General features: G+C 61.6%; 55 protein-coding genes (2 of these 55 cut by a window edge). 26 read left to right on the forward strand and 29 right to left on the reverse strand.

Translation table 11 applies throughout. The features are described 5' to 3' along the window. The 4 genes in view from coxB to FQ668_RS26920 are tightly spaced (at most 43 nt apart) and all read left to right on the forward strand, a layout consistent with a single transcriptional unit that may run on beyond the window. Nucleotides 1-779, forward strand: partial view of a cytochrome c oxidase subunit II gene (gene coxB, locus FQ668_RS26905; RefSeq protein WP_019436842.1) — the 3' portion only. Its footprint begins 349 nt before the window's first position; the window shows 779 of its 1128 coding nt (coding positions 350-1128); its start codon lies off the left edge, out of view; the stop codon is at nucleotides 777-779. A gap of 43 nt (nucleotides 780-822) precedes the next feature. Next, a complete protein-coding gene (gene ctaD / locus FQ668_RS26910; protein ID WP_014589242.1) occupies nucleotides 823-2412 on the forward strand; it encodes a cytochrome c oxidase subunit I in 1590 nt (529 codons plus the stop codon). Nucleotides 2413-2421: 9 nt separating this feature from the next. Further along, entirely contained in the window at nucleotides 2422-2988 is a 567-nt protein-coding gene (locus FQ668_RS26915; protein ID WP_014589243.1) for a cytochrome c oxidase assembly protein, read from the forward strand. Nucleotides 2989-3004: 16 nt separating this feature from the next. Then, nucleotides 3005-3892 (forward strand): cytochrome c oxidase subunit 3, encoded by an 888-nt coding sequence (locus FQ668_RS26920; protein WP_011953141.1) that lies wholly within the window; start codon nucleotides 3005-3007, stop codon nucleotides 3890-3892. Nucleotides 3893-3924: 32 nt separating this feature from the next. On the opposite strand, the gene FQ668_RS26925 is transcribed toward FQ668_RS26920, so the two are convergent. Further along, nucleotides 3925-4128 (reverse strand): twin transmembrane helix small protein, encoded by a 204-nt coding sequence (locus FQ668_RS26925; RefSeq protein ID WP_019436843.1) that lies wholly within the window; start codon nucleotides 4126-4128, stop codon nucleotides 3925-3927. A gap of 51 nt (nucleotides 4129-4179) precedes the next feature. On the opposite strand from FQ668_RS26925, the gene FQ668_RS26930 reads away from it, so the two are divergent. From FQ668_RS26930 to FQ668_RS26950, 5 genes are read left to right on the forward strand one after another with little or no spacing between them, the layout of a single operon-like run. Next, the gene (locus FQ668_RS26930) at nucleotides 4180-4917 is read left to right on the forward strand and encodes an SURF1 family protein (protein ID WP_014589244.1); all 738 of its coding nucleotides are present in this window, start codon (nucleotides 4180-4182) and stop codon (nucleotides 4915-4917) included. Beyond that, nucleotides 4886-5467 (forward strand): hypothetical protein, encoded by a 582-nt coding sequence (locus FQ668_RS26935; RefSeq protein WP_014589245.1) that lies wholly within the window; start codon nucleotides 4886-4888, stop codon nucleotides 5465-5467. The genes FQ668_RS26930 and FQ668_RS26935 overlap by 32 nt, the downstream gene beginning before the upstream one ends. A 9-nt stretch (nucleotides 5468-5476) precedes the next feature. Continuing rightward, nucleotides 5477-6556 (forward strand): heme A synthase, encoded by a 1080-nt coding sequence (locus FQ668_RS26940; protein WP_134697426.1) that lies wholly within the window; start codon nucleotides 5477-5479, stop codon nucleotides 6554-6556. Next, nucleotides 6541-7434 (forward strand): heme o synthase, encoded by an 894-nt coding sequence (cyoE, locus tag FQ668_RS26945; protein ID WP_014589247.1) that lies wholly within the window; start codon nucleotides 6541-6543, stop codon nucleotides 7432-7434. The genes FQ668_RS26940 and cyoE overlap by 16 nt, the downstream gene beginning before the upstream one ends. Continuing rightward, a complete protein-coding gene (locus FQ668_RS26950) occupies nucleotides 7431-8063 on the forward strand; it encodes an SCO family protein (RefSeq protein ID WP_003253019.1) in 633 nt (210 codons plus the stop codon). Before cyoE ends, FQ668_RS26950 begins: the two co-directional genes overlap by 4 nt. A 93-nt stretch (nucleotides 8064-8156) precedes the next feature. On the opposite strand, the gene FQ668_RS26955 is transcribed toward FQ668_RS26950, so the two are convergent. The 3 genes from FQ668_RS26955 to FQ668_RS26965 all read right to left on the reverse strand — a co-directional run bounded on the left by FQ668_RS26955 (nucleotide 8157) and on the right by FQ668_RS26965 (nucleotide 10670). Continuing rightward, on the reverse strand, nucleotides 8157-8927 hold the full coding sequence (locus tag FQ668_RS26955) for a MetQ/NlpA family ABC transporter substrate-binding protein (RefSeq protein WP_019437495.1): 771 nt from the start codon (nucleotides 8925-8927) through the stop codon (nucleotides 8157-8159). A gap of 64 nt (nucleotides 8928-8991) precedes the next feature. Next, on the reverse strand, nucleotides 8992-9663 hold the full coding sequence (locus tag FQ668_RS26960) for a methionine ABC transporter permease (RefSeq protein WP_010951513.1): 672 nt from the start codon (nucleotides 9661-9663) through the stop codon (nucleotides 8992-8994). Further along, nucleotides 9663-10670, reverse strand: coding sequence for a methionine ABC transporter ATP-binding protein (locus FQ668_RS26965; protein ID WP_003253013.1), 1008 nt, complete (start codon nucleotides 10668-10670; stop codon nucleotides 9663-9665). The genes FQ668_RS26960 and FQ668_RS26965 overlap by 1 nt, the downstream gene beginning before the upstream one ends. A 227-nt stretch (nucleotides 10671-10897) precedes the next feature. On the opposite strand from FQ668_RS26965, the gene katE reads away from it, so the two are divergent. Further along, on the forward strand, nucleotides 10898-13033 hold the full coding sequence (katE, locus tag FQ668_RS26970) for a catalase HPII (RefSeq protein ID WP_014589250.1): 2136 nt from the start codon (nucleotides 10898-10900) through the stop codon (nucleotides 13031-13033). A gap of 60 nt (nucleotides 13034-13093) precedes the next feature. On the opposite strand, the gene FQ668_RS26975 is transcribed toward katE, so the two are convergent. From FQ668_RS26975 to zur, 4 genes are all read right to left on the reverse strand, one after another. Next, on the reverse strand, nucleotides 13094-13801 hold the full coding sequence (locus tag FQ668_RS26975) for a PA5502 family lipoprotein (protein WP_144180730.1): 708 nt from the start codon (nucleotides 13799-13801) through the stop codon (nucleotides 13094-13096). A 126-nt stretch (nucleotides 13802-13927) separates the two neighbouring features. Next, nucleotides 13928-14710 (reverse strand): zinc ABC transporter permease subunit ZnuB, encoded by a 783-nt coding sequence (gene znuB, locus FQ668_RS26980; protein WP_019437388.1) that lies wholly within the window; start codon nucleotides 14708-14710, stop codon nucleotides 13928-13930. After that, complete coding sequence (gene znuC / locus FQ668_RS26985) at nucleotides 14703-15476, reverse strand: zinc ABC transporter ATP-binding protein ZnuC (protein ID WP_003253004.1); 774 nt, start codon at nucleotides 15474-15476, stop codon at nucleotides 14703-14705. The genes znuB and znuC overlap by 8 nt, the downstream gene beginning before the upstream one ends. After that, nucleotides 15473-15958, reverse strand: coding sequence for a zinc uptake transcriptional repressor Zur (zur, locus tag FQ668_RS26990; protein WP_003253002.1), 486 nt, complete (start codon nucleotides 15956-15958; stop codon nucleotides 15473-15475). Before zur ends, znuC begins: the two co-directional genes overlap by 4 nt. Before the next feature lie 66 nt (nucleotides 15959-16024). Here zur and FQ668_RS26995 point away from each other — a divergent pair, with 66 nt between their 5' ends. Continuing rightward, the gene (locus FQ668_RS26995; protein ID WP_144180731.1) at nucleotides 16025-16933 is read left to right on the forward strand and encodes a zinc ABC transporter substrate-binding protein; all 909 of its coding nucleotides are present in this window, start codon (nucleotides 16025-16027) and stop codon (nucleotides 16931-16933) included. 109 nt (nucleotides 16934-17042) lie between these two features. Here the strand turns inward: FQ668_RS26995 and FQ668_RS27000 are convergent, their stop codons facing one another. Together FQ668_RS27000 and FQ668_RS27005 are read right to left on the reverse strand one after the other, a co-directional pair. Continuing rightward, nucleotides 17043-17993, reverse strand: coding sequence for a homoserine kinase (locus tag FQ668_RS27000; protein ID WP_003252998.1), 951 nt, complete (start codon nucleotides 17991-17993; stop codon nucleotides 17043-17045). A gap of 69 nt (nucleotides 17994-18062) precedes the next feature. Continuing rightward, entirely contained in the window at nucleotides 18063-18350 is a 288-nt protein-coding gene (locus tag FQ668_RS27005) for a DUF2782 domain-containing protein (RefSeq protein ID WP_010951520.1), read from the reverse strand. A 75-nt stretch (nucleotides 18351-18425) separates the two neighbouring features. Between FQ668_RS27005 and polA the strand changes: the two genes are divergently transcribed. After that, entirely contained in the window at nucleotides 18426-21173 is a 2748-nt protein-coding gene (gene polA / locus FQ668_RS27010; protein ID WP_019437390.1) for a DNA polymerase I, read from the forward strand. 545 nt (nucleotides 21174-21718) lie between these two features. Here polA and yihA read toward each other — a convergent pair. Continuing rightward, nucleotides 21719-22351, reverse strand: coding sequence for a ribosome biogenesis GTP-binding protein YihA/YsxC (yihA, locus tag FQ668_RS27025; RefSeq protein WP_010951522.1), 633 nt, complete (start codon nucleotides 22349-22351; stop codon nucleotides 21719-21721). 201 nt (nucleotides 22352-22552) lie between these two features. Between yihA and FQ668_RS27030 the strand changes: the two genes are divergently transcribed. The 7 genes from FQ668_RS27030 (at nucleotide 22553) to FQ668_RS27060 (ending at nucleotide 29784) form a co-directional block, all read left to right on the forward strand. After that, nucleotides 22553-22855 (forward strand): cytochrome c5 family protein, encoded by a 303-nt coding sequence (locus FQ668_RS27030; RefSeq protein WP_003252992.1) that lies wholly within the window; start codon nucleotides 22553-22555, stop codon nucleotides 22853-22855. A gap of 31 nt (nucleotides 22856-22886) precedes the next feature. Further along, entirely contained in the window at nucleotides 22887-23504 is a 618-nt protein-coding gene (locus tag FQ668_RS27035) for a cytochrome c (RefSeq protein WP_003252989.1), read from the forward strand. Nucleotides 23505-23655: 151 nt separating this feature from the next. Beyond that, the gene (dsbA, locus tag FQ668_RS27040) at nucleotides 23656-24288 is read left to right on the forward strand and encodes a thiol:disulfide interchange protein DsbA (RefSeq protein WP_014589257.1); all 633 of its coding nucleotides are present in this window, start codon (nucleotides 23656-23658) and stop codon (nucleotides 24286-24288) included. Between the two features lie 12 nt (nucleotides 24289-24300). After that, nucleotides 24301-25155, forward strand: a complete 855-nt coding sequence (locus tag FQ668_RS27045; RefSeq protein WP_014589258.1) for an endonuclease/exonuclease/phosphatase family protein — start codon at nucleotides 24301-24303, stop codon at nucleotides 25153-25155. A 27-nt stretch (nucleotides 25156-25182) separates the two neighbouring features. Next, complete coding sequence (locus tag FQ668_RS27050; protein WP_053867745.1) at nucleotides 25183-27120, forward strand: GGDEF domain-containing protein; 1938 nt, start codon at nucleotides 25183-25185, stop codon at nucleotides 27118-27120. Between the two features lie 73 nt (nucleotides 27121-27193). After that, nucleotides 27194-27982: an N-acetylmuramoyl-L-alanine amidase gene (locus FQ668_RS27055; RefSeq protein ID WP_011953154.1), complete on the forward strand. Its 789-nt coding sequence runs from the start codon at nucleotides 27194-27196 to the stop codon at nucleotides 27980-27982. A 203-nt stretch (nucleotides 27983-28185) separates the two neighbouring features. Further along, the gene (locus FQ668_RS27060) at nucleotides 28186-29784 is read left to right on the forward strand and encodes an EAL domain-containing protein (protein WP_014589260.1); all 1599 of its coding nucleotides are present in this window, start codon (nucleotides 28186-28188) and stop codon (nucleotides 29782-29784) included. Nucleotides 29785-29798: 14 nt separating this feature from the next. Here the strand turns inward: FQ668_RS27060 and FQ668_RS27065 are convergent, their stop codons facing one another. Further along, on the reverse strand, nucleotides 29799-31580 hold the full coding sequence (locus tag FQ668_RS27065; protein WP_039612249.1) for a KinB sensor domain-containing domain: 1782 nt from the start codon (nucleotides 31578-31580) through the stop codon (nucleotides 29799-29801). Continuing rightward, a complete protein-coding gene (algB, locus tag FQ668_RS27070; protein ID WP_014589262.1) occupies nucleotides 31577-32923 on the reverse strand; it encodes a sigma-54-dependent response regulator transcription factor AlgB in 1347 nt (448 codons plus the stop codon). The genes FQ668_RS27065 and algB overlap by 4 nt, the downstream gene beginning before the upstream one ends. A gap of 210 nt (nucleotides 32924-33133) precedes the next feature. On the opposite strand from algB, the gene FQ668_RS27075 reads away from it, so the two are divergent. The 6 genes from FQ668_RS27075 (at nucleotide 33134) to FQ668_RS27100 (ending at nucleotide 38549) form a co-directional block, all read left to right on the forward strand. Then, nucleotides 33134-33955: a BON domain-containing protein gene (locus FQ668_RS27075; protein WP_014589263.1), complete on the forward strand. Its 822-nt coding sequence runs from the start codon at nucleotides 33134-33136 to the stop codon at nucleotides 33953-33955. Nucleotides 33956-34129: 174 nt separating this feature from the next. After that, a complete protein-coding gene (locus FQ668_RS27080) occupies nucleotides 34130-34420 on the forward strand; it encodes a hypothetical protein (RefSeq protein ID WP_014589264.1) in 291 nt (96 codons plus the stop codon). Between the two features lie 43 nt (nucleotides 34421-34463). Beyond that, a complete protein-coding gene (locus FQ668_RS27085; RefSeq protein ID WP_003252966.1) occupies nucleotides 34464-34625 on the forward strand; it encodes a DUF1328 domain-containing protein in 162 nt (53 codons plus the stop codon). 2 nt (nucleotides 34626-34627) lie between these two features. Then, nucleotides 34628-35098, forward strand: a complete 471-nt coding sequence (locus FQ668_RS27090) for an inhibitor of vertebrate lysozyme family protein (RefSeq protein ID WP_010951530.1) — start codon at nucleotides 34628-34630, stop codon at nucleotides 35096-35098. 745 nt (nucleotides 35099-35843) lie between these two features. Continuing rightward, nucleotides 35844-37172 (forward strand): glutamate/aspartate:proton symporter GltP, encoded by a 1329-nt coding sequence (gene gltP / locus FQ668_RS27095; protein WP_010951531.1) that lies wholly within the window; start codon nucleotides 35844-35846, stop codon nucleotides 37170-37172. A gap of 147 nt (nucleotides 37173-37319) precedes the next feature. After that, on the forward strand, nucleotides 37320-38549 hold the full coding sequence (locus FQ668_RS27100) for a nucleoside recognition domain-containing protein (protein WP_014589267.1): 1230 nt from the start codon (nucleotides 37320-37322) through the stop codon (nucleotides 38547-38549). Here FQ668_RS27100 and FQ668_RS27105 read toward each other — a convergent pair. The 9 genes from FQ668_RS27105 to FQ668_RS27145 all read right to left on the reverse strand — a co-directional run bounded on the left by FQ668_RS27105 (nucleotide 38531) and on the right by FQ668_RS27145 (nucleotide 48792). Beyond that, a complete protein-coding gene (locus tag FQ668_RS27105) occupies nucleotides 38531-39166 on the reverse strand; it encodes an ABC-type transport auxiliary lipoprotein family protein (protein WP_014589268.1) in 636 nt (211 codons plus the stop codon). The two genes, FQ668_RS27100 and FQ668_RS27105, sit on opposite strands and share 19 nt — an antisense overlap. Next, nucleotides 39163-40101, reverse strand: coding sequence for an MlaD family protein (locus FQ668_RS27110; RefSeq protein WP_010951534.1), 939 nt, complete (start codon nucleotides 40099-40101; stop codon nucleotides 39163-39165). Before FQ668_RS27110 ends, FQ668_RS27105 begins: the two co-directional genes overlap by 4 nt. A gap of 3 nt (nucleotides 40102-40104) precedes the next feature. Then, nucleotides 40105-40896: an ABC transporter ATP-binding protein gene (locus FQ668_RS27115; protein WP_014589269.1), complete on the reverse strand. Its 792-nt coding sequence runs from the start codon at nucleotides 40894-40896 to the stop codon at nucleotides 40105-40107. Next, nucleotides 40893-42026 (reverse strand): ABC transporter permease, encoded by a 1134-nt coding sequence (locus FQ668_RS27120; RefSeq protein WP_019436586.1) that lies wholly within the window; start codon nucleotides 42024-42026, stop codon nucleotides 40893-40895. Before FQ668_RS27120 ends, FQ668_RS27115 begins: the two co-directional genes overlap by 4 nt. Before the next feature lie 131 nt (nucleotides 42027-42157). Then, nucleotides 42158-43183: a DUF5924 family protein gene (locus FQ668_RS27125; protein WP_019436587.1), complete on the reverse strand. Its 1026-nt coding sequence runs from the start codon at nucleotides 43181-43183 to the stop codon at nucleotides 42158-42160. A 93-nt stretch (nucleotides 43184-43276) separates the two neighbouring features. Continuing rightward, nucleotides 43277-44683 (reverse strand): pitrilysin family protein, encoded by a 1407-nt coding sequence (locus FQ668_RS27130; protein ID WP_014589272.1) that lies wholly within the window; start codon nucleotides 44681-44683, stop codon nucleotides 43277-43279. Between the two features lie 30 nt (nucleotides 44684-44713). After that, nucleotides 44714-46372 carry a Na/Pi cotransporter family protein gene (locus FQ668_RS27135; protein ID WP_019436588.1) on the reverse strand — a complete coding sequence of 553 codons (1659 nt, stop codon included), beginning with the start codon at nucleotides 46370-46372 and terminating at the stop codon, nucleotides 44714-44716. Between the two features lie 272 nt (nucleotides 46373-46644). Next, nucleotides 46645-47415, reverse strand: a complete 771-nt coding sequence (locus tag FQ668_RS27140) for a TerC family protein (RefSeq protein ID WP_014589274.1) — start codon at nucleotides 47413-47415, stop codon at nucleotides 46645-46647. A gap of 69 nt (nucleotides 47416-47484) precedes the next feature. Continuing rightward, nucleotides 47485-48792 carry a CitMHS family transporter gene (locus FQ668_RS27145; RefSeq protein ID WP_010951541.1) on the reverse strand — a complete coding sequence of 436 codons (1308 nt, stop codon included), beginning with the start codon at nucleotides 48790-48792 and terminating at the stop codon, nucleotides 47485-47487. A gap of 267 nt (nucleotides 48793-49059) precedes the next feature. Between FQ668_RS27145 and FQ668_RS27150 the strand changes: the two genes are divergently transcribed. Further along, nucleotides 49060-49461 (forward strand): GFA family protein, encoded by a 402-nt coding sequence (locus FQ668_RS27150; protein ID WP_019436589.1) that lies wholly within the window; start codon nucleotides 49060-49062, stop codon nucleotides 49459-49461. Between the two features lie 38 nt (nucleotides 49462-49499). Here FQ668_RS27150 and FQ668_RS27155 read toward each other — a convergent pair whose 3' ends face one another. The 7 genes from FQ668_RS27155 to FQ668_RS27185 form a co-directional block, all read right to left on the reverse strand. Continuing rightward, nucleotides 49500-51455, reverse strand: coding sequence for a DUF4105 domain-containing protein (locus tag FQ668_RS27155; protein WP_014589276.1), 1956 nt, complete (start codon nucleotides 51453-51455; stop codon nucleotides 49500-49502). Then, complete coding sequence (locus FQ668_RS27160) at nucleotides 51452-51772, reverse strand: DUF2388 domain-containing protein (RefSeq protein WP_003252932.1); 321 nt, start codon at nucleotides 51770-51772, stop codon at nucleotides 51452-51454. Before FQ668_RS27160 ends, FQ668_RS27155 begins: the two co-directional genes overlap by 4 nt. A 36-nt stretch (nucleotides 51773-51808) precedes the next feature. Further along, on the reverse strand, nucleotides 51809-52102 hold the full coding sequence (locus FQ668_RS27165) for a DUF2388 domain-containing protein (RefSeq protein ID WP_014589277.1): 294 nt from the start codon (nucleotides 52100-52102) through the stop codon (nucleotides 51809-51811). 87 nt (nucleotides 52103-52189) lie between these two features. Continuing rightward, nucleotides 52190-52507: a DUF2388 domain-containing protein gene (locus FQ668_RS27170; protein ID WP_014589278.1), complete on the reverse strand. Its 318-nt coding sequence runs from the start codon at nucleotides 52505-52507 to the stop codon at nucleotides 52190-52192. A gap of 308 nt (nucleotides 52508-52815) precedes the next feature. After that, the gene (locus FQ668_RS27175; RefSeq protein ID WP_003252924.1) at nucleotides 52816-53031 is read right to left on the reverse strand and encodes a DUF1127 domain-containing protein; all 216 of its coding nucleotides are present in this window, start codon (nucleotides 53029-53031) and stop codon (nucleotides 52816-52818) included. A 373-nt stretch (nucleotides 53032-53404) separates the two neighbouring features. Next, nucleotides 53405-54898, reverse strand: a complete 1494-nt coding sequence (locus FQ668_RS27180; protein WP_003252922.1) for an acetyl-CoA hydrolase/transferase family protein — start codon at nucleotides 54896-54898, stop codon at nucleotides 53405-53407. A 186-nt stretch (nucleotides 54899-55084) separates the two neighbouring features. Beyond that, nucleotides 55085-56299 carry the 3' portion of an NAD(P)(+) transhydrogenase (Re/Si-specific) subunit beta gene (locus tag FQ668_RS27185; RefSeq protein WP_003252919.1) on the reverse strand. 222 nt of this gene lie beyond the right edge of the window, so the window shows 1215 of its 1437 coding nt (coding positions 223-1437); its start codon lies off the right edge, out of view; it ends in the stop codon at nucleotides 55085-55087.

Below are 56299 nucleotides of genomic sequence, written 5' to 3' on the forward strand. Positions count from 1 at the left end.
CGGACATCGACGTCCAGGTCACCGGCTACCAGTGGAAATGGCACTACAAATACCTGGGCCAGGACGTGGAGTTCTTCAGCAACCTGGCCACCCCCACCGACCAGATCCACAACAAGGCGCCCAAGGATGAGCATTACCTGCTGGAAGTCGACCAGCCGCTGGTGCTGCCGGTGGGCGCGAAAGTGCGCTTCCTGGTCACTGCTGCCGATGTGATCCACTCCTGGTGGGTGCCGGCCTTCGCGGTCAAGCGCGACGCCATCCCAGGCTTTGTCAACGAAGCCTGGACCCGTATCGAAAAGCCAGGCATCTACCGCGGCCAGTGCACCGAACTGTGCGGCAAGGACCACGGCTTCATGCCGGTGGTGGTCGAGGTCAAGTCCAAGGCGGATTACGACACCTGGCTGGGCGAGCGCAAGGCTGAAGCCGCCAAGCTCAAGGAGCTGACCAGCAAGGAATGGACCCTGGAAGAGCTGGTGGAGCGCGGCGACAAGGTCTACCACACCGCCTGCGTGGCCTGTCACCAGGCCGAAGGCCAGGGCCTGCCACCAATGTTCCCGGCGCTCAAGGGCTCGAAGATTGCCACCGGGCCGAAGGAAGACCACCTGAGCATTGTCTTCCATGGCAAGCCCGGCACGGCCATGGCCGCTTTCGGCAAGCAGCTGTCGGAAGTCGACATCGCTGCTGTGGTCACCTACGAGCGCAATGCCTGGGGCAACAACAAAGGCGACATGGTGACGCCGAAGGACGTGCTGGCGCTGAAGCAGGCAGAAGCCAAGTGAACCGGGTTACTCGCGGCAATCAATGGATTGCAGGAGACAGGACATGAGTGCAGTGATCGACGACCACGCCCACGGCCACGACCATGCGCACGGCCCGGCCAAGGGCCTGATGCGCTGGGTGCTGACCACCAACCATAAAGACATCGGCACGATGTACTTGTGGTTCAGTTTCATCATGTTCCTGCTGGGTGGCTCGTTCGCCATGGTGATCCGCGCCGAGCTGTTCCAGCCTGGCTTGCAGATCGTGGAGCCGGAATTCTTCAACCAGATGACTACCATGCATGGCCTGATCATGGTGTTCGGCGCGGTGATGCCGGCCTTCGTCGGCCTGGCCAACTGGATGATTCCGCTGATGGTCGGCGCGCCCGACATGGCACTGCCACGGATGAACAACTTCAGCTTCTGGCTGCTGCCGGCGGCCTTCCTGCTGCTGGTATCGACGCTGTTCAGCCCGGGCGGAGGGCCAAACTTTGGCTGGACCTTCTACGCACCGCTTTCCACCACCTATGCGCCAGCCAGCGTCACCTTCTTCATCTTCGCCATCCACCTGATGGGTATCAGCTCGATCATGGGGGCGATCAACGTGATTGCCACCATCCTCAACCTGCGTGCCCCCGGCATGACGCTGATGAAAATGCCGCTGTTCGTCTGGACCTGGCTGATTACCGCGTTCCTGCTGATTGCGGTGATGCCAGTACTGGCCGGCGTGGTAACCATGATGCTGATGGATATCCACTTCGGTACCAGCTTTTTCAGTGCCGCAGGTGGCGGTGACCCGGTGCTGTTCCAGCATGTGTTCTGGTTCTTCGGTCACCCTGAGGTGTACATCATGATCCTGCCCGCCTTCGGTGCGGTCAGCTCGATCATCCCGGCGTTCTCGCGCAAGCCGCTGTTCGGTTATACCTCGATGGTGTATGCCACCGGCGCCATTGCCTTCCTGTCATTCATCGTCTGGGCCCACCATATGTTCGTGGTCGGCATCCCGGTGGTAGGCGAGTTGTTCTTCATGTATGCCACCATGCTGATTGCCGTGCCCACCGGGGTGAAGGTATTCAACTGGGTCAGCACCATGTGGGAAGGTTCGCTCACCTTCGAAACGCCGATGCTGTTCGCCATCGCCTTTGTCATCCTGTTCACCATCGGTGGTTTCTCCGGGTTGATGCTGGCGATCGCCCCGGCAGACTTCCAGTACCACGACACTTACTTCGTGGTGGCGCATTTCCATTACGTACTGGTGCCTGGTGCAATTTTCGGCATCTTTGCCTCGGCCTACTACTGGCTGCCGAAATGGACCGGCCACATGTACGACGAAACCCTCGGCAAACTGCACTTCTGGCTGTCGTTCGTCGGCATGAACATGGCCTTCTTCCCCATGCACTTCGTAGGCTTGGCCGGCATGCCACGGCGCATCCCCGACTACAACCTGCAGTTCGCCGATTTCAACATGGTGTCGTCGATCGGCGCGTTCATGTTCGGCGCCACGCAGATCTTCTTCCTGTTCATTGTCATCAAGTGCATCCGCGGTGGCGCGCCGGCACCGGCCAAACCCTGGGATGGCGCCGAGGGCCTTGAGTGGTCGATTCCTTCGCCTGCGCCCTACCACACCTTCCAGACACCCCCGGAAGTGAAATAGGAACCCGCCATGAACGGCCTGTCGGTGAAACGCCTGGTAACGCGCCTGTTGATGCTGACGGTGGTGATGTTCGCCTTCGGCTTCGCGCTGGTGCCGATCTACGACGTCATGTGCAAAGCCTTCGGTATCAACGGCAAGACCGGCGGCCAATACGAAGGTAGCCAAATCAGTGACCCGACGCGTGCTGTGCGGGTGCAGTTCATGTCGACCAATGCCAGCGACATGGTCTGGGACTTCTACTCCACTGCCGACCAGCTGGAGGTCAACCCGGGGGCGGTGAACCAGATGATCTTCATTGCCCACAACCCGACCGACCGGCCGATGAGTGCGCAGGCAATACCCAGCATTACCCCGGCCGAGGCCGCGGCCTACTTCCACAAGACCGAGTGCTTCTGCTTTACCCAGCAGGTGCTGCAGCCCGGCGAACGCATCGAGATGCCGGTGCGCTTCATCGTTGACCGCGACCTGCCGGCCAGCGTGAAGCACCTGACACTGGCCTACACCTTGTTCGACATCACCGCTCGCCACCCGCCGGTCGCGCACGTTGCGGCGCAGGACGTCCAGGGCGCCCGTTAAGGGAAGGAGAACAGCAATGGCAAGTCATGAGCACTACTACGTTCCGGCGCAGAGCAAATGGCCGATCATCGCCACCATCGGCATGTTCATCACGGTATTCGGCCTGGGCACCTGGTTCAACGACATGAAGGCGGGCCACCCGGATTCGCACGGGCCGCTGATTTTCTTCGTGGGGGCGTTGTTTCTGGCCTACATGCTGTTCGGCTGGTTTGGGGCAGTGGTCAAGGAGAGCCACGCCGGGTTGTACAGCCCGCAGCTGGACCGCTCGTTCCGCTGGGGCATGAGCTGGTTCATCTTCTCCGAAGTGATGTTCTTCCTGGCCTTCTTCGGTGCGCTGTTCTATGTCCGCGTACTGGCGGGGCCGTGGCTGGGTGGCGAAGGGGCCAAAGGTGTTACGCACATGCTGTGGCCAACGTTCGAATTCACCTGGCCGCTGCTGCACACTCCTGACCCCAAGCTGTTCCCGCCGCCCAAGGAAGTGATCGACCCATGGCATCTGCCGCTGATCAACACCATCCTGCTGGTCAGTTCCAGTGTGACAATCACCATTGCCCACCACGCCTTGCGCCGTGACCACCGCGGCCCGCTGAAATTCTGGATGGCGCTGACCATTGTCCTGGGCATCAGCTTTATCGCACTGCAGGCCTTCGAGTACCACGAGGCCTATACCAAGCTGGGGCTGACACTGGGTTCAGGGATCTACGGTGCGACGTTTTTCATGCTTACCGGGTTTCACGGCGCCCACGTGACATTGGGCACGATCATTCTGATCGTGATGTTCGTGCGCATTCTGCGCGGGCATTTCAACCCGGAAAAACACTTCGGCTTCGAGGCAGCCAGTTGGTACTGGCACTTCGTCGATGTGGTGTGGGTGGGGTTGTTCATCTTTGTCTATGTGTTGTGAATACAAAAAACCTGTAGGGGCGGGTGAGCGCTTCAGAAAGGGGCGTGGGAGACCAGTTGACCGCTGATCAAGCCCCAGGCGACCAGGGCTATGGTCAGGGCTGCCAGGGTCACCCGTATGGTCAGCGCCTTGAGCAGACGGGTCGAGTTTTCATCATCCTTGACCAGAAACACCAGGCCACTGAACAGGCTGGCAATCGTGGCCAACAGCATCAGGACAATCGCGGCCTTGAGCATAGCGTTACTCCGGGGGGATGCGGTGATGTGGATAAGTATAGCGAGGCGCCCGTGAGGCCGTTTCGCCCAGGCTGGGTACCGACGCTGGCGGTGCTTGCACTGCTGCCGGGGCTGATTGCGCTTGGTTGCTGGCAACTCGGCCGAGCCGAGGAAAAGCGCGTGCTGCTGGCCACCTATGCAGAACGGCGGATTGAAGCGCCGATAGCCACCGCCCAGCTCCTCTCGAAAGAAGACAACGCCTTCCGCCGCGTGCACTTGTATGGCCGCTTCGACGCCGAGCACAGCGTGCTGCTGGACAACCGCATGCGCGACGGCAAACCCGGTGTCGAGCTGCTGCAGCCCTTCCACGACCAAGCCAGCGGCCTGTGGTTGCTGATCAATCGTGGTTGGCTGCCATGGCTGGACCGCCGGGTGCCGGTGCACTTCGAAACCCCTGCCCAGGCCTTGGCGCTGGATGCCTCTGTGTATGTCGCGCCCGGTAGCACCTTCCAGTTGCACCCGGACCCCATCGGCGGGCAATGGCCGCATCTGTTGACCGCTATCGATGCCGCGCTGCTATGGCAACAGCTTGATCGCGAAGGCTTCGCCCAGGAATTGCGCCTGGAGCCGGGCCCTGCGAGCTATCGCCTGGACTGGCCAGTTGTGGCCATGAGTCCCGAAAAACACGTGGGCTACGCCGTGCAGTGGTTTGCCCTGGCTACCGCTCTGGTTCTGCTCTACCTCTACTTCGGCTGGCACCAAAACAAGGAGAAACGCCATGGCCACCGCCACTCCACTGGACGTGCCTGAACGTAGCAAGCCCAGAGCCCGTGGGCGTTTGCAGCTGTTACTGATCCTGCTGGTGGTGCTTGGGCCGATGGTTCTGGCCACCAGTATGTACAAGCTCAAATTCTGGGTGCCGGAAGGCCGCAGCTACCATGGCGCCATGATTGGCAATGGGGAAAGCCGTGCCGATCTCGGCGTGGCGGGGCAGGGCGAGCGCTGGCAGTTGCTGGTAAGCGCCCCCCAGGCCTGCACCGAAGACTGTCAGCGCCTGGTGTACCTGGCTCGGCAGATTCAGATCGGGCTGGGGCGTGATGCCAGCCGCGCCAGCCATGCGCTGGCCGCCGCCCAGCCGCTGAGTGCCGACTATCAGGCACTGCTCGGCCGCGAGTACCCGCAGTTGCAGCGCTACCCGCTGGATGCGCAGCGTTACCAGCAGAAGGTTGTCGAGCCCGGCCCGCAGCTGTGGATCGTCGACCCGCACGGCAACCTGGTGCTGCGCTACGACGGCAAGGTCAACGGCAAGCATGTGCTGGATGACCTGCGCCACCTGCTCAAGCTGTCCAACATCGGCTAGGAGCCTGCCATGGCCAGACCTGGATTTCGCCTTGCTGTGTTCGCCACCCTGCTGGCACTGCTGGTCGTCCTGCTCGGTGCCTATACCCGCCTGACCCACGCCGGCCTCGGTTGCCCCGACTGGCCTGGGTGCTATGGTTTTATCAGCGTGCCCAAGAGTGAAGCGCAGTTGGCCCATGCCGAGCTGCACTTTCCTGAGCACCCGGTGGAAGCTGCCAAGGGCTGGGCCGAGATGGTCCACCGCTACTTTGCCGGTAGCCTGGCCGTGGTGATCGCCCTGCTCGCGTTCCAGGCAATGCGCCGGCATGCCCGCGATGGGCAGCCTTATCGCCTGCCAATGCTGCTACTGGGTGTGGTGCTGGCCCAGGCAGCCTTCGGTATGTGGACGGTCACCCTGAAGCTATGGCCGCAGGTGGTCACTGCGCACTTGCTGGGTGGCTTTACCACGTTGAGCTTGCTGTTCCTGTTGTCTCTGCGTCTGTCCCGGGCCTTTGCGCCCTTGCCGAAACTGCCGCTGAGCCTGCGCCGGATCGCTGCGCTGTCGCTGCTGGTGGTAATCGGCCAGATCGCCTTGGGCGGTTGGGTCAGCGCCAACTACGCAGCCGTGGCCTGCATCGACCTGCCGACCTGCCATGGCCGGTGGTGGCCAGCGGCGGACTTCAGCAACGGCTTCCACCTGACCCAGCACGTCGGCCCCAATTACCTGGGCGGACAGCTGGACAGTGATGCGCGTACGGCCATCCACATCAGCCACAGGCTGGGCGCGCTGCTGGTGACCTGCGTGCTGCTGATGCTCAGCTGGAAGCTGCACCGCTGTGGTCTCCCCGGCCTGGCGCTGTTGGTGCTGCTGGCGCTGGCCTTGCAAGTGGGCCTGGGCATCAGCAACGTCGTGTTCCACCTGCCGCTGGCGGTGGCTGTTGCGCACAATGCCGGCGGGGCGATGCTGCTTCTGAGCATGGTGCTGGTGAACTACCGCATTCGAGTGGTCGACAAGGTTCAAGTGGGTGTCGGCCATGGCTGGCGTCTGCGGCCGGTGGTCGGGGTGGGCATTTCCCATCATATGAGGAACGACTCGTGGCGACGCTTCTAAGCGTACGACGGGCTCGCTGGCGCGATTACCTTGAGCTGACCAAGCCGAAGGTGGTGGTGCTGATGCTGATCACCTCGCTGGCGGGCATGTTCCTGGCCACCCGGGCGGGCGTCAGCTGGAGCGTGCTGTTGTTCGGCAACCTGGGCATCGGCCTGTGCGCGGGTGGCGCGGCAGTGGTCAATCATGTGGTGGATCGGCGTATCGATGCGCTGATGGCACGCACCCACAAACGGCCTTTGGCCCAAGGCCGAGTCGAGCCTCTGCCGGCGCTGTTGTTCGCCTTGGCCCTGGCGCTGCTGGGCATGGTCCTGCTGCTGGTGTTCACCAACGCCCTAACCGCCTGGCTGACCCTGGCCTCATTACTCGGTTATGCGGTGCTCTACACCGGCTTTCTCAAGCGCGCCACGCCACAGAACATCGTCATCGGTGGCCTGGCCGGTGCCGCTCCGCCGTTGCTCGGCTGGGTGGCGGTAAGCGGCCATGTCAGCGCCGAACCCTTGCTGCTTGTGCTGATCATTTTCGCCTGGACCCCGCCGCATTTCTGGGCGCTGGCCATCCACCGCAAGGAGGAATACGCCAAGGCCGATATCCCGATGTTGCCGGTGACCCACGGCGAGCGCTACACCAAACTGCATATCCTGCTGTACACCCTGATCCTGCTGGCGGTGAGCCTGCTCCCGTATGCCATCCACATGAGTGGCCCGCTGTACCTGGCCTGTGCCCTGGGCTTGGGCCTGCGCTTCCTGCGTTGGGCCTGGGTGTTGTACCGTAGCAGCCGGCCGCACGCGGCGATCGGCACCTTCAAGTACTCTATCGGCTACCTGTTCGCGCTGTTCATCGCGTTGCTTCTTGACCACTACCTGTTGCTGAGCCTATGACCCGAACCCAGAAAACCGTCTTCATCCTCGTTGCCCTGGTCGCGTTGATCCTGGGCCTGACCGTCAACAAGGTGCTTAATGGTCGTGACCAGCCCAACCCTGCCGAGCTGATTGATGCGGGCATCATCCTGCTGCCGCAGAGCCGCGCCGTGGCTGATGTCACCATGACCAATCAGGACGGCCAGCCGGTGCAGATGGATGACCTCAAGGGCAAATGGTCGCTGCTGTTCTTTGGCTACACCTACTGCCCGGACATCTGCCCGACCACACTGGCCCAGCTGCGCCAGGTGAAGAGCGAGCTGCCCAAGGATGCCGTCGACCGGCTGCAGGTGGTGTTGGTGAGCGTGGACCCTAACCGCGACACGCCGAACCAGTTGAAGCAGTATCTGGGCTATTTCGACAAGGACTTTGTCGGCGTGGCGGGGTCGATCGAGGATACCCAGAAGCTGGCCAATGCCTTGAGCATTCCGTTCATTCCGGCGGATACCAGCAAGCCGGGGTATACCGTGGATCACAGCGGTAATCTGGCGATCGTCGGCCCGGATGGGAGACAGCGTGGGTTCATTCGGGCGCCGTTCAACAACCAGAAGCTGGGGGCGCAGCTGCCGGGGCTGGTCAAGCGGGATTGAGTCAGCCCCAAAAGCTTCGCGGGTAAACCCGCTCCTACAACGATGTGTGTAGGGGCGGGTTTACCCGCGAAGAATAGAGCGTGATAGGTCGGATCAGAACGCCGGAACCACAGCGCCTTTGTACTTCTCGATGATGAACTGCTTCACCTCAGGCGAGTGCAGTGCAGCCGCCAGTTTCTTCATGTCGTCCGAGTCCTTGTTGTCCGGGCGGGCAACCAGGATGTTCACGTAAGGCGAGTCGCTGCCCTCGATAGCCAGCGCGTCTTTTTCCGGGTTCAGCTTGGCTTCCAGCGCGTAGTTGGTGTTGATCAGGGCGGCATCTACCTGGGTCAGCACGCGCGGGATGGTGGCGGCTTCCAGCTCACGGAACTTCACGTTTTTCGGGTTTTCGGCAACATCCTTCACGGTCGACAGGATGTTCTTGTTGTCCTTGAGCTTGATCACGCCAGCCTTGTCCAGCAGCAGCAAGGCGCGGCCGCCGTTGGTGGCGTCGTTGGGGATGACCACGGTGGCGCCGGAGGACAGCTCGTCCAGCTTCTTGATCTTGGTCGAATACACGCCCAGTGGCTCGATGTGCACGCCTGCCACGCTCACCAGCTGGGTACCCTTGGCCTTGTTGAACTCATCCAGGTAAGGCTGGTGCTGGAAGAAGTTGGCGTCCAGGCGCTTTTCGGCCACCTGTACGTTCGGTTGGATGTAGTCGGTGAATTCCTTGACCTTCAGCTCTACGCCCTCTTTCGCCAGTTGTGGTTTGACGAAGTTGAGGATCTCGGCGTGCGGCACCGGGGTGGCGGCGACGGTAAGGGTATCGGCCTGGGCCGAGAAGGCCGCGACAGCGGCAGCGACAGCAAGCAGCTTCTTCATTGATCACTCCTTGTGAGGGCCGCGACGGCCCCCGAACGGGTCGGCCAGGCCGACCCCATTGGGGTTACTTACGGGAAAAATGCACGACCAGTTTGTCGCCCACGCTCTGCAGTACTTGAACCAGTACCAGCAGCAGTACCACGGTCACTACCATCACATCGGTCTGGAAACGCTGGTAACCGAACCGGATAGCCAGGTCACCAAGGCCACCGGCACCCACCACACCGGCCATGGCGGTGTAAGAAACCAGGGTGATGGCGGTTACGGTAATGGCCGCGAAGATGCCCGGACGGGCTTCCGGCAGCAGCGCACTGGTGATGATCTGGCGGGTTGTGGCGCCCATCGACTGGGTGGCTTCGATGATGCCGCGGTCCACTTCACGCAAGGCGGTTTCAACCAGGCGCGCAAAGAACGGCGTGGCACCCACCACCAGCGGCGGGATGGCGCCTGCAACGCCCAGCGAGGTACCGGTGATCAGCACGGTGAACGGGATCATCACGATCAGCAAAATGATGAATGGCAGCGAGCGCAGGATGTTGACCACCAGCGACAGCAGCGCGTAGACGCCTTTCTGTTCGAACATCTGCTTTGGCCCGCAGAGGAACAGCAGCACGCCCAGTGGCAGGCCCAGCAGCACGGTGAAGAACAGCGAGCCGAACAGCATGATCATGGTGTCGACGGTGGCCAGCCAGATTTCGGCCCAGTCGACGTTGGCAAAGAAATTCAGGGCGTCCATCAACGCAGTACCTCCATATGTACGTCAGCTGCCTTGAAGCGGGCGAACGCCGCTTCCATGTCTCCGCCGATCAGGGCGAGAGTGAGCTGGCCATAGGGGACATCCTTGATGCGGTCGATACGCCCGGCGAGGATGCTGTAGTCCACACCGGTTTCGCGGGCCACGGTGCCCAGCAGCGGTGCGTAGGTGGCGTCGCCCTGGAAGGTCAGGCGTACGATGCGGCCTGGCACGTGGGCAAAGTCGTCGCGCTGCTCGCCTTCGTCGACCTGCTCGTCTTCCTGGACGAAGCGCTTGGTGGTGGGGTGCTGGGGGTGCAGAAACACCTCGGCCACCGAGCCTTGCTCGACGATCTGACCGGCGTCCATCACTGCCACGCGGTCGCAGACACGGCGGATCACGTCCATCTCGTGAGTGATCAACACGATGGTCAGCTTCAGTTCACGGTTGATCTCGGCCAGCAGTTGCAGGACCGAGGCCGTGGTTTGCGGGTCGAGGGCACTGGTGGCCTCGTCGCATAGCAGGATCTTCGGGTTGGTGGACAGGGCGCGGGCAATGCCGACGCGCTGTTTCTGGCCGCCGGACAGCTGCGCCGGGTACTTTTTGGCGTGGTCCGACAGGCCAACGCGAGCCAGTAGCTCGGTGACGCGCTTGTCGATTTCGCTGCGCGACAGCTCACCGGCCAGGGCCAGTGGCAGGGCGACGTTGTCGGCGACGGTCTTGGAGGCCAGCAGGTTGAAGTGCTGGAAAATCATCCCGACCTGCTGGCGGAAGCCCCGCAACTGGCTGGCGTTGAACGCGGTGACGTCTTCGCCGTCGACGATGATCGTGCCGCCGGAGGGTTCCTCCAGGCGGTTGATCAGGCGCAGCATGGTGCTTTTGCCTGCGCCGGAATGGCCGATCAGGCCGAACACCTGGCCATCTTCGATGGTCAGGCTGGTCGGATTCAGTGCGGGGATTTCCCTACCGGCAACGCGGTAGGTTTTATGTACCTGTTGGAACTCGATCACGTAGCGAACCTTGTGGGGCGCATTGAAATTTGGGTCAGCGGTTAGCTGGGGTCGCGCATTTTAGCCTTTTCCCATAGCTGTTCTTAGCATTTATTTCGTCATGCACCAATCCATCGGGCATATCGCGACAACCGGTAATCCTGATTGAACGCTCGGCAACGTCCTCCAGTCACTACTTGAACAAGCCCTGAACGGGCACGCCTTAAGACTGATGAGGAGAGCCGATCATGCCCAGCAAGAAAACGGATGCGCCCAAGCACAGCGAGGCCGCCGGTACCCAGACCCCTGACAGGGCCAACACCAATGTCAAGCTGCAGAGCCTGGAGGCCGACCGCAGCGATGCGACCGGGCAGGCCCTGCGGACCAACCAAGGCGTGCGCATTGCTGACAACCAGAACTCCCTCAAGGCGGGCGATCGCGGACCTTCGCTGCTTGAAGACTTCATCATGCGCGAGAAAATCACCCACTTCGACCATGAGCGTATCCCCGAGCGTATCGTGCACGCCCGCGGTACCGGGGCACACGGATTCTTCCAGAGCTATGGCAACCACGCCGAGCTGACCAAGGCCGGCTTCCTGCAAGACCCGGAAAAGATCACCCCGGTTTTTGTCCGCTTCTCGACGGTTCAGGGCCCACGCGGTTCTGGCGATACGGTGCGAGATGTGCGGGGCTTTGCCGTCAAGTTCTATACAGATGAAGGCAATTTCGACTTGGTCGGCAATAACATGCCGGTGTTCTTCATCCAGGATGCGATCAAGTTCCCCGATTTTGTCCACGCGGTGAAGCCAGAGCCACACAACGAGATACCGACCGGCGGTTCGGCTCATGACACCTTCTGGGATTTCGTCTCGCTGGTGCCGGAGTCGGCCCATATGGTCATGTGGGCCATGTCTGACCGCGCCATCCCGCGCAGCCTTCGAATGATGGAAGGCTTTGGCGTGCATACCTTCCGCCTGATCAATGCCGAGGGCGTGGCGAGCTTCGTCAAGTTTCATTGGAAACCGCGCCAGGGCGTGCATTCCCTGCTGTGGGACGAAGCCCAGAAACTGGCGGGCAAGGACACTGACTTCCAGCGCCGTGACCTATGGGAAGCCATCGAAACCGGTGATTACCCGGAATGGGAGCTGGGCGTGCAGATTGTGCCTGAGGCTGACGAACACAAATTCGACTTCGACCTGTTGGACCCAACCAAGATCATCCCGGAGGAACTGGTACCCGTCACGCCGCTGGGCAAGATGGTGCTCAACCGCAACCCGGACAATTTCTTTGCCGAGGTCGAGCAAGTGGCGTTCTGCCCAGGCCATATCGTGCCAGGTATCGACTTTACCAACGACCCGCTGCTGCAGGGCCGGCTGTTCTCGTACACCGATACCCAGATCAGCCGCCTGGGTGGGCCGAACTTCCACCAGATCCCGATCAACCGGCCGGTAGCGCCGAACCACAACAATCAGCGTGATGCGCTGCACCAGCACGTTGTGCACAAGGGCCGGGCTTCCTACGAGCCCAACTCGATTGACGGCGGCTGGCCGAAGGAAACCCCACCTGCGGCGCAAGATGGCGGCTTCGAGAGCTATCAGGAGCGTATCGATGCGCACAAGATTCGCCAGCGCAGTGAGTCGTTCGGTGATCACTTCTCGCAGGCTCGGCTGTTCTTCCAGAGCATGAGCCCGACCGAGCAACAGCACATCATCAAGGCTTACAGCTTCGAGTTGGGCAAAGTGGAGCGTGAACATATCCGCGCCCGTGAAGTGAATGAAATTCTCGCCAACATTGACCTGAAGCTGGCGGCGGCGGTTGCGGCCAACCTGGGCCTCCCTGCGCCGAAAGCGGGTACGGTGCAGGTGAAGGGTAGCCAGCTGGCGCAATCGCCTGCGCTGAGCCAGATGAACCACCCAGGTTCGGTGGGTATCAAGGGGCGCAAGATTGCCGTGCTGGTTGCCGATGGCGTCGACGCTGCCAGCGTGGACAAACTGGTCAAGGCCCTGGAAGCGCACAGTGCCCGGCCGATGCTGCTGGGGCCGACCTCGGCGCCGGTGAAGGCGGCGGATGGCAAGCAACTACCGGTAGCGGCGTCGATGGAGGGGATGCCTTCGATCATGTTCGACGGGATTATCGTGCCAGCGGGCAAGGCCTCTACGGATGCGCTGGCGGCTAGCGGATTGGCCAAGCACTTCGTGCTGGAGGGTTACAAGCACTTGAAGGCGCTGGTGCTGACCAAGGAATTGGCGAAAGCGTTGGGGCTCAAGGAGGACAAGGGGCTGTTGCTCGGGGATGAGCAGAAGGCAGTGGATGCCTTTGTCAAAGCGGTTGAAGGCCACCGGGTGTGGGAGCGGGAGGCGGCAGCTGAAGCTGTTCCTGCCTGACAAGGCCTTTTCGTGGCTAAACCCGCTCCTGATGTAGGAGCGGGTTTACCCGCGAAGCTTTTACTGCTGATGCGGGACCAGCACCACCTGTGCCGGCAGCGAGCGCTGAATCTCATGCTTCTGCTTCAGCTCGAACCCACTGTCAATCTTGCGCACACGCTTTTCCAGCAAGGTCTTCAGCCAAGGTGCATCCTCGGTGCGCGGTACCTGGAATACCACCTCACACTGGTAACTCACCACATCGGCGGCAATGTCGTCCAGTTGGCGGCGCAGCGCGCGGCTGTCAGTGGTCTTCAACGCCACCACGGTACTTGGCGCTGTCAGGTCGATGATGCGTGCCTCGGGCTTGGCCTCGGCGGCTTTCAGCGCAGCTTCAGCCTTTTCCAGCTCGGCCTTGCGGGCCTGGGTCACGGCATCCCCGCCGGTGACCGCTGGCGCCTGCGGCATCAGGGCCCGGGCACGGGCCAGCGCGGTAGCTGCCGCGTTCACATCACCCTTCTGCAGGACGATCTGGCTACGTTGCAGATAAGCTTCGGCCAATTGGCGCTGGTATTGCTCCAGGCGTGCATCATCCGGCGACTGGGCCTGCAGTGCTGCAAGCTGGTCTTCGGCGGTAGCCAGCTCGTTGCTGGCGATGTTCTGTTGCAACTGCTGCCAGGCATCTGCTTGAGCAGGTGCGGTGGCCTGTTCGACCGGCGCATTGGAACAGGCAGCCAGGATCAGGGAAAACGCGGCAACAAGCAGATAACGGGAGGCGAACGGCTTCATTCCTGCGACTCTCTATTTGCGCAAAAAGCGAGCAAGTCTACACCCAGGTGCGCACGCTCGAAAATAGGCCTTACAGACCCTTTACCGGCCAAAGGTTGCAAGGCGTGCCTGCACACGCCTTGCTTCTCAGCGTTTTGGCAGGGCCAGGCTCAGCAAGAATAGCACTGCGGCGCAGACCACGATCGAGGGCCCGGCGGGGGTGTCCTTGAACCAGGACATGGCCAGGCCGCCGCACACTGCGGTGACACCCAGCAGGCTGGCACCCAAGGCCATCTGCTCTGGTGAGCGGGCGTGGCGCTGTGCCGCAGCCGCAGGAATGATCAGCAGCGAGGTGATCAGCAACACGCCAACGATTTTCATGGCAACCGCAATCACCACTGCGATCAGCAGCATCAGCGCCAAGCGCAGGCCGGCCACGGGCAGGCCTTCGACCATGGCCAGTTCTTCGTGCACGGTAACCGCCAGCAGCGGCCGCCACAGCACAGCGAGCAGCAGCAGGACCAGTGCACTGCCACCGAGGATCCAGGCCAGGTCGCTGGTGCTGATGGCCAGCAGATCGCCAAACAGGTAAGCCATCAGGTCGATGCGCACATCGTGCATGAAGCTCAGCACCACCAGGCCCAGCGACAAGGTGCTGGGGGCCAGGATACCCAGGAGGGTGTCGGAGGCCAACGGCTGGCGTTGCTGCAATGTCACCAGCAGAATCGCCAGCAACAGGCAGCCCACGGTTACCGCCAACGCCGGGCTGACATCCAGGGCAAAGCCCAGGGCCACACCGAGCAGCGCGGCGTGAGACAGGGTGTCGCCAAAATAGGCCATGCGCCGCCATACCACGAAGGAGCCCAGTGGGCCTGCAACCAGTGCCAGGGACAAGCCGGCAAGCAAGGCGTAGAGAAGAAAATCAGCCATGCTTGCAGTGCTCTCCGTGAACATGGGTGCCAGGGGCGACCACCGAGCCATGCAGGTCGTGGCTGTGGTCGTGATGGTGGTGGTAGATGGCCAGGCTCGGTGCGGTCTTGCCGAACAGTTCGACGAACGCCGGATCACCGCTGACTTGCTCGGGGTGGCCCGAGCAGCATACGTGGCGGTTCAGGCACACCACCTGGTCGGTAGCGCTCATGACCAGATGCAGGTCGTGGGACACCATCAGTACGCCGCAGCCGTGGCGGTCGCGCAGGCGGGTGATGAGGTTGTAAAGCTCGGTCTGGCCGACCACGTCCACACCTTGTACCGGTTCGTCGAGCACCAGCAACTGGGGTTCGCGCAGCAGGGCGCGGGCCAGCAGCACGCGTTGCATTTCGCCGCCGGAAATAGTCTGGATCGGGCTGTCGATGACCTGCTCGGCGCCCACTTCCTGCAGCGCCGACAAGGCTGCCGCGCGGTCTACGCCGGGCACCAGGCGCAGGAAGCGCAGCACCGACAGCGGCAGCGTGGCATCAACTTGAATCTTCTGCGGCATGTAGCCAATGCGCAGCTTGGGTTTGCGCCATACCTTGCCGCGATGTGGCTTGAGCAGGCCAAGTACGGCGCGCACCAGGGTCGTCTTGCCCGCCCCGTTGGGGCCAATCAGGGTGACGATCTGGCCTGGGGCGACCGACAGGTCGATGCTGTCGAGCACCGCCTCACCGCCAAAGGTGACGCCGACCTGCTCCAGGCGAATCAGGGCGTCACTCATGCCGCGCTCCGGCAGTTACCGCACAGGCCGACCACTTCCACGGTCTGGGTCTCCACCGTGAAACCCACACCTTTGGCGCTGTTGATGATGGCCTCGCTGATGCTGCTCTGCTCGAGTTCGATGGCCACATGGCAAGCCCGGCAGATCAGGAACTGGCCTTGGTGCACGTGCTCGGGGTGGCTGCAGCCGATGAAGGCGTTCAGCGATGCGATGCGATGTACCAGGCCGTTTTCCAGCAGGAAGTCCAGCGCACGGTACACCGTGGGCGGCGCGGCGCGGCGGCCGTCCTGCTCACTGAGCACAGCGAGGATGTCGTAGGCGCCCAGTGGCTTGTGGCTCTGCCACACCAGCTCCAGCACACGGCGGCGCAGGGCTGTCAGGCGCAGGCCCTGGCGGGTGCACAAGGCGTCAGCTTCAGCCAGTGCACTGTGTACGCAATGGGAGTGGTCGTGAGGACGGTTGGCCAGCGGTGTGATGGACATGGGCAGCGACGGTTCTGGACAGAGACGTTATTATGTTACCTGTTTCTGCAGATTCGAGTATCCACCGTGTCCCGATTCCTGGCTCTGTTTGTCGCTTTCATCGCATTATCCGCGCAGGCCGACGTGCGTGTGCTCACCACTATCAAGCCCCTGCAGCAGATTGCCGCTGCCGTGCAGGAGGGTGTTGGCAGCCCTGACGTGCTGCTGCCGCCCGGCGCTTCACCCCACCACTATGCGCTGCGCCCCTCCGACGTGCGGCGGGTAGGCGATGCCGACCTGCTGTACTGGATCGGCCCGGACATGGAGAACTTCCTTGCGCGTGTGCTGGGAAGCCGCAGCAAGGCCACAGTGGCTGTGCAGTCGCTACCGGGCATGAAGCTGCGCCACTTTGGCGAGGACAGCCATTCCCATAAGGAAGAAGACCATGACGATCATGACCACGACCACCGCCCAGGCAGCCTGGATGCGCATCTGTGGCTATCGTCGGTCAATGCGCGAGTTATCGCGGCGAAAATGGCAGCCGACCTCGCCCACGTCGACCCGGCCAATGCGGCTCGCTATCAGAGCAATCTGAAGGCCTTCGATGAACGCCTGGATGCGTTGGATGGGCGTATCAAGGCGCGCGTGACCGGTATTGCCGGCAAGCCTTACTTCGTCTTCCACGAAGCCTTCGACTATTTTGAAGCTGAATATGGCTTGAAGCACGCGGGCGTGTTCAGCGTGGCATCCGAGGTGCAGCCTGGGGCGCAACATGTGGCGGCCATGCGCAAGCGTCTTCAGGAAGTGGGCAAGACCTGCGTGTTCAGCGAGCCGCCACTGCGGCCGCGATTGGCCGAGACCCTGACTGCCGGGTTGCCGGTACGCCTTGCCGAGCTGGATGCCTTGGGTGGCACCGATCCGGTGGATGGCAACGGGTATGAGCGCTTGCTGGAGAAGCTGGGCGGTGACCTGGCAGGCTGCCTGGAACAGTTGTAAGCCTGTACCGGCCCCTTCGCGGGTGAATCCGCCCACAGGTACTGCACAGGCCTCAAGGCTGTCGCTATCCCTGTGGGAGCGGGTTCACCCGCGAAGAAGCAGGCGCGGTCTACAGCGCGAACGGCAGGTGCAAAGCCACCTGCTGGCGCTGCGCCAAACGCACTTCGAACTCGCTCGGATCGTGGATCATCACATCCATCCCGGCAAACGACTCGGCCGCAATCAGGCGCGACAGCCAGAAACGCACGCAGCCTACCCGCAACATTTCCGGCCACAGCTCGGCTTCGGCTGCAGTGAACGGCCGTAGCGCCGCATAGGCTGCCAGCAGCGCCTGGGCGCGTGGTACATCCACCGCGCCCTGCTCATCCAGGCACCAGTCGTTCACGGTGATGGCGATGTCATACAGCATTGGCCCGGAGCAGGCATTGTAGAAGTCGATCACACCGGTCAGGTGGGTGCCTTCGAACATCACGTTGTCGCGGAACAGGTCGGCATGCAGGTTGGCCCGCGGCAAGGCCAGGATCTGCGCCTTGTGTGCGCTGATTTCGTCCAGCGCCGGCTGCAGCAATGCGGCTTGCTCCGCAGTCAGGCGTGGCAGTAGCTCGGCACCCGAGGCCAGCATCCAGTCCAGGCCGCGGTCGGTGCGGCGCTCGATGATGTGCTCTCGGGTGGCCAGGTGAATGTGTGCCAGTAGCTCGCCGACCTGGGCGCAGTGCTGGTTGTTGGGTGCCTTGATGTGTTTGCCCGACAGCCTGGGCTGCAGCAATGCAGGCTTGCCGCACAGCTCGCGCAGGCCGTTGCCGTCGCGATCACGAATGGCATAGGGCACCGGCATGTCGGCACCGTGCAGGGTATCGAGCAGCTCGATGAAGAACGGCATGTCCTCGCTGGGCCCACGCTCGATCAGCGTCAGGACGAACTCCCCCTGTTCGAGGCTGACGAAGAAATTGCTGTTCTCGGTACCGGCGGCAATGCCCTGGAAGTCGAGCAGACGGCCCAGCTCGTACGGCGCCAGAAAGGTTTCCAGCTCAGGCCGGGTCACGGGGGTGAAGACTGACATGATGAAAAATTGCCCATACGGGCACTTCCGCCGGGAAGTGCCGGGTTGATGTGAACGGTGCGCGTCAGCTTACCACTCGAAGATCTTCCAGGACGGAATCAGCATGTCCGGCTGGTCGGATCGAATGAAATTGGCATCAGTGCCATCAGCGCGTACCAGAAAGTAAGGCTTGCCGTTTTTCGGCGTGATCTTGATCGCATACAGGAAGCCGTTTTGCCGGTATTCCTGGATGGTTTTATCGCCTTCCGTGCGAATGGTCACCTCGGGATCGGCCGAGGGGGCGTCGTCCGCCGCCAGGGTGACGACAGGCATGGTTGCCAACAGGCCGAGCAGTAACAGGCGATTGAGTGTGCGCATGATAACCTAGTCCCTTTGTCGTCAATGATTCTGGCTATTCTAGCGCCGGACCCGTCGAAAAGGTTGATTCTGCTCATGAGCCAAGCGCCCCTCGTCCTGGTGGACGGTTCCTCCTACCTTTATCGCGCCTTCCACGCGCTGCCACCGCTGACCACGTCCAAGGGCATGCCGACCGGCGCGGTGAAGGGTGTGCTGAACATGCTCAAGAGCCTGCGCAAGCAATACCCCGATAGCCTGTTCGCCGTGGTGTTCGACGCCAAGGGCGGCACTTTCCGCGATGCCATGTTCGCCGAGTACAAGGCCAACCGCCCCAGCATGCCGGACGACCTGCGGGTACAGATCGAGCCGCTTCACGCCAGCGTCAAGGCGCTGGGCTACCCGCTGCTGTGTGTGGAGGGTGTCGAGGCTGACGACGTGATCGGCACCCTGGCGCGCAGCAGTGCCGCCCTGGGTCGCCCGGTGATCATCTCGACCGGTGACAAGGACATGGCGCAGCTGGTGGACGGGCACATTACCTTGGTCAACACCATGACCGGAAGCGTGCTGGACGTGGCTGGCGTGCACGAGAAATTCGGCGTCGGCCCGGAACACATCATCGACTTCCTGGCCCTGATGGGTGACAAGGTCGACAACATCCCCGGCGTGCCGGGCGTGGGCGAAAAAACGGCGGTGGGGCTGCTGACCGGCATCGGCGGCGGCCTCAGCGACCTTTACGCCAACCTGGACAAGGTGCCAACGCTGGCCATTCGCGGCGCCAAGACCTTGCCGGCCAAGCTGGAGGAGCACCGCGACGCGGCATTCCTGTCCTACGAACTGGCCACCATCAAGGTTGACGTGCCGCTGGATGTGGAGGTCGAGGCGCTGGTGTGCGGTGAACCTGACCGCGAGGCGTTGCTGGCGTTGTACACCGAGATGGAGTTCAAGAGCTGGGTCGCCGAAGTGCAGCGCGATGCGGCCAAGGCTGGTGATGATGTCGCCCCGGCCGTGGAGCCTGCGGCCAAGGTCGAGCCCAAATACGAAACCATTCTCGACCAGGCCCGATTCGACGCCTGGCTGGAGAAGCTGCGCCAGGCACCGCTGTTTGCCTTCGACACCGAGACCACCGGCCTGGACGCCCAGCAGGCGCAGTTGGTCGGCCTGTCCTTCGCAGTCGAGCCGCATGAAGCGGCCTATGTGCCGCTGGCCCACGATTACGAAGGCGCGCCGGCCCAGCTGGACCGCGAGGCCGTGCTGCTGGCGCTGAAACCACTGCTGGAGGACCCGGCCAAGGCCAAGGTCGGGCAGAACGCCAAGTACGACATCAACATCCTCGCCAATGGCTCCCCTGCCATCGAGATGCGCGGCGTGGCCTACGACACCATGCTCGAATCGTACGTGCTGAACTCCACCGCCACCCGTCATGACATGGACAGCCTGGCGCAGAAGTACCTCGACCACACCACGATCGCCTTCGAGGACATCGCCGGCAAGGGTGCCAAGCAGCTTACTTTCAACCAGATCAACCTGGACAAGGCCGGCCCCTACGCCGCCGAAGACGCCGACATCACCCTGCGCCTGCACCATGCATTGCAGGCCCGCCTGGCACAGACGCCGAGCGTGCAACCGGTGCTGATGGATATCGAGATGCCGCTGGTGCCGGTGCTGGCCAGGATCGAGCGCCAGGGTGCGTTGGTCGATGCCGAGCTGTTGAAAGTACAGAGCGGTGAGCTGGGCGTGAAGATGGCTGAGCTGGAGCTGCGTGCCTACGAGCTCGCCGGTGAGACGTTCAACCTCGGCTCGCCCAAGCAGCTGGGCACGATCCTTTACGACAAGCTGGGCATGCCGGTGTTGAGCAAGACCGCCAAGGGCCAGCCATCCACCGCCGAAGCGGTGCTCGACGAACTGGCCTTACAAGGTTACCCGCTGCCAGAGGTGCTGATGCAGTACCGCAGCCTGAGCAAGCTCAAGAGCACCTACACCGACAAGTTACCGGGGCAGATCAACCCGCGCACCGGGCGTATCCACACGTCCTACCAGCAGGCCGTGGCGGCCACCGGCCGGTTGTCGTCGAGCGACCCGAACTTGCAGAACATCCCGATCCGCACCGCTGAAGGGCGGCGTATCCGCCAGGCGTTCATCGCCAGTCCGGGTTACAAGCTTCTGGCGGCGGACTATTCACAGATCGAACTGCGCATCATGGCCCACCTGGCCAAGGACGAAGGCTTGCTGCATGCCTTCCGCAATGACCTGGACGTGCACCGCGCCACAGCAGCCGAAGTGTTCGGTGTGGCCCTGGAAGACGTGACCACCGACCAGCGCCGCAGCGCCAAGGCCATCAACTTCGGCCTGATCTACGGCATGAGCGCCTTTGGCCTGGCCAAGCAGATCGGCGTCGACCGCAAGCAGTCACAGGACTACATCGATCGCTATTTTGCCCGCTACCCAGGCGTGCTGGCCTATATGGAGCGCACCCGCGCCCAGGCGGCCGAGCAAGGCTTTGTCGAGACCCTGTTTGGCCGTCGGCTGTACTTGCCAGACATCAATGCCAAGAACCCTGCCCTGCGCAAGGGCGCCGAGCGCACGGCGATCAACGCCCCAATGCAGGGTACTGCTGCCGACATCATCAAGCGGGCCATGGTCAAGGTAGATAACTGGTTGAGTGAGAGCGGGCTGGATGCCCGGGTGATCCTGCAGGTGCACGACGAACTGGTGCTTGAAGTACGCGAGGACCTGGTGCAGCAGGTGAAAGATGAAATTCGCCAGCACATGAGCCAGGCCGCGCAGCTGGATGTGCCGCTGCTTGTCGAAGCAGGCGTTGGTGCGAATTGGGACGAAGCTCACTGATTGAGCAGGTAAAACTGTGTAGGATCTGCGGCGTAGTGACGCGGATCCGTGGACCGCTCAGTGCCGGGGGTGCTTAAGTTTCATGAAACTATCGCAAATAGTTTTATGGGTTTCGGAACTAAACCGGTGAAGCGGAACTCAGAGTAACTGAATGGCTGGTGAAGCCCTTCGATGCTCCTATGTTGTGTTAAGTGTTGGCAGATATCTGGACCCCGCCCTAGCGGTCCGGACTTGGACCCCGAACTTCCCCCTCCCCATACGAAGTCCGGGGTTTTTTTTGCCCGGAATTTGCCGCATGGCTTGTACTGAGCCCCCGTAGGAGCGGGTTTACCCGCGAATGCGATGTCGAATTCACCGCTGCATTCGCGGGTAAACCCGCTCCTACAAGGGCCTGCGCCCAATCACCAAAGCGTGTCCAACCCCGATCAGGTGTAGGAGCGGGTTTACCCGCGAACACGGTAGTGGCGGCAACGGTGAACGGCGGGTGGAGAGCAGGCCCGGCCCTTTCGCGGGTAAACCCGCCCCTACGGTTCAGGCGCAAAGCATTAAACGACCGGCTTGTCTTCCAGTTCCATCCAGTCTGCCAGCACTCGGTAGGCGTCTTCCACGCCCAGGCGCTTGGGTGCCGAGAACAGTTGGATGGTCACGCCATCCCCCCAGCCCTTGCGGATTTCCGACTGCACTTTCAGCAATGTGTTCTTGCCCGCGCCGTGGGTCAGCTTGTCGGCCTTGGTCAGCAGGATGTGCATCGGCATGCTGCTGGCCTTGGCCCAGTCGAGCATCATCTTGTCGAAGTCGGTCATCGGGTGACGCACGTCCATCATCAGGATCACGCCACGCAGGCACTCACGGCTGCCCAGGTAGGCTTCCAGGTGTTTCTGCCAGTGCTGCTTGAGCGGAATCGGGACTTTTGCATAACCATAGCCCGGCAGGTCGACCAAACGCCGTTCATCGTCCAGACTGAAGAAATTCAACAGCTGGGTGCGCCCGGGAGTTTTCGAGGTACGCGCCAGGCTGGCATGAGTCAGGGTATTGAGGGCGCTGGATTTGCCGGCGTTGGAACGGCCGGCAAAAGCCACCTCGTAACCCTGGTCGTCCGGGCATTGTTCGACCTTGGCTGCGCTGAGGGCGAATTTGGCTTTCTGGCAGAGGCCGAGGATGGGGTTCTTGACTTGCATGGGATATCCGATGTGGGTGTTGCCTGACTTTGTAGAGCCAAGCCTGGCAAGCGGTGTCGTTTCCGTTTGGATGGCGGAAGTATATAATGCCCCAGTTTTTGTGTGCTCATTCTCCCAGCGAAGGAGAACGGGCATGGGGTGTCGAACAATAGCTCGCGCAACAGAACGCAGCGCGGCCCCCAACCCTGAAGGTCGTTCCGCATGGCGAAATGGCTGCTTGCTGTCGGTATGTTCCTGCCGTTTTTCAGCGCACAGGCTACACAGGATCCCGAGGTGTTGTACAACCGCACGTGTGCGGCCTGTCACACCGGGCAGTTGCCACAGGCACCCAGACGGGGTGACCGGGCAGCATGGGAGCCAAGGCTGGCGCAAGGCATGGATGTACTGGTGAAGCACGTGACCCAGGGTTTCAAGGCTATGCCGCCGCGTGGATTGTGCATGGACTGCAGTGCCGAGGACTACCGTTTGGTCATCCTTTGGATGAGCGGCAGTCCCGATACATAACATTTCACCCTTAGCCGTGTTGGATTAGCTGATGAACAAACTAGTCGTGAGTCTGCTGTTGACCTTGGGTGTCGCTGGTGCGGCCACTGCTGCGCAACCTATCAAAGGCGATGCCGCCGCTGGCCAGGCCAAGACCGCCGTCTGTGGCGCCTGCCACAATCCCGACGGCAACAGCCTGGCACCGAACTTCCCGAAACTGGCCGGCCAAGGCCAGCGCTATCTCGAAAAACAACTCCACGATATCAAGTCGGGCAAGCGTACCGTGCTGGAAATGACAGGCATGCTGGCCGCATTCAGCGACCAGGATCTGGCCGATATCGCCGCCTACTTCTCCAGCCAGAAAGGCAGCGTGGGTGCCGCCGATCCCAAGCTGGTCGAGCGCGGCCGCGCGCTGTTCAATGGCGGCGACCTGGAAAAGGGCATGCCGGCCTGCACTGGCTGCCACTCGCCTAATGGCGCGGGCATCGCCCTGGCCGGCTTCCCGCACCTGGGCGGGCAACACTCGCAGTACGTGGCCAAGCAGCTCACTGACTTCCGCGAAGGCAACCGCACCAACGATGGCGATGCCATGACCATGCGCACCATCGCTGGCAAGCTGAGCAACCATGACATCGAAGCGTTGGCCAGCTACATCCAGGGCCTGCATTAACTTTCGGTTAATGTTGTAGGTCAATGATGAAAGGGCGGCCGGGCTGCCCTTTTTTCCGTCCGCAGCCGTTACACTACAGAACTCGAGCCCTTCCCGGCCTGTCTCAGTGCAGGTCGCGTCGTGGCGACCCATGACTGCTCAGGAGTAAAGCATGCGTAAACTGATTCTCAGCGCTGCGCTGGTCGCCGCCAGCGTATTCGGTATGACTGCCGTTCAGGCCGCCGAGCCTGTGGCCGGCAAGGAATACATCGAGCTGAGCAACCCTGTTCCGGTTTCCGTGCCTGGCAAGATCGAAGTCGTCGAGCTGTTCTGGTACGGCTGCCCACACTGCTACCACTTCGAGCCGACCATCAACCCTTGGGCTGAAAAGCTGCCGAAGGACGTCAACTTCAAGCGCGTACCGGCCATGTTCGGTGGCCCGTGGGATGCACACGGCCAGATGTTCCTGACCCTCGAAGCCATGGGCGTCGAGCACAAGGTGCACGCTGCGGTGTTCGATGCCATTCAAAACCAGCACAAGCGCCTGACCGACAAGAACGACATGGCCGACTTCCTCGCCACTCAAGGTGTGGACAAGGACAAGTTCCTCGCCACCTTCGACTCGTTCGCCATCCAGGGCCAGGTCAAACAGGCCAAGGAATTGGCGAAGAAGTATGAGATCACCGGCGTACCTAGCATGGTCGTCAACGGTAAGTACCGCTTCGACCTGGGGACTGCCGGCGGGCCGGAAGGCGTGCTGAATGTCGCCGACCAACTGATCGACAAGGAGCGCGCTGCCAAGTAGGCGGCGTCACCCATGCCCCGCTTCAGAGCTACGCGTGGCATTGGCCTGCACGAGCCGCAGGTCAACGAGCATCACCTGCAGGCCCCAGGCCTGCCCGAGGATGGTCGTCTGCGGCTGCTCAGTTTCAACATCCAGGTGGGCATCAGCACCGAGCGCTACCGCCATTACCTGACGCGTAGCTGGCAGCACCTGCTGCCGCATAACGGGCGTGCCGTTAACCTGCAGAAGATCGGCAGGCTGCTGGGCGACTTCGACCTGGTGGCCCTGCAGGAAGCCGATGGTGGTAGCCTGCGCTCGGGCTACGTCAACCAGGTCGAACACCTGGCCCACCTGGGGGCATTCCCCTACTGGTACCAGCAGCTCAACCGCAACCTTGGGCGTTTTGCCCAGCACAGCAACGGTGTGCTCAGCCGCCTGAAACCGCAACTGCTCGAAGACCATCCGTTGCCTGGCCCGGCCGGGCGTGGCGCGATTCTGGTGCGGTTTGGCGAAGGCGAAGATGCGCTGATAGTGGTGATGATGCACCTGGCATTGGGGGCCAAGACCCGCGCCCTGCAGCTGGGTTATATCCGCGAGCTGATAGGCGGTTACCGTCACCAGGTGCTGATGGGTGACATGAACACCCATGCCACTGACCTGCTGGAGCATTCGCCGCTGCGCGATTTGGGCCTGGTCGCCCCACAAGTCGAGGCCACCTTCCCCAGCTGGCGACCGCAGCGTTGCCTCGATCATATCCTGCTCAGTTCAAGCCTCACGCTGGAGCGTGTCGAGGTGCTGGCGCAGCCAATTTCGGACCACCTTCCCGTTGCTGTCGAGATTCGATTGCCTGATGCATTGACTGTGGATACGCTGCCGGTTTTGAGCTAATTGCCATCACCGTTTGCGGACCCGGGCATGACTGAAGACGCTGAGCGCTGGAAAGAAAAATACCTTAAAAGCATCGAGCAGCAAGAAAAGCTCGAACGCCGTTGGGATGCCCGTCTTGACCTGCTGCGCCGAGGCCTGGTGCGCAGCACCCTGGCTGCTGAAGGCAGTGACAAGGTGGTAGACGAGTGCATGAAGGAAATGCGCGATGTCATTCGCAGCGACAACATGGACGCCGGCCTCGCTGGCTTGATTCCGCGCCTTGAGAAAGCGGTACTGGATTCCGAACAGCGTCGCGAAACCCGCATGCACCAGGTCAGCGATGCGCTGACCGCACTGGTTGGCCAACTGCAAAGCCTGCCCCTGCCCAGCGATATCTCGCGGCCATTGAAAAAACTGGCGAAGAAGCTCGACGGCGGGGTTGCCCAGTCACGCGAGCTGCCGCCGCTTTTGGGCGAGTTGAGCGGCTTGCAGGGGCGCGCGCTGTCGGCCCTTGGCAAGTCGGGTGAAGAAGCCCGACCCGGTTTTCTGCAGCGGTTGTTTGGAAGCCGCGAGGAAGATGCACAGGCAGGAGCAGCGCTTGCGCCGGTGGCGTTGCCTGCTGCCGAGGTTGTGCCCCAGGCAGCCGGCAGTGCCGAGCCCTCGCGGCCAGATGACGTCGATGCGCTACAACCGTTGCCGGCCCCTGCTGCTCCGACTGCCGAGGTGGCCGAAGCGCCCGAGCTTGAGCTGGAGGCATTTGGCCCGGCGCTGATCGAAACGGCCGAAATGCCGCCTGCCCCGTTGCCAAGGGACAAGTCGCCATTGCCGGAAGCTGCAGTTTCCGCCAGCGAGCCGTTGGCTGAGGCAGAACCCTTACAAGCCCTTGAAGTAACCTTTGGTGAAGACGGCCCCTATGCCCTGCCCTACGCAGTGGAGCCGCCTTACAGCCAGGTTGCCGCGCACATCGAGCAGACCCTGATCGGTCTGCTCGATGACCTCAGCCTTCCCGAGCGACACAAGGCTCAGGCGCTGGAGATGCGCGAGCGGGTTGCTCGCGGCTTGAACTGGTATGAGCTGATCCCGGTGCTGGATGACTTGGCAGTACTCATGCTGGCGATTACCGACAGCGGTCAGCACGAATTCGAAACCTACCTGCAGCAACTCAATGAACGCCTGGAAGGTTTCCAGAGCCACCTGCACGAGGCCAGCGCCGGCCACGCGGACAACAGCACTGCTGCCCGCGAGCTGGATAGCCAACTGCGAGAGCACGTCGACGGCCTGCAGAGCAGCATGCAAGGTGCCGCCGATGTAGACAGCCTCAAGCACATTCTGGAAAACCGCCTGGAAGGCTTACTGGTGACGATGGACGAGCACAAGCACGAGCGTGATCGCCGCGAGCAGGAACTGGCCGGTCGCCTGCAAGGCTTGTCGGAGCGGGTGGCGAGCATGGAGCATGAGGCGCTTGGCTACCGCGAGCACCTGGAAGAACAGCGCCAGAAAGCCCTGCTGGACCCGCTCACCGGCCTGCCCAACCGTGCGGCCTGGAGCGAGCGAGTCGAACGCGAAATGCTTGACTGGCAGGAAAACGGCGGCCATCTGGCGATGGCGATTCTTGACCTGGACCATTTCAAACGCATCAACGACAACTATGGTCATCTGGCTGGGGACAAGGTCCTCAAGATCGTGGCCGACCAGTTGCGCAAGCGTCTGCGGGGCCGTGATTTCATCGCCCGCTTTGGCGGCGAGGAATTCGTCCTGCTGCTGCCGCAGACCACGCCGGCAGTCGCTGCGCAAGTGGCCGAGGTGTTGCGTGCCACAGTCGAAGCCTGCCCATTCCACTTCAAGGGAGAACGGGTGGTGATCACCACCTCCATCGGCCTGAGTGCATTCCGTTCTGGCGAACGCAGCGACCAGGTGCTCAAACGGGCCGATGCAGCGCTGTACCGGGCAAAGGAGCTGGGGCGCAATCGCGTCGAGCATGGTTAGCCAGCCGCTGTCCGGCAGGCACAGCGCAGGTGAGCACGTTATACTGTAGCGCTCATACGCTGAGGCCACTGACGTGCTTTCCACGCTTAAAAAAACCCTGATTTCCTTTTTGCTGTTGTCTGTCGCCGGTTGCTCGACGGGCCTGCGCATCGACCGCAGTCACCCTTCGGCCAATCAGGACAACCGCATCCAGTTCGTTGTCCTGCATTACACCAATGCTTCGCTGGAGCGCTCGCTGGCGCTGCTTACCCAGGGTGAGGTCAGCAGCCATTACCTGATCGGCGATGGCCCGGCTACGGTGTATCAGCTGGTAGATGAAAACCGTCGCGCCTGGCATGCCGGTGACAGCCAGTGGCAGGGGCGCACCTGGCTGAACTCCTCGTCCATTGGTATCGAGATCGTCAACCCGGGCTTCACCGACACCCCGAACGGCCGGGTCTGGCACCCTTACAGCGAGGCGCAGATCCAGTCGCTGATCGCGCTGCTCAAGGACATTGTCAAACGCAACAACATCGAACCACGCCATATCATCGGCCACAGTGACATCGCCCCGCTGCGCAAGCTGGACCCGGGGCCATTGTTCCCGTGGAAGCGCCTGGCCGACGCCGGGCTGGGTATCTGGCCGGATGCCAACGCCGTGGCACGGCAGCAAGCCTACTTCAGCGTCAACCCGCCAAGCGTTGGCTGGTACCAGCAGGAGCTGGCACGGTTTGGCTATCAGATCGAGCAGACCGGCGTGCTGGATGTCGCCACACGTCATGTGATCGCCGCCTTCCAGATGCGCTTCCGCCCGCAGCGCTTCGACGGTATGCCGGATGCGCAGACAGCAGCGATGCTGCAGGTACTTAACCGTATGCGTTGAGTCACGGCGGGCGGGGTCCTTGTTGCAAGCCTTGCGCTGCGAAGAGGCGAGTTGGGTCGACGCAGTTGTATCGACTTAACGGTCTCATCGCAGCCACAAGGCTGTTTCTACAAAGCGCGTGGATGGATTGCAGCGAAGCGCCAAACGGTGAGGGTGATTATTGATTCCGTTGCTATACCTTGGTTATCAACTGGATGCCTTCGATGTCAGCCTTCATCGCCTTGCTGCGCCAAATTTTTTACCGTCCCTGGATGCTGGCCACTTTGGCAGCGCTGGCCAGCGCCGCGGTGTTGCTCTCTGCCAGCATCGGCATTGCCCTGCAACAAATGAAACAAAGCGAAAGCGAACAGATGAATGCCCAGGGCGAGCGTTTTCTGGAACGGCTCGAACAGGTGTTCGGCCAATTGCGCGAAGGGGTCGACCTGCTGCAGGCCCAACCCTTGCGCGGCTGCAACCCGGCAATGCTGGCAGCCTTGCAGCAGGTTGGCCTGAACTCGCGGTTCATCTATGAAGCGGCTTATGTAGATGGCAATGTTGCCTGCTCCAACCGCGGTGATGAGCGAGCGTTCGTTCCCTTGCGGGCGCCAGATATCCAGGGGCCGACGTACAGTTACTGGCTTAACACCACCACCGAGCCGAACGAGAACCTGGCAGCACTGATGCTGGGCCGGGGCAAGTTTCTGGTTTCCACCTCCCGTGGGCATTTGACCGATGTGGTGGACCTGCCCCCAGGTGGCAGCCTGGTCGTGGTGCTCGACAACGGCGCCCGGGCCATTCCGGTGCTCGGCCCGCCACAGGTATGGCCACCGCCCTCGGCCTGGTCGACCAGCCACAAGTCGCTGCTGGAACTCAGTGATCGGCTGATCTACCGAATGCCGACCAAGTCGCCGGATTACCAGTTGGTGCTGATTGCCCCGAGGGCCAGTCTGCCGCTGAAGATGAACGGCATGCTCTGGTTGCTGTTCCCCGGTAGCGTGCTGGCGGCCTGCTGCATCGGTTGGTTGGTACTGCAGTTGATTCTGCAACGACGGTCGATGAGTTCAGAGTTGCAGAATGCCTTGCGTCGTGGAGAGTTGCAGGTTCTCTACCAGCCAATCATCGAGCTCGACAGCCGGCGCTGTGTGGGCGCCGAGGCCTTGGTGCGCTGGCGCCGCCCGGACGGCACCCTGACCAGCCCGGACCTTTTCATTCCGCTGGCGGAGAATACCGGGCAGATTCGCCAGATCACCGACTTTGTCCTGCAGCGTGTGCTTGAACAGCTCGGACAGCTACTGCGCTCGCACCCCAAGCTATACATATCGATAAACCTGGCGGCCTGTGATGTGATGGTGCCACGTATTGGCCGGGTGGCGGCGCGCTTGTTGGCCTTGCATCGAGTGGCGCCCAGCCAGATTGCCTTCGAGGTGACCGAGCGCGGCCTGATCGACGTGGTGGTCGCCCGTGACAATCTGCAGGCGCTACGTGCCGTGGGGCACCAGGTGCTGATCGACGACTTTGGTACCGGTTATTGCAGCCTGGCCTACCTGCAAACCCTGCCAGTGGACTGCCTGAAGATCGACAAGGCATTCATCGACGCTCTGGGCCACGATGCCGCCAGTAGCGGCGTGGCCCCGCATATCATCCGCATGGCCCATGACCTGCACCTGCGGGTAATTGCCGAAGGTATCGAGTTCGAGGACCAGGCGGTGCTGCTGAACAGCGAGGGGGTCAATTATGGCCAGGGCTGGTTGTTTGCCCGGCCGCTGAACGCCCGGCAGTTTGCCGAGTTGGTGACTCGTGGGCACCTGCCGCGGCGGGTTTAGGCGCGTTGAAGCAATCAGACCGGCAACGCCATGTAGAACTGGGTCCCCTGCCCCGGCCGCGAAAACACGCCCATGCGCCCTCCGTGCAGCTGCACAATTTCCTTGCACAGCGCGAGCCCCAGCCCAGCACCGCCTTTCTTGCGACCTACCTGCACGAAAGGCTCGAAGATGCGCGCTTGCTGCCCATAGGAAATGCCCTCTCCATTGTCCTCGACGCTGATGATCACCCGTTCCGCATGCCGTCGGGCATGCAGGCGGATGCGCCCGCCATTGGCGGTATGGCGGATGGCGTTGTGCAGCAGGTTGTCCAGCACCCGGTCCAACTGGGCGACGTCGGCCTGGATGCGCGGTAGCGGCGGGTCCAGTTCCTTGATCAACTCGATCTGCTTGTGCGCAGCTTGTTCGGCAAAGCGCAATTGGGCTTGCTCCAGCAGTTCGTCGATGGCGCAGGGGGCCAGCTCAAGCTTTTGCAACCCGCTCTGATAACGGGAGAAGTTGAGCAGGTCGTTGATCAGCTGGGTCAGGCGCTGCATTTCTTCGCCGATGGTTTCCAGCAGGTCGTTCTCGCGAGCCTCGGGCGGGAACTTGACCCGCTCGCGCAGCAGGCCGAAGGCCATGTGCATACCGGTCACCGGGGTACGCAGTTCGTGGGAGGCGCGTAGCACGAATTCGCTGCGTACCCGCTCGAAGGCCCTTTGCTCGGTCACATCGTGCAGCACCATCACCGCGCCAAGGATTGGCCCCTGCGGGTGGCTGACCGGGGTCAGGCTGTAGGTGAGCAGACGCGATTCTTCATCGACCTCCATGTTCAGGTCGTCCGGTGGGCGATCGAGGCTGCCCCCGCGCAGAACCTGGCGCAGTTGTTGCTCAAGCTCGGGCCGCTGCAGGGCTTCGACCAGGCTGCTGCCCACACGGCTGTCGTTCCAGCCCAACTGGCGCTGCGCCACCGGGTTGAGGTGCTCGAGGCGGCCCTGGCGGTCGATGATCAGCAGACCGTCGTCGATGCTGTCGAGCACGGCTTGTAAACGCTGCTGGCCGGCCAGCAGTTCGTCAACGTTGGTGGCCTGGTGCTTGCGCAAGGCATCGGCCATCAGACCAAAGCGCCGGGTCAGCTGGTTGAGCTCGGCGGCCTGGGCCACCGGCAAGGTAACGTCGAAATCGCCCTTGCCCAGTTGGTCGGCCGCCTTGGCCAAGGCTTCGATCGGCTGGCCGAAACGCCGGGCGATGTTGTGCGCGGTGATAAATCCCAGTACCAACACCACCAGCCCCATCAGGCCGAGTACACCACTGACTAGCAAGGCGCGGTCACGGGTGCGTTCCTCGCTACGGGTGATCAGGTCCAATGCGTGCTTGTGGGAATCGATCAAGTCGGTGCGCACCTGATTGAACGCGGCCCCCAGCGGCTGATCGACACCCATGCTGCGAGCGGGTGCGGCGCTGTCGCGATATGTCTGGAGGAAGGCCTGGTAATTGCTGCTGGCCTTGCTGAAACCGGTGCGCTCGCCGCCTTGCTCCAGCCCTTGGTTGAGCAGGTCCTGGAAGCTTTCCTGCAGCAGCCGCAGGCTTTCCGGGGCGGTGTCTTCATTGAGAATAAGCATCAGCTGTTCGCCCAGGTTCTGGCGCAACTTCAGCCCCACTTCCAGTGCATGGGTGGTATCGCGCACCAGTTGCTGTTGCACTGTAGCCATCTGCAGCATGCTGACCAGGCCCAGCAACAGCCCTAGCAACGCCACAGTGATGAGCGCCGAGATGCTGAGGAAAAGCCGCGTGCGCAGCTTCATGGGCGGCCACTTCATAGGTTGTACTGCTTGCGCTTGCGGTACAGGGTAGAAGCATCGATGCCCAAGGTCTTGGCGGCTTGGTCGAGGGTATCGCTGGCAGCCAGAACGGCACCGATATGGGCACGTTCCAACTCATCCAGGCTAAGCGCGGCACCTACGCGTGGTGCATTGCCGGCGGGTTGTTCACCCATGCCCAGGTGGCTGATTTCCACGCGTTCCTGCGGGCAGATGATGCTGGCCCGTTCCACTACGTTGCGTAGTTCGCGAATGTTGCCAGGCCAGCGGTAGTTGAGCAGGGCGGTGCGCGCCTCGTCACTGAAACCGCGGGCGGGCCGGGAGTATTCCTTGACGAAACGGGCGAGAAAGCGGTCGGCCAGGATGAGGATATCTTCACTGCGCTCGCGCAGGGGGGGCAGGTGCAGGGTAATCACGTTCAAGCGATACAGCAGATCTTCGCGGAAGCGGCTTTCGCGCACCATCTCTTCGAGATTGAGGTTGGTGGCAGCCAGGATACGTACATCGGCACGCCGGGTAACCGGGTCGCCGACGCGTTCGTATTCCTTGTCCTGGATGAAACGCAACAGTTTGGGCTGCAAGGTCAGCGGGAAATCGCCGATCTCGTCGAGGAATAGCGTGCCCCCGTCTGCCTGGCTGACCCGCCCGAGCGTGCTTTCGCTGGCGCCGGTGAAGGCGCCGCGGGTATGGCCGAATAGCTCGCTTTCCATCAGCTCGGCGTTAAGCGACGGGCAGTTGATGGTCACGCAGGCTTTGCGTGCACGCTTGCTCCAACCATGGATGGCCCGTGCCAGCTCGCCCTTGCCCGTACCAGATTCGCCAAGGATGAGGATGTTGGCGTCAGTGATGGCGACTTGGCGGGCGGTTTCAAGCACCGCCATCATGGCCGGGCTATGGGAGTCGAGGCCGTCCTTGGGTTTGCGTATTTCACCTTCCAGGGCTTCCAGGCGCGCAGAAAGCTGGCGCACCTCCAGTTGCTTGGCAGTGGCCAGGCGCAACTGGTCAGGGCTGCATGGCTTGACCAGGTAGTCGGCAGCGCCGGCCTGGATGGCATCTACTGCGGTGTCGATCGCCGAGTGCGCGGTGACGATCACCACCCGCATCCACGGGGCCTGGATACGCATCTGTGCCAGTACGTCGAGGCCGTTGTCTTCACCCAGGCGCAAATCGAGGAAGCATAGGTCGAACACCTGGCGCTGCAGTAGGGTTTCTGCCTGGGCGGCGCTGTTGGCCGTGGCCACGCTGTAGCCCTCGTCTTCCAGGCAGTAGCGGAACGTGCGCAGGATCGCGGACTCGTCATCCACCAGCAGAATTCGGCCTTGGTTGTCCTGGGCTGATTCCATTTCCTGTGCTCCTTAGGGAAAGATCTTTATTTAGTGTGGGAAAAATCGGGCAAGTTGCATGGTCAATTCTGAAGGATTCTGTCCTTTGCATGCTAGCCAGTGGCCAAACGATGTCTACAAGCCGTGATTCTTCAATGATTTGCTTAGAGACACGCGCTGGCACATTGGTTGCGATGATTTTCGGATTTTGCCCACGAAGGAGGCGCTGTCATGCCCTTTTCCCTGCGTACAGCCGTTTTGGCCGCCACCCTGCTGCCAATCTTTACCCCTGCATTCGCCGACCCTGTGCAGGACGCGCGCCTGGAAGGCGCCCTGCAAACCGCTTTGTCAATGAACCGCATGCTTGATTCATTTCGTATCAACGTTGAAGTGGACGGCAAGCAGGCGCGGCTTTCCGGTGAGGTGGAGAACGAGGTCGAGCGGCAGCTGGCCGAGGACGTGGCCCGTGCTACCCGGGGCATCGAACAGGTGGAGAACCTGCTGCAGCTCAATACCCAACTGGTGGAGCGTCCACTGGAGCTGCGTGCCTACGCCCAGCGCCTGGAGGATGTGACCTTGGCGGCGGTGATCCGTGCTCGGCTGTTGTGGAGCCGTACCACCGAAAAGGCCCCTATAGAAGTACAAAGCAGTGAAGGTGTGGTGACGTTGCGTGGCAAGGTCGACAGTGCCGAAGCCAAGGAGTTGGCGGGCGTGGTAGCGCGTACCACCGACGGCGTGTACCTGGTCAACAACCTGGTCAGCCTCGATACCGCTGCCATGGCCAAGGCGCGAGAAACGCCGGCGGGCGCGCTAACCGGGCCGCAGCCAAGCGACAGCTGGATCGTCGACAAGATCCAGAGCAGCTATCGCTTCAGCCGCAATCTCGATGGCCTCAACCTGAAGGTGGCCAGCGAAGCAGGCATGGTGCGGCTCTCGGGCGAGGTGGTCAGCGCGGAGCAGAAAACCATCGCCGTGGAGATCGCCCGGCAGATCATCGGCGTACGGGGCGTGGATGCTGACCTGCTGAAGGTGGCGACCAAGGTGGAAGGCTGATCGTGCAATTCGCACGACCACACAGGCGTCATCGTGCAGGATACGTCCTCGCGGTTTCTTTTAACAATTACTAAGTGATTGATTTATAAGGATTTTATTTAAATAAGAAGGCTGGCATGCAGGCTGCAATTACCTGTTCAGGTTTGAACAAAAAATACAGCAGGAGGAGCCAGCATGAACCGCCAATCCGTCAACCGCTCGCAGAGCGCTGCACTGCCTTTGCGCCAGATGCTGACACTCGGCATGGCGATGCTGCTGACCTTGGCCGCTGGCCTCTTCTATTACAGCTTGCAGACGGCGCGTCTGGCTGAGCAAGTGGCAGCTCAGACTGCACTGTTGACGCAGATTCAGGCAACTCGTGCCAACACCTTGGTCAAGGCCGCTGACTGGCAGCCAGCTGGCCAGGCCATTGCCTCACCGGCCACTGTGGAAAAATTTGTTCCCCAGGAACGTTGGGTTTTCTGACCAGGCGGCCGGATCGATTCCGCAAAAAGAAAGGAGAACTACCATGCTGAGTTGGGCTATCACTTTCCTCATCATCGCCATTGTCGCCGCTGTACTGGGCTTCGGTGGTATCGCGGGCGCTGCTACAGGTATCGCCAAGATCCTGTTCATTGTCTTCCTGGTGTTGTTTGTAGCCTCCTTCTTCTTTGGACGCGGACGAGGTTGAAGATGAGCAGGAAGCTTCGTTCAGCCGTGGTCGCCGCCCTGTTGCTGGGCGGCAGCGCGGCGGCCATGGCGGCCAATGACGGCCAGGTTCGGGTCGACCAACTGCTCGGCTCGGACCCGGAGTACCGCGAAACCTGGCAGGACACCCTCGAAGGCGAGGAACGCCTGCCCGATTGGGTGGTCAATCTGACCGGCAGTTCCCAGCAGCAGATGTCTGCCGTTACTGAGGACGGCGACAAGTACCTGGTCGGCCCGCTGTGCGAAAAACAGGACAATTGCACCTACAAACGGCTGATCGTGGCGTTCAGCTGGGACAAGGATGATGCCTACGGGATGCTCGTCGAGGTGCCCGAAGGTTTGCCGAGCGACAAGTCGCCCACCCGCCATGCGCAGTACCGCTGGCTGGGCGAACCTGACGACGGCATGAAGGCAATGCTGCAGGAGCAGCTCAAGCGTGACCCGAACTGGTACTGAGCATTGTTGCCGGTACGGATGAAAGGTCACTCACTGTCACGTAATAGAAGCTGAAGCTTTCTATAGTTCAGCCTTCTATGATGCGCCGCCCCGAGGAGGGGTAGCACATGACCAAGGGGTCGGGCTGCTCTGATTGTTACAGGATCGGAGTGGCCTAGGGGTACAGGGAGTGCCTCCAGTAATGGGCCGGGTCAGGAAAGGCGGAATCGGAAGTCTCAGGTCGGCGGTGTCACAGGGATACCTTGCCAGACCTGACTTCCGAGGAGCCATGTAGGAAACGTCGCTTCCCTTGCGCGTTTTTTCCCTTGGGACACATTTTGTCTCGACCGTACATCAAATTTTTTTCGACCTTCTTGATGCTGCTACAAGTGGCATTTCCGCCATTCGGATTGTCGAACAGGCCATCTTTCATGTCCTACCTGTCCCGCCAAATCTGCCGAAATATGGCGGTTTGGTCTTGTTCGGGATTCCGAATGTTATAAATCAAGCACTTGCGAAGCTGCCGGCTAGGTCGAAAACAGTATGCATAAACGGCATGGGCTATGCGTTTCAGGCATTAGCTTTCGCCCCCTGCCGTCGCAATAGTTGCCGCCTTTTTCGCTGGCCAGAGCGCCCTGTCGCTCGCCTGCGGTGTCCTTACATGACGTCGCCTGACGGAAGCCCCTTACTGTCCGTGACCTTGCCTATGGCTCTGTTACGGGTGTTTCCGCCAGGTGCCATGACCACTAAAACAAAGGGTAAAGACATGAAGAAGGCAAAACTGAGCCTCGCCTGGCAGATCGTCATCGGTCTGGTCCTGGGTGTTGCAATCGGCGCGCTACTGAATCATTTCAGTGCAGAAAAGGCATGGTGGATCAGCAACGTCCTCCAGCCCGCTGGTGACATCTTCATCCGCCTGATCAAGATGATCGTCGTCCCGATCGTGATTTCGTCGCTGATCGTGGGCATCGCCGGTGTTGGCGACGCGAAGAAGCTGGGCAGCATCGGCCTGAAGACCATCATCTACTTCGAAGTGGTGACCACGATCGCCATCGTCGTAGGCCTGGTGCTGGCCAACCTGTTCCATCCGGGTGCCGGCATCGACATGAGCACCCTGGGCACTGTGGATATCTCCAAGTACCAGGCGACAGCGGCCGAAGTGCAGCATGAGCACGCGTTCATCGAAACCCTGCTCAACCTGATTCCGTCGAACATCTTCGCAGCGCTGATGCGTGGCGAAATGCTGCCGATCATCTTCTTCTCGGTGATGTTCGGTCTGGGTCTGTCGAGCCTGCAGGCAGAACTGCGTGACCCGCTGGTGCGTACCTTCCAGGCTGTTTCGGAGACCATGTTCAAGGTCACGCACATGATCATGAACTATGCCCCGATCGGCGTGTTCGCCCTGATTGCGGTGACCGTGGCCAACTTCGGTTTCAGCTCGCTGCTGCCGCTGGCCAAGCTGGTGGTGCTGGTGTACTTCGCCATTGCCTTCTTCGCCTTCATGGTACTGGGCCTGGTTGCCCGCCTGTTCGGCTTCTCGGTGATCAAGATCATGCGCATCATGAAAGATGAGCTGATCCTGGCCTACTCCACCTCCAGTTCGGAAACCGTGCTGCCGCGGGTGATCGAGAAGATGGAGAAGTACGGTGCGCCAAAGTCGATCTGCTCGTTCGTGGTACCGACCGGCTATTCGTTCAACCTCGACGGTTCGACCCTGTACCAGAGCATCGCGGCGATCTTCATTGCCCAGTTGTACGGTATCGACCTGTCGTGGAGCCAGCAGCTGCTGCTGGTGCTGACCCTGATGGTCACTTCCAAAGGTATCGCGGGTGTGCCGGGCGTATCGTTCGTGGTACTGCTGGCCACCTTGGGCAGCGTGGGCATACCGCTGGAAGGCCTGGCCTTCATCGCGGGCGTGGACCGCATCATGGACATGGCCCGTACTGCACTGAACGTTGTGGGCAACGCCTTGGCTGCATTGGTCATTGCTCGCTGGGAAGGCATGTACGACGCGGTCAAGGGCGAGCAGTACTACGCCTCGCTGATGGCCGAGAAGCAGGGAGCTGTAGTGGTTGGCGAAACCGCCAAGCGCTGAGCCTGATGGCTGTTTGACCAAGAGCCCCGACTTGTCGGGGCTTTTTGTTATCTGCGAGATCTTGAGCCGCGCCTACAAAGGCTCGCGATCGCCAGTCACAGGCTGCGATACGCTATTATTCGGGCACTTTTCAGGGGGAACATACGGATGCTCAACGGCCTTTGGCTCGGCTTTTTCCTGGTGGCGGCGGTGTCCGCCATGGCCCAATGGCTGGTGGGTGGCAACGCAGGCATCTTCGCGGCAATGGTCGAAAGCATCTTCGCCATGGCCAAGCTGTCGGTCGAGGTGATGGTGCTGCTGTTCGGCACACTGACCCTGTGGCTGGGCTTTCTCAAGATCGCCGAGAAGGCCGGTATCGTCGAGTGGCTGGCCAAGGTGCTAGGCCCGCTGTTCGCCCGCCTGATGCCGGAGGTGCCGCCTGGCCACCAAGCCCTGGGCCTGATCACCATGAACTTCGCTGCCAACGGCCTGGGACTGGACAACGCTGCTACGCCGATTGGCCTGAAGGCCATGCGCGCGCTGCAGGAGCTGAACCCCAGCAGTACTACGGCGAGCAATGCGCAGATTCTGTTTCTGGTGCTCAACGCCTCGTCGCTGACCTTGCTGCCGGTGACCGTCTTCATGTACCGGGCCCAGCAAGGCGCGCCAGACCCGACCATGGTGTTTCTGCCAATCCTGCTAGCGACCAGCGTCTCGACCCTGGTTGGTTTGCTGTCGGTGGCAGTGATGCAGCGTTTGCGTCTGTGGGACCCGGTGGTGCTTGCCTACTTCATCCCCGGCGCTTTGCTGCTGGGAGGCTTCATGGCTTTTCTTGGCACCCTGTCGGCCGCTGCGCTGGGCAGCCTGTCGTCGCTCCTGGGCAACCTCACGCTGTTTGGCGTGATCATGCTGTTCCTGGTGGTGGGCGCCCTGAAGCGGGTGAAGGTGTATGAAGCCTTTGTCGAAGGCGCCACGGAAGGCTTCGATGTGGCCAAGAACCTGCTGCCCTACCTGGTGGCGATGCTGGTGGCGGTGGGTGTGCTGCGCGCCTCTGGTGCCCTGGAGCTGGCCCTGGACGGTATCCGCCATGCGGTGAACTGGATGGGCCTGGACACGCGCTTCGTCGAAGGCTTGCCCACCGCGCTGGTCAAGCCGTTCTCTGGCAGCGCAGCGCGGGCAATGCTGATCGAGACCATGCAGACCCAAGGCGTGGACAGTTTCGCTGCCTTGGTGGCGGCGACGATTCAGGGCAGCACCGAAACCACCTTCTACGTACTGGCCGTGTACTTTGGTGCCGTGGGCATCCAGCGCGTGCGCCATGCGGTCGGTTGCGCACTGCTGGCCGAGTTTTCAGGGGTGGTCGCGGCGATCTTCGTCTGCTACTGGTTCTTTGCCTGAAGCTTCAGTTGTGCCTGGTTGGCCTGGGTGATGGTCCAGTTCACGACTTGCCCCACCAGCTGGTCGCTGGCCTGGCCGAAGCCGGCGACCACTGCTGATACCTGTTTGTCGTCCAGCGGTTGGCGGATTTCGAAGCGCTTGCTGGCCAGGATGCGTTGGTTGCGGCCCTGGACCAAGCGAGCGTCATAGCGGATCACCACCTCCACTGCCCCATCCGTGCGGTATTCACTCTGAAATGCCTGCAGCTCGCCGGCCAGCTCGTAGTCTGCCTGCAGGTTACTGTCGTCAGCGCTCAGGCGCTGTACCTGGCCCTCACGCTGGAACCCGTCGAGCAAGCGGTTACGCAGCAGCACCGGGGCCGCATCGCTCCAGCGCGCGCCCTTGTAGCTGCTCACCACATTGCCCTGGGGAACCACGGCAATCCTTGGCCCGGCCAACACTTCACTGGCCAGCGGCTTGTTCAGGCGCAATGACCAGTCCAGCGGCGGCGCTGTGCGGCTGGGCTGGTTCACCGGCAGGCGATAAAGATCCACAGGTTCGCTCTGCGGCAGGATCGAGCAGGCACTGGCCAGACTCAGCGAGGCCGCCAGGGTCAGCAGGCGCAGCGACGGATTCATGGCTGGAACTCCTTGTTGTTGTCGCGGCCAAGCAGGTAGCCGCTTGGGTCGGCCTCCAGTTGCCGGGAAATGCCTTTGAGCGCGTTAAGGGTTTCGCGCAGTTCACGAATGGCCGGGGCGAGCTGGTTCAGGCTCTGGGCGCCGTCACCGATAGCCTCGCTGTTGTTCTGGAGCAGGTTATTGATGGTTGCCGTGCTTTGGGCCAGTGACTGCATGGCCTGTTCGGCGCTGCCGATCGCCTGTTTGCCTTCGCTATCCAGCAGGCCGTTGGCATTGCGCATCAATGCCTGGGTTTCGGCCAGGGTAGCGCTGGCCTGCTTGCCCACCTGCACCAGCTGTGCGATGGCCTCGGCGATGCTGCCGTGCTGGCCGGCAAAGGCGCCGGTGGTCTTGTCGAGGTTGGCCAGCGTGTTGCTGAGGTGGCCTATGTTGTCCTCGGAGAACATCTGGTTGGCGTTATGGAGCAGCATGTTGATGTTGGTCACCAGGTCGCTGCTGTCGTTGAGCAGACGCGAGATTGGCGATGGCGAAGCGATGATCACCGGCAGCTTGCCATCCTTGCCTTTAAGCTCGGGGCTTTGCGGGGTGCCGCCGCTGAGCTGGATAAACGAGTTGCCGGTGACGCCGGCCAGGGTCAGCTTGGCCTGGGTGTCTTCCTTCACCGGGGTATCGGCGCTCAGGCGCACCCGTGCCAATACCCGGCGCGGGTCTTTCGGGTCCAGACGCAGGGTAGACACGTCGCCCACCTTGATGCCGTTGTACTGGACCGTGCTGCCGGGAGAAAGACCGGACACGGCTTCGTTGAACACCACTTCGTAATCCTTGAAGGCGTCGTCGACACTGGACTTGGCCAGCCACAGGCCGAACAGCATGGCCCCTGTCACCACCAGAACGGTGACCAGGCCGATGAGGACGTGATGGGCTCGGGTTTCCATTGCTCAGCGCTCCTGTCCGGCACGGGTGGCAGCCTGTTCGGCTGCGCGCCCGCGTGGGCCGTGAAAGTATTCTTGGATCCAGGTGTCGTTGGTCTTCTCGACCTCGGCCAGCGGGCCGGCCACCAGGACCTTCTTTTGCGACAGCACCGCGATGCGGTCGGTGATGGTGTACAGGGTGTCGAGGTCGTGGGTGATCAGGAACACCGACAGGCCCAGCGCATCGCGCAGGGTAAGGATCAACTGGTCAAATGCCGCGGCACCGATCGGGTCCAGGCCAGCCGTGGGTTCGTCGAGGAACAGGATGTCCGGGTCCAGGGCCAAGGCGCGGGCCAGCGCTGCGCGCTTGATCATGCCCCCCGACAACGAGGCCGGGTACTTGTCGGCAGCCGAGATCGGCAACCCGGCAAGGGCCAGTTTCACCCCGGCCAGGTGCTCGGCATCGCTACGGGACAGCCCGGCGTGCTCGATCAGCGGCAACGCCACGTTTTCGGTCACCGTCAGCGAAGAGAACAGCGCACCCTTCTGGAACAGCACGCCAAAGCGCCGCTCGACCAGTGAACGCTGTTCATCGCGCAGGCCGGTCAGGTCCTGGCCGAGCACCTTGATCTGCCCTTCATTGGGCCGGCGCAGGCCAATGATGCTGCGCAGAAGCACCGATTTGCCGCTGCCTGAACCGCCTACCACGGCGAGGATTTCGCCGCGGTACAGGTCAAGGTCAAGGTTTTCATGCACCACCTGGCGGCCGAAGCGGTTGCAGATGCCGCGGGCTTCGATTACGCAATCCTGGCCACTCACCAGCCCATCTCCATGAAGAACAGCGCTGCCACCGCGTCCAGCACGATGACCACAAAAATCGACTGCACCACTGCCGAGGTGGTGTGTGCCCCCACCGACTCTGCGCTGCCGCTGACCTTGAAGCCTTCCAGGCAGCCAATGGCGGCGATCAGGAAGGCGAAGAACGGTGCCTTGGCCAGGCCTACCAGGAAGTGCTGCACGCCAATGTCGCTTTGCAGCAGCGACAGGAACATGGCCGGCGAAATATCCAGCGTCAGGGCGCATACCACCGCCCCGCCAACGATGCCGCAGATCATGGCGACAAAGGTGAGCAACGGTAGCGAAATCAGCAGGGCCAGTACCCGCGGCACCACCAGCAGCTCCATGGGGTTGAGGCCCAGAGTGCGGATGGCGTCAATTTCTTCGTTGGCCTTCATCGAGCCGATCTGCGCGGTGAACGCGCTGGCAGTACGGCCGGCCATGAGAATGGCTGTCAGCAGCACGGCGAACTCGCGCAGGAACGAGAACGCAACCAGGTCGACGGTGAAAATGGTCGCGCCGAAGTCGGCCAGCACCGTGGCGCCGAGAAATGCGACTACGGCGCCCACCAGAAAGGTCAGCAACGCAACGATGGGCGCGGCGTCCAGCCCGGTCTGCTCAATATGTGCCACCACAGGAGTGAAGCGCCAGCGATGTGGCTGGAAGGCGCGGCGCAGCAAGGTTTCCAGAATCACACCGACGAAACCAAGCAGTTGCATGCTGTCCTGCCACAGCGTGCCGACGGCGCGGCCGATACGCTCCAGCAGCAGCAACAGCACATTGCGCTCGGGCTCCTTGACCGGGATGCAGTAATCCTGGACCGAACAGTAGACGTTTTTCAGCAGCGCCTGGCTGGCTTCAGGCAGCGCGTGGGTGCAGCGCGACAGGCGCTCGGAGCCTAGCAGTTCGGCCAGCAGCGAAGCGCCGGCAGTGTCCAGGCGGCCCAGCTGGCTGAGGTCGGCGACGGTGTCGGCAGGGCACTGCGAGCGCAGGTGCTCGCTCTCGCGCTTGAGGTTGGCGTAGTGTGCCAGGGTCCAGTCACCGGTAATACGCAGGCAGGCCGGTTGGCTGCTGGCGTCCAGGGTGGCGCTGGGGGTGGTCATAGGCTCCATGCAATTGACTCGGCGCTAAGGCTTAGGGGCTGATCATAGCGCAGGGGGCATGGGCTGTTTGGTGATTATGTGCTGTGTGTACGCTTGGCAACAGTGACCTGGAGCCGCCTTGTGCTGCGCAAGGCAGGGGGTCAACTACCCGCGGGTGCATCATTGACCACCTTGAAGCGCAGCACGCCGATCACTTGCCCATCCTCGGTCAGCACCCTCACCTGCCACTTGCCTACCGGGTTGGGCGGGAAGTTCTGCTTGTGGGTCCAGGCACGATAGCCTTCCTTGCGCCCGCCGTGGATGTCCAGGGCAATGCGGTCGACCTCTTGGCCGTCCTTTTGCCACACGTGGTAGATCCGCTCGTTCAGGCCGCGTGGCGCGTTGATGGCGGTGTAGGCATACAGGCCACTGCTGCGGATGCGGCTGGCGGCAATTTCGTCCAGCGAGTCGCCCGGTTGGCGGTTCATTACTTCGGTACTCACCGCCACCTCGGTCATCCACAGGGTTGCCGGCGGTACCCAGGAGCGCAGCAGCCAGCCGCCGGCACCGACCGAGAGGGTAACCAGCACCAGTGCCACGGCGCGGCGCCAGTTGTTGATCGGGAAGCTGCTGGCCAGGCTGGGGAACGACAGGGCCATGGCCGCGATCAGGGCCAGCTTGAAGCTTTGTGCGGTGGTCAGATGCAGGATGATCGGTAGCGCGGTCAGCAGGGCGGCGAACAACGTCAGGGTATGCAGCGCCAGGAACAGCCAGCGCCGCGGTGCCAGCCACTTGTAGTACAGCGGGTCGATGATCGAAACCAGGCCGGCGGCGCCGAGCAAGCCGGTGAAGACCAGCTGACCGCTGTTCCAGGTGGTGGTGATGAAAAAGAACGGCAGCACGAAGAACAGCGTTTCCTGGTGGATCATCTGCGTTGCATAGCGCAGCAGCGGCTGAGGGATCTCGCGGTTGAAAGTGCGCGCGAACAGCCCGGTGAGGGTGTTCTCCAGCATCAGCCAGACCCAGCTGACCAGCATGAGCACGGCGACCCAGCTGGCCAGGCCAGCCTGGCGGTCGACCAGGATGAAACTGCCGATACCGGAGAGGAAACCGCCGAGCGCAATGATGCCTGGGTAGCGCTTGAGGAGTTCGATGACGCGCTGGACGATATGGGGGATTTGAGGCATTGGGGGCTACGACAGAAAAGTGAGGTGGCTATGCCAGCCTCTTCGCGGGCAAGCCTGCGAAAGGGTCGGTACTGGCAAAAGGATACCGCCTATTTACTGCTGCCGTGTAGCACCACTGGGCCGTTCAGGCCCATGCCGCCGCCAGCGCAACAGCCCCGCTGCCAGGCACAGCCCCACAAGCAAGGCCATCAGCCCGTAAAGCTCGTCATAGCCTAGCAACGGCTTTTCGATGCGCACATAGCCATCTTCCTTGAGCAGATCCTTCAGTGCCTCGTTGGCCTGTTCCAGGCTGACCTGGCGCAGCTTGCGCACCGGGCTGGCAAAGCGCCCGTCGGTATAGTCGTTCAGCGCCCCCCAGTAGTAGTCGGCCAAGGCGCTGTTGCCTTGGGTGCTCCAGCTTTCCTTGGCGATGCTGGCTTCCTTGATGCGGGCGAAGGTGTCTGGGTCCAGGCCTTCCTTGCGCAGGTGGTCGAACAGGGCCTGCATCACCTTGACAGCCTTGTCGATGTCATCGCGCTCGAGGTCCGCATTGAGGCTGAGCAGGCCGGTGTCGCCAAAGCTTTCGCGCTGCACGGAGGGGCCGTAGGACAGCCCGTTGCGCAGGCGCAGCTGGTCGTACAGCGCCCAGTCCAGGTAGTGCGACAGCAGGTCGAGGGTGGCTTGGTGGTCGTTGTCCAGCACCGGCTCGATGAACAGCCAGTGCAATTTGACGCCATCACCCAGCCAGCCGCGGGTCAGGTTGCGACGCTGCTGGGCCTGTCGGGTGATGCTTTCAAGGTTGCGGCGCTCTTCTGGTTCAGTGGCGGGCAATTCGCCAAACGACCGCTCCAGATAGGCCGGAAGCAGGCGGTCGAGGCCACCGACCATGATCAGGGTCATGTTGTTGGCGGCGTACCAGCGGTCACGCAACGCCTGAACTTGCGCCAAGGTCATGTCGTCGAGGTTGGAGCGCTCCGGGCATTTCAGCCCCAGCTCGGTGGCCAACTGGTCGTTGGCCGGGTGGCCGATATCCTGGCGGTCGAGCCAGCGCTGCAGGTGGCCATAGTGGCCGCCATCCTCACGCTCTATGATGCGCTTGGCGGTGGCCAAGGCCTTGGCGTCGATGGTGGTATCGCGGATGACTGCCAACAGCAGGTCGAGGACCTTGCGCTGGTTGCGCGCCGGGGCCTCGATTACAAAGGTGGTGTCGGCACTGCTGGTATAGGCGTTCCACTCGCCGCCGAGCGCTTGCAGGCGCTCTTCCAGCCCGCCTTCGCCTGTTTCGTCGATGCCACTGAACAACAGGTGCTCAAGCAGGTGTGGCAGCTCTTTCTGCTCGCAGTCGAAATCATCCAGGCCCACGCCGACCACTAGACGAATCGCCACATGGTCCCGTTCGTAGCCGTTTTTCAGGATGACCTGCAGACCATTAGGCAACAGGTAGCCTTCAACCCGCGAGCGGTCGAGGGCGAACGAGGGCAGGCTGCAGATCAGCAGGCAAACGAACATCAGGCAACGCATGGGCGAGCGAGGGTCCTCAGCTAGGAGAAATCACGGCTGGCGGGCTTCATCGGGCACACTGTCGAGCATCAGCCCTCCGGTGTCCGAGCCGCCCAGTACCACATAGGCACTGCTACAGAACAAAGAGTTCAACCGCTTCATGTCGGCGATCAGCTCCAAGTGTAGCGAACTGGTCTCGATACTTTGCACGACCTTGCGCTGCAGGCGGCTGACATGGGCGTGTGCGAGGCGCCGTTCCTGGGCACGGAACCGGCGTTTTTCCCGCAGTAGCAAGCGGGCGCTTTCCGGGTCGGCACTGAGGAACACCGACAGGCCCAGGCGCAGATTGGCCAGTAATTGCTCCTGCAGGCCGGTCAGTTCTTCCAGGCCTACCTGGGAAAATTCCCGACGCTGGCTGGTTTTCTGCTGCTGAACCTTGCGCAGCATGCGTTCGATCAAGTCACAGGCGAGTTTGAGGTTTATTGCCAGCTCGATGATTTCAGCCCAGCGGCGGTTGTCCTGTTCACTGAGGTCTTCCCGTGACATCTGCGCCAAGTACAGCTTGATTGCGCTGTACAGGGCTTCGGCGTCTTCGCCCAAGGCGCGAACTTGCTGTGGCAAGGCGGTCTGGGTGCCACGCAGGGCTCCAAGCATCGATTCGAGCAGGCTGTCGACGATGTCCCCCAGGCGCAAAGTCTCGCGGGCGGCGTTGGCCAGCGCCAGGCTGGGCGTTTCCAGGGCCGAGGCGTCAAGGTGGCGCGGGCGCACCTGACCATTGCCGGTTTCCCGTTCAGGCAGCAGGACGTTGCACAGCCGACCCATCGGTTTGACCGTGGGCAGCATGATCAGACAGCGCAGTGTGTTGTAGAGCAGGTGAAAACCGATGACCAGCTCCTGAGGGCTGAAACTCAGCGAGTCCATCCATTCCACCAGCGGGTGCAGCACAGGGATGATCAGCACCAGGCCGATCAGCTTGTACAGCAGGCTGCCCAAGGCCACCCGACGCCCGGCGGCGTTCTGCATGCTGGTACTGATGAAGGCCAGCAGCCCGCTGCCGATGTTGGCGCCGACCACCAGCCCGATGGCTACCGGCAAGCTGATCAGTTCGGCGCCGGCCAGTGTCGCTGTGAGCAGAACGGCGGCCAGGCTGGAATAGGAAATCATGGCGAACATTGCACCGACCAGAGCGTCGAGCATGATGTCGCCGGTCAGTGAGGCAAACAGCACTTTCACGCCCTGGGCATGGGTGATCGGCGCAGCTGCCTGCACGATAAGCTCAAGTGCCAGGATGATCAGGCCAAGCCCGATGCCAACTCGGCCCAATTGGCCGGCCCGTGTCTGCTTGCGCGAAAGGAAGAAGATCACACCAAGGAAGATCAGCAGCGGCGACAGCCAGGACAGGTCGAAGGTCAGTACTCGGGCCATCAGTGCGGTACCCACGTCGGCACCCAGCATGATGGCCAAGGCCGGGGTCATGGCCATCAGGCCTTGGCCGACGAACGAGGTGACCAGCATGGCCGTGGCGTTGCTGCTTTGAACCATGGCCGTGACCAGAATACCGGCGATGAATGCCAGCGGGCGCTTGTCCATGTTCTGGCTGATGATGCGCCGCAGGTTCGAGCCGAATACCCGGAGGATGCCGGTACGCACAATGTGGGTGCCCCAGACCAGAAGCGTAACGGCCGAGAGCAGGTTGAGCAGGGTCAGCATGGCGAAGGCCCCCTGTTGCATAGGCCCAGCGGGCCAAGAAAAGAAACGTGAGCGTTTGAAGAATTTTCAGTGCTCACTCAAAGCTTTAGTTGTTTTGCGCAGCTGTCGCCAGCTTCGCATGGCAGTCATATATTTGAAATAGAACTCAAATGAATGATCGCCTGTATGGGTCTCTTCGCGGGTAAACCCGCTCCTACAGTGATCGAGTACAGAAAAACGGGCATGAAAAAGGGCCCCGCGAAGGGCCCTTGCTGTGCTGTACTTCCTTGGCCTTATTGACCCGGAATGTCCTTGCGCAGTTTCACCGGGTCATGATCCTTGCCATCTTTGCGGGCCATGGCGGTGCGCATGCGGATGTTGATGGCTTCCACCCCCAGCGAGAAGGCCATGGCGAAGTAGACATAGCCCTTCGGCACGTGCACATCGAACGCTTCGGCGATCAGTACTGTACCGACCACGATCAGGAACGACAGCGCGAGCATCTTCAGCGACGGGTGCTTGTCGATGAAATTGCTGATGGCGCCGGCGCACAGCATCATCACCAGCACAGCCACTACGATGGCGGCGACCATCACCGGTACGTGGGAAACCATACCCACTGCGGTGATCACCGAGTCCAGCGAGAACACGATGTCGATGATGGCGATCTGGATGATGGTGTAGAAGAACTTGCCACCTGCGCCTTTGGGCTCCTCTGCGTTCTCGTCCTCGCCTTCCAGGCCGTGGTAGATCTCTTGCGAGCTCTTCCATAGCAGGAACAGGCCACCGAAGAACAGGATCAGGTCACGCCCGGAGATGCCTTGGCCAAAGACCACGAACAGGTCGGCGGTAAGGCGCATCACCCAGGTAATCGACAGCAGCAGCATGATACGGGTGACCATGGCCAAGGCAAGGCCGAAGATCCGGGTGCGTGGCTGCATGTGCTTGGGCATGCGGCTGACCAGAATCGAGATCATGATGATGTTGTCGATACCGAGGACGATCTCAAGCGCGGTAAGGGTGAAAAAGGCAACCCAGATTTCCGGGCTGGTCAGCCATTCCATGTATTTTCCTTCGAGCGGTAATGGCAACGCGCCCCGGTCAGGGCGCGTCGCGTACGTGATACGGGTTTATTAAAGACTACTGAACAGCGGGAAAATCCCCATCAGCAGTGCGCCGAGCATTATGCACAGGCATACCAGCACTGCCCACTTGAGCGTGAAGCGCTGATGATCGCCGAACTCGATACCGGCCAGGGCCACCAGCAGGTAAGTGGAGGGTACCAGCGGGCTGAGCAGGTGTACCGGCTGCCCGACGATCGACGCACGGGCCATTTCTACCGGGGTGATGCCATAGTGGCTAGCGGCCTCGGCCAGGACCGGCAGCACGCCGTAGTAGAACGCATCGTTGGACATGAAGAACGTGAACGGCATGCTCACGATCGCGGTGATTACGGCCAAGTATGGACCCAGCGCCTCGGGGATGACCGCCAGCAGGCTCTTGGACATGGCGTCGACCATACCGGTGCCGGACAGGATGCCGGTAAAGATGCCGGCGGCGAAGATCAGCCCGGTCACGGCCAGTACGCTGCCGGCGTGGGCGGCGATGCGGTCCTTCTGCTGTTGCAGGCACGGATAGTTGACGATCATGGCGATACTGAAGGCAATCATGAACAGCACTGGCAGCGGCAGCAGGCCGGCGATCAGCGCGACCATCAGGGCGGCGGTCAGGGCACCGTTGAAGTACAGCAGTTTGGGCCGACGTGCGTCCGGGTACTGCGAAACGGTGATTTCGCTGTGGTCGATGTCGTCGGTAGGCAGATGCAGTTCGCCCAGGCGGGCACGCTCACGCTTGCCATACATGTAGGCAATGGCCAGGATCGCCAACACACCGAACAGCATGGCCGGGATCATCGGCACGAAGATGTCTGAGGGGTCTACGTGCAGGGCGCTGGCAGCACGAGCGGTCGGCCCACCCCACGGGGTCATGTTCATCACGCCGCCGGCGAGGATGATCAGGCCGGCCATGATCCGCGGGCTCATGCCCAGGCGGCTGTACATCGGCAGCATGGCGGCGCAGCAGATCATGTAGGTGGTGGCACCGTCACCGTCGAGCGAGACCACCAGGGCCAGTACAGCGGTGCCGACCGAGACTTTCAGCGGATCGCCCTTGACCAGCTTGAGGATCTTGCGAACGGCCGGGTCGAACAGGCCGGAATCGATCATCAGGGCGAAATAGAGGATGGCGAACATCAGCATCACGCCGGTAGGTGCGAGCTTGCTGATGCCCTCTAGCATCATGGGGCCGATCTTGGCGGAAAAACCACCGAACAGGGCGAACAGGATCGGTACCAGAATAAGCGCGATCAAGGCCGAAAGGCGCTTGGTCATGATCAGGTACATGAACGTGATGACCATGGCAAAGCCGAGGAAGGTCAGCATGGCAATACTCCAGGCGTGGCGCGGCGAAAGGACAGTCGATTCGGGCGTATCAGCGCGTAGGGCGCTGTGCGGGGAGCATGCGGAGGGGGACTACGAAAAGGCGGGCACAGGAATACATCAGAATCACCATTGTTGTTGTTGATTGGGCCGGGCGCGGTATTGACCGGGTGCCCTGGCTGACCGGTCTTGTGCCGGTAGTGGGCGCTATCCTAAAAGGGCAAGCTTTCAGCCAGCTTTCGCTGAAGCAAAGGTGACGAGAGGTAGGTGATGCAGGATGTAACCGAAGGTGGCTGCCATTGTGGAGCCCTGCGTTATCGGCTGGAGGGCAACCTGACGGACATTGCCCACTGTCATTGTTCGATCTGCAGGCGGGTCAGCGGTGGACTGGTGGTCACCTGGCTTACCCTGCCCCGTTCTGGGTTCCAGTGGTTAACGGGCGAGCCGAGCTGCTATGTGGCGCCTGCCAGTTGCAGCCGCTACTTCTGTGGGCAGTGTGGGGCGCATGTGGCGCTGGTGACCACTCATAGCCCCCAGACGATCGATGTGACGGTGGCGACGCTGGATCACCCTGAGCGGGTACGAGCCAACCGGCATATCTGGGTAGGCAGCCGGTTGCCCTGGTTGCATCTGGATGAGGATTTGCCCTCGGAAGATGAGGAGCGCCTGTAGGCGTGGGCTTGCCCGCGAAAGGGCCAGCCCTTCATACATCACAACTGCAGGCCACCAGCAGCCTTGTGCAACGCCCGCAAGTGCTCGCCGATCTGTTTCACGTTAGCCTCGACCGCTGCAATTTCCTTGGCCCGCGACGGCTCCAGCAGCGCCCTCACCTCTTTGTCCAGGCTGGTGCTCAAGCGCAACAGCTGTGCCTGGCGCTCTCTGCTCACCTGCTCCAGGTGCTTGCGCTCTTCTGGCTGCGGCAGCCCGTAGCCTTTGGAATCGAGCAACTCTGCCGGGCGGCTGAGAAAACCGCTGTTGGCAAGCATTTGCTTGAGCGTGGCATCGGCTTTGTTGATGCTGCCATCCTTCAATGCTGCGGCATTCAGGTAACGCTGCTTGACCTCGTCCTGGGCCAGCAGAAGCTGCCGGCGCAGGCTGGCCTGCTCAAGCAGAAGCAGTGCCGCGCTGGTGCGCAGGTCAGCCTTGGCGAACCAGCTACGGCGCTGCTCGGCATTGAGGGCCAGCCAGTCTTCAACCAGAGCTTGCTTGATTGGCAATTGCTTTCTCAGCACCTCGAACATGGCCTGGTACCGGTCGCGGTAAGAATCGAAGCGGTAGCCCAGGCGTAATGCTTCGCGCGGGTTATCAAGCACGCTGGTGTCTGCCAGCCCCCTGCCCTTGAGCACGGCCAGCAAACCGTTGGGCATGATGCTGTCCAGGTCGTTGAGGCGTGGATTGGCGGTGCCGCTGCGCAGCAGCTTCAACGACTCCACTGCACAGTTGTTGGACAGGAACCAGTAGTTGCCGTCATAGCTCCAGTGCATCTCGGCGGCCTGGCGCACCAGGTTCTCGATTTCGTCGCGGTTGAGCTTCAAGGGCACTGAGGCCAGGCTGCGCAGCTCGGTCTTGGTGTATTCGTCGATCACCTGGCCCAGCGGCAGCACGAATAGCCGCGACGGGTAGTTGCCGACCAGGCCGTCCCAGCTGGACAGTTGCACGTCGTTGACGAAGGCGCGGTACGACAGCACCAGGCTTTGATCGAGGTCCAGGCGGCAGTCTGGTCCGCGTGGGCGGCCCGGCTTGCAAATCACCAGGCGCAGCATGCTGTGTCCCCAGCGGCTGACCAGGTTCTGATTGGCTTCAGCCAGCAGATAGTCCACTTCGTAGACCCGCTCTGGGTCGATTTCACCTAGCGGCTGGCGGGCGAAGTCGCTGCCGGCATTGATGAATGGCAGGCCCTTGGCACAGGTGTCCTGTTGGGGTGCCCAGCCGAAGTGTTCGCGGAGGTACTGATACAGCGCCGGGCGACGGCAGCTGTAGCTCGGGTCGAGGAGGAAATACTCCATATTGACCGCAATGTATTCCTTGGGGCTGCTCAACTCATAGCTGTCGGGGCTGCGCACGAATTGGCCATTGTGCTGTTCGCGCTCGCCGCGTCGGCCCACGTACTGCTGCCACCCGGCCAGGTCGAGCAGGCGTGGGTCGTCGCTCAGGGTGAAGCGACGCTCGGCCTGCCCGCGGCATTCTTCCGGCAGGCCGACCTTGCCCAGCGTGCCTTGCTGGCGCTTACAGCGTGCAATCAGCGAATTTTCGGCGCTGGGCCACAGGCGGGCACGGTCGTAGAGATGGGTGAGCTCGTGCAGCACGGTGGCCAGCAGCTCTTCACGCACCGTGCCATGTGGGCGGTCGGTGCGCTCGGCGGCGGCGCTGCCATCGGCGAGGCTGGGCAGCAAGCGGCGGTTGAGCTCGAGGGTGGATATCAGGGAAGCCTGCCCATAGGCGTCGGCAGGCATGTTGTCGCTCCAGCTGACCCGCACGTGGCGGTCCAGCTGTTGCTTGAAGTGCGGTGGCAGCTTGCCCATGGCCTCGTCGAGCAGGGCCTGGGAGGCTTGTGTTTGTTGTGGGTCGAGGCCGGACGCCTGCAGCTCAAGCTGCAGGTCGGCCAAGGCGGGCGTGCCGAGCAGCGTCAAGGCGCAGCCGAGCAGCCAGGCACGCACGCGCTTCACAGTGCGAGTATGGCTTCAGCCAATACCTGGTCGCTGGCGCCGCGCGCTTCCGGTACTCGCTCGCGCAGGGTATTGAAGGCCGCCTCGAGTTGGACGCCGCGGATGTCACCGTTGCTGGCGACGAAGCTTGCAGCGTCGTCGTGGGCTTCGCGCACCACTTTGGAGTCGCGGATCGAGGTGGTGGTGTCTGAGGTGAAGTCGATCGAACGGCCAAAGGCACGCACGATGATGTTGCTGGTGGCCACCAGGGTCTGTGCCTGGGCCAGGTCGGCCAGCAGGAGCATGCCGAGGGAAGCGGCAATCAGCGGTTTGCGCATGGAGCATCTCCGAAAAATACAGGGAGTCAGATGTAGTTATTGGACGAGAATTGCCTGCGCCAGTTCCAGATCGCCGACGGCGTGCCGTGCGCAATTGTGGCGTAATGATTCCAGGGCGGCTTCCAGGCGTGCACCGCGGATCAGCCCGCCGCTGGCAACGAATGCGGCGGCATCGTCGCGGGCCTGTGTGACCAATTTGCGATCGAATGGTGCGGCTGTGACCTGGCTGGTGACATAGCCGGTGATGACCAGGCTTTGTGTGGTGGTATCCATGGCATGGGCGCTGGCCATGCCTGCGGCGGCGAACAGCAATGGCAACAGGTAACGCATAAGCTTTCTTGAAGGCTGGAAATGAACGGCGAAGCCTAACTCAGGTGCGAGGGCCGAAGCCAACGCACCTGTTGTGCATGGCGCGTATCAGAGTGCCAGGATGGCCTGGGCCAGCTGTGCATCGCTGGCTTGCAGGGCCGGCATGTTCGAACGGATGTGCACAAAGGCGCTTTCCAGTCGGGCGCCGCGGATAGCGCCCTGAGTGCCGACGAAGCTGGCTGCGTCATCGCGGGCTGCCTGGACAATCTTGTCGTCGCGGAAGGAAGAGCTCACGTCGGATGTGGCGTCGGTGGAGGCAGCAACGGCGCCCACTACCGCGTCGGTGGTGACAACGAAACTGGTGGCATTGGCAGTGCCAGCCAGGCCAAGCAGCAGGGCGGCGCCAAGCAGGTGTTTACGGTTCATGATGTGGACTCCTGGGTAGGTCAGGTTGGTTCTGCTGTATCGGACGTTTGCAGGGCTCGTCACGGTACGTTTTCATCAACGGGTTCTAGCAGACGGTTAGGCCAAGCGTACCACGCAGTGCTGCGTAGAGATGACAACGACTGCTGTGTCAGACAACTGTTAAGGCGAATTTTCGTATTTGTAAAACTGTACTGGTCGCGATCTGAAGCACGCGACTGCGCGTCTCTCGGGCAATAAAAAACCCGCTGCAGTCACCTGCAACGGGTTTGAGGAATTCACGGTGCCGGCGAAGCCGGCAAGCCGGGAGCTTAGCGCCAGAAAGGCTTGCTCAGCTCTTCGTAACGCTGCGACTCGCTGATACCGGCGTCTGCCAGCAGGCGGGAGTCCAGGCGAGCAAGTTGACGACGGCTGGTCATACGGCGCTGCCACAGCAGCAGGGTCGACAATGCGCGCAGTGGCAGCGAAGTGTTGGATTGCTGGGCGTTGCTTTCAAAAACCAGACCGGAACTGAGGGTACGTTCCATGATGCTTCATCCTTCCGCTTATGGCGGCATTAGGTAGTGATTTAACTGATGCCAATGATCCTCCTCTGTCGTCCATAACAGTAGATACAGTTCGGTGGAAAGACGATGGCTCAGTTAACTGTGTAACCCTACTGTTGCACTCGAAATAGGCGTAACTGTACTGGTCCGCACTTATTTGGTGCGTTTCGATTCGAAGAAGGGGATTTGTCAGTCGGGAAGGTCTGAAAACATCAGTACAGTAGTACAGTTTATGCTGCTGATAGAGGGGTGGCGTAGTGATAGAAAGGTTTGACTGCTATGCCCCATTCGCGGGTAAGCCCGCGAAGAGGCCGGAACAGCGGAAGCAGGGCCGCCGTTCCGTACCACATCTGGATCAGCTGGCCAGCATGCGCCCGGTTTCTTCCAGGTTTTCGTGCCAGCTCAGGGCTTCACGCAGGATGTGCGGGGTATGGCCGCCACGCTGGCAGGCGCGGTCGAAGTAGTCGTTCAGCGCAGCGCGGTAGTCTGGGTGCACACAGTTGTCGATAATCGCTCGCGCCCGTTCGCGCGGCGCCAGGCCACGCAGGTCCGCCAGGCCCTGCTCGGTGACCAGGATGTCCACGTCGTGCTCGGTGTGGTCGACATGGCTGACCATTGGCACCACGCTGGAAATCGCCCCGCCTTTGGCAATCGACTTGGTGACGAACACCGCCAGGTGGGCGTTACGGGCGAAGTCGCCGGAGCCACCGATGCCGTTCATCATCCTGGTGCCACAGACGTGGGTGGAGTTGACGTTGCCGTAGATATCGAACTCCAGTGCGGTGTTGATACCGATGATGCCCAGGCGACGTACCACTTCCGGGTGGTTGGAGATTTCCTGCGGGCGTAGCACCAGCTTGTCCTTGTAGCGCTCCAGGTTGCCGAACACATCGGCATTGCGGCGCGTCGACAGGGTGATCGAGCTGCCGGATGCGAAGCTAAGCTTGCCGGCGTCGATCAGGTCGAAGGTGGAGTCCTGCAGCACTTCGGAGTACATGGTCAGGTCTTCGAACGGCGATTCGATCAGGCCGCACATCACCGCATTGGCAATGCTGCCAATGCCGGCTTGCAGCGGGCCGAGCTTGTTGGTCATACGGCCTGCATCCACTTCCTTCTTGAGGAAGTTGATCAGGTGGTCGGCGATGCCCTGTGTTTCATCATCTGGTGGCAGCACAGTGGACGGCGAATCCGGCTGGTCGCTGATGACGATACCGACGATTTTGGCCGGATCGATCGGGATCGCGGTGCTGCCGATACGGTCGTCTACCTTGACCAGCGGGATTGGCGTGCGAGTCGGGCGGTAGGTTGGGATATAGATGTCGTGCAGGCCTTCGAGGTTGGTGTTGTGCGAGAGGTTGATCTCCACAATCACCTGCTTGGCGAAGATCGCGAAGCTGGCCGAGTTGCCCACCGAAGTGGTTGGCACGATGTGGCCTTGCTCGGTGATGGCCACGGCTTCGATGACCGCGATGTCCGGCAGCTTCAGCTGCTGGTTGCGCAGTTGCTCGACGGTTTCCGACAGGTGCTGGTCAATGAACATCACCTGGCCGTCATTGATGGCTTTGCGCAGGGTGCTGTCGACCTGGAACGGCATACGGCGGGCCAACACACCGGCCTCGGTCAGTTGTTTGTCCAGGTCATTGCCCAGGCTGGCGCCGGTCATCAGGCTGATTTTCAGTGGCGATTGCTTGGCACGTTCGGCCAGTGCATGCGGTACGGCCTTGGCTTCGCCGGCGCGGGTGAAGCCGCTCATGCCGACAGTCATGCCGTCCTCGATCAGACCAGCGGCATCAGCCGCACTCATTACCTTGCTGTGCAGGGAGGACAAGCGGATACGATCACGGTACATGGATTGTTATCTCGGGCTACTGAAACTACTGCAGCGCAGTCTAGAGATTTCGCCCATTGCCGTCCCACGACCATGGTCGTATGAGAAGCCTTGTATTTGAGCCGTTGATCCGGATCAATAAAAGAAAAGCCCCGGCAGATTCTGACCGGGGCTTCCTTTATATCAGCTGGTTTGCAGCGGCTGGTGTCACTCCACCGCCTTGACCATGTCCTCGATGACCTTCTTGGCGTCACCGAACACCATCATGGTCTTGTCCAGATAGAACAGTTCGTTGTCCAGGCCGGCATAGCCGCTGGCCATCGAGCGTTTGTTGACGATGATGGTCTTGGCTTTGAACGCTTCGAGGATCGGCATGCCGGCGATTGGCGACTTGGGATCGTTCTTCGCCGCCGGGTTGACCACGTCGTTGGCGCCCAGCACCAGCACCACGTCGGCCTGGCCGAACTCGGCGTTGATGTCTTCCATCTCGAATACCTGATCGTACGGCACTTCAGCCTCGGCCAGCAGTACGTTCATGTGCCCGGGCATGCGGCCCGCCACCGGGTGAATCGCATACTTCACGGTCACGCCGTTGTGGGTCAGCTTCTCGGTCAGCTCTTTCAGCGCGTGTTGTGCGCGGGCCACCGCCAGGCCGTAGCCCGGAACGATGATCACGCTGTCGGCGTTGCTGAGCAGGAAGGTGGCATCGTCAGCCGAACCGGACTTCACCGGACGCTGTTCTTGCGAACCTTGCGCCGCGCCAGTGTCGGTATCGCCACCGAAGCCGCCAAGGATGACGTTGAAGAACGAACGGTTCATCGCCTTGCACATGATGTACGAGAGGATGGCACCGGACGAACCTACCAGGGAACCGGCGATGATCAGCATCGAGTTGTTCAGCGAGAAGCCGATGCCGGCCGCTGCCCACCCCGAGTAGCTGTTGAGCATCGACACCACCACTGGCATGTCGGCGCCGCCGATCGGAATAATGATCAGCACACCCATGATGAAGGCCAGGACCAGCATCAGGGTGAAGGCACTGTAGTGGCCAGTGAAAGTGAACAGCAGGCCTAGGGCGATGGTGGTCAGGCCAAGGATCAGGTTCAGTTTGTGCTGGCCAGCGAACTGTACCGGTGCGCCCTGGAACAGGCGGAACTTGTACTTGCCCGACAGCTTGCCAAAGGCGATCACCGAACCGGAGAAGGTAATGGCACCGATGGCGGCCCCGAGGAACAGCTCCAGGCGGTTACCGGTGGGGATCGGGTCGCTGATGGCAGCCACAATACCCATCGACTGCGGCTCTAGTACGGCGGCGATGGCGATGAATACCGCGGCCAGGCCGATCATGCTGTGCATGAAGGCGACCAGTTCGGGCATCTTGGTCATTTCGACGCGTTTGGCCATGATCGAACCGGCGGTGCC

Origin of the sequence: Pseudomonas sp. Kh14 (genome assembly GCF_900291005.1) — a bacterium.
Lineage (GTDB): Bacteria > Pseudomonadota > Gammaproteobacteria > Pseudomonadales > Pseudomonadaceae > Aquipseudomonas > Aquipseudomonas alloputida.

Bases quoted from the DNA above. Each gene is read 5' to 3' on its own strand.
- FQ668_RS27150 (WP_019436589.1), top strand. From the start codon at position 49,060: ATGCAGGATGTAACCGAAGGTGGCTGCCATTGTGGAGCCCTGCGTTAT.
- yihA (WP_010951522.1), bottom strand. From the start codon at position 22,351: ATGCAAGTCAAGAACCCCATCCTCGGCCTCTGCCAGAAAGCCAAATTC.
- FQ668_RS27180 (WP_003252922.1), bottom strand. From the start codon at position 54,898: ATGTACCGTGATCGTATCCGCTTGTCCTCCCTGCACAGCAAGGTAATG.
- FQ668_RS27075 (WP_014589263.1), top strand. From the start codon at position 33,134: ATGCCCTTTTCCCTGCGTACAGCCGTTTTGGCCGCCACCCTGCTGCCA.
- FQ668_RS27145 (WP_010951541.1), bottom strand. From the start codon at position 48,792: ATGCTGACCTTCCTCGGCTTTGCCATGGTCATCACGTTCATGTACCTG.
- FQ668_RS26950 (WP_003253019.1), top strand. From the start codon at position 7,431: ATGACCCGAACCCAGAAAACCGTCTTCATCCTCGTTGCCCTGGTCGCG.
- FQ668_RS27140 (WP_014589274.1), bottom strand. From the start codon at position 47,415: ATGGAATGGCTGACCAGCCCGGAAATCTGGGTTGCCTTTTTCACCCTT.
- FQ668_RS27080 (WP_014589264.1), top strand. From the start codon at position 34,130: ATGAACCGCCAATCCGTCAACCGCTCGCAGAGCGCTGCACTGCCTTTG.
- ctaD (WP_014589242.1), top strand. From the start codon at position 823: ATGAGTGCAGTGATCGACGACCACGCCCACGGCCACGACCATGCGCAC.
- FQ668_RS27165 (WP_014589277.1), bottom strand. From the start codon at position 52,102: ATGCGTTACCTGTTGCCATTGCTGTTCGCCGCCGCAGGCATGGCCAGC.
- FQ668_RS27045 (WP_014589258.1), top strand. From the start codon at position 24,301: ATGCCCCGCTTCAGAGCTACGCGTGGCATTGGCCTGCACGAGCCGCAG.
- FQ668_RS27100 (WP_014589267.1), top strand. From the start codon at position 37,320: ATGCTCAACGGCCTTTGGCTCGGCTTTTTCCTGGTGGCGGCGGTGTCC.
- znuC (WP_003253004.1), bottom strand. From the start codon at position 15,476: ATGAGTGACGCCCTGATTCGCCTGGAGCAGGTCGGCGTCACCTTTGGC.
- FQ668_RS27105 (WP_014589268.1), bottom strand. From the start codon at position 39,166: ATGAATCCGTCGCTGCGCCTGCTGACCCTGGCGGCCTCGCTGAGTCTG.
- FQ668_RS27030 (WP_003252992.1), top strand. From the start codon at position 22,553: ATGGCGAAATGGCTGCTTGCTGTCGGTATGTTCCTGCCGTTTTTCAGC.
- FQ668_RS26960 (WP_010951513.1), bottom strand. From the start codon at position 9,663: ATGGACGCCCTGAATTTCTTTGCCAACGTCGACTGGGCCGAAATCTGG.
- FQ668_RS26915 (WP_014589243.1), top strand. From the start codon at position 2,422: ATGAACGGCCTGTCGGTGAAACGCCTGGTAACGCGCCTGTTGATGCTG.
- FQ668_RS26975 (WP_144180730.1), bottom strand. From the start codon at position 13,801: ATGAAGCCGTTCGCCTCCCGTTATCTGCTTGTTGCCGCGTTTTCCCTG.
- FQ668_RS27065 (WP_039612249.1), bottom strand. From the start codon at position 31,580: ATGAAGTGGCCGCCCATGAAGCTGCGCACGCGGCTTTTCCTCAGCATC.
- dsbA (WP_014589257.1), top strand. From the start codon at position 23,656: ATGCGTAAACTGATTCTCAGCGCTGCGCTGGTCGCCGCCAGCGTATTC.
- znuB (WP_019437388.1), bottom strand. From the start codon at position 14,710: ATGGCTGATTTTCTTCTCTACGCCTTGCTTGCCGGCTTGTCCCTGGCA.
- FQ668_RS27005 (WP_010951520.1), bottom strand. From the start codon at position 18,350: ATGCGCACACTCAATCGCCTGTTACTGCTCGGCCTGTTGGCAACCATG.
- FQ668_RS27175 (WP_003252924.1), bottom strand. From the start codon at position 53,031: ATGGAACGTACCCTCAGTTCCGGTCTGGTTTTTGAAAGCAACGCCCAG.
- FQ668_RS27125 (WP_019436587.1), bottom strand. From the start codon at position 43,183: ATGCCTCAAATCCCCCATATCGTCCAGCGCGTCATCGAACTCCTCAAG.
- FQ668_RS26940 (WP_134697426.1), top strand. From the start codon at position 5,477: ATGGCCAGACCTGGATTTCGCCTTGCTGTGTTCGCCACCCTGCTGGCA.
- FQ668_RS27120 (WP_019436586.1), bottom strand. From the start codon at position 42,026: ATGGAGCCTATGACCACCCCCAGCGCCACCCTGGACGCCAGCAGCCAA.
- FQ668_RS27000 (WP_003252998.1), bottom strand. From the start codon at position 17,993: ATGTCAGTCTTCACCCCCGTGACCCGGCCTGAGCTGGAAACCTTTCTG.
- FQ668_RS27170 (WP_014589278.1), bottom strand. From the start codon at position 52,507: ATGAACCGTAAACACCTGCTTGGCGCCGCCCTGCTGCTTGGCCTGGCT.
- zur (WP_003253002.1), bottom strand. From the start codon at position 15,958: ATGTCCATCACACCGCTGGCCAACCGTCCTCACGACCACTCCCATTGC.
- FQ668_RS26935 (WP_014589245.1), top strand. From the start codon at position 4,886: ATGGCCACCGCCACTCCACTGGACGTGCCTGAACGTAGCAAGCCCAGA.
- algB (WP_014589262.1), bottom strand. From the start codon at position 32,923: ATGGAATCAGCCCAGGACAACCAAGGCCGAATTCTGCTGGTGGATGAC.
- FQ668_RS27085 (WP_003252966.1), top strand. From the start codon at position 34,464: ATGCTGAGTTGGGCTATCACTTTCCTCATCATCGCCATTGTCGCCGCT.
- FQ668_RS26920 (WP_011953141.1), top strand. From the start codon at position 3,005: ATGGCAAGTCATGAGCACTACTACGTTCCGGCGCAGAGCAAATGGCCG.
- gltP (WP_010951531.1), top strand. From the start codon at position 35,844: ATGAAGAAGGCAAAACTGAGCCTCGCCTGGCAGATCGTCATCGGTCTG.
- FQ668_RS27135 (WP_019436588.1), bottom strand. From the start codon at position 46,372: ATGCTGACCCTGCTCAACCTGCTCTCGGCCGTTACGCTTCTGGTCTGG.
- FQ668_RS27110 (WP_010951534.1), bottom strand. From the start codon at position 40,101: ATGGAAACCCGAGCCCATCACGTCCTCATCGGCCTGGTCACCGTTCTG.
- FQ668_RS26925 (WP_019436843.1), bottom strand. From the start codon at position 4,128: ATGCTCAAGGCCGCGATTGTCCTGATGCTGTTGGCCACGATTGCCAGC.
- FQ668_RS27130 (WP_014589272.1), bottom strand. From the start codon at position 44,683: ATGCGTTGCCTGATGTTCGTTTGCCTGCTGATCTGCAGCCTGCCCTCG.
- FQ668_RS26955 (WP_019437495.1), bottom strand. From the start codon at position 8,927: ATGAAGAAGCTGCTTGCTGTCGCTGCCGCTGTCGCGGCCTTCTCGGCC.
- katE (WP_014589250.1), top strand. From the start codon at position 10,898: ATGCCCAGCAAGAAAACGGATGCGCCCAAGCACAGCGAGGCCGCCGGT.
- FQ668_RS27090 (WP_010951530.1), top strand. From the start codon at position 34,628: ATGAGCAGGAAGCTTCGTTCAGCCGTGGTCGCCGCCCTGTTGCTGGGC.
- FQ668_RS27050 (WP_053867745.1), top strand. From the start codon at position 25,183: ATGACTGAAGACGCTGAGCGCTGGAAAGAAAAATACCTTAAAAGCATC.
- FQ668_RS27060 (WP_014589260.1), top strand. From the start codon at position 28,186: ATGTCAGCCTTCATCGCCTTGCTGCGCCAAATTTTTTACCGTCCCTGG.
- polA (WP_019437390.1), top strand. From the start codon at position 18,426: ATGAGCCAAGCGCCCCTCGTCCTGGTGGACGGTTCCTCCTACCTTTAT.
- FQ668_RS27035 (WP_003252989.1), top strand. From the start codon at position 22,887: ATGAACAAACTAGTCGTGAGTCTGCTGTTGACCTTGGGTGTCGCTGGT.
- FQ668_RS27160 (WP_003252932.1), bottom strand. From the start codon at position 51,772: ATGCGCAAACCGCTGATTGCCGCTTCCCTCGGCATGCTCCTGCTGGCC.